Here is a 56,370-nt window from a genome sequence, read left to right on the forward strand (position 1 = left end):
TCCCACCAGCGCTCGGAGAAGAACGGCGGATCGTCGGCGTCGCAGCCGTGGTCCGTACCCGCGGGTGCGAGGTTGAGGACGACGAGCTGGTACACGCCACCCGCGGCGAACCGCTCGAGCTGCCAGCGCAGCCGCGCGGGATCGAGCGGCTCACCGCTCCACCACCAGATCGGGGCAGGTGAGAAGGACCTGGGCGGATCGGTCAGCACCGCCGCCAGGCGCTCGGGGAGAGCCACTGTTATCCCTTCAGGCCACTGGAGAAGCCACGGATGACGTACCGCTGCAGGAACAGGAACACCAGCAGGATCGGCAGTGCCGCGAGCACCAGACCGGCCGCGACGAGTCCGTAGTCGGAGGTGTACTCGTTGACAAAGGCAAACACCCGGACCGGCACGGTCTCCCGGCCGGAGCCGCCGAGGTAGAGCAGCGGGGTGAAGAAGTCGTTCCAGATGTGTACGGCGTTGAGGATCAGCACCGTGCCGGTGATCGGACGCAGCAGCGGGAAGATCACGTGCGCGAACGCCTGCAGGTGCGAGGCGCCGTCGATCAGCGCGGCGTTGGTGTAGTCGGCCGGCAGCGAGCGGATGAAGCCGGTGTAGAGGAAGACCGTGAACGGCAACTGGATGCCGGTGTAGAACAGGATCATCCCTTGATAGGTGCCGAGCAGGCCGAGGTTGTTGACCAGTTGGTAGAGCGGGATCATCCCGAGCTGGAAGGGCAGGATGATGCCGACCAGGAACAGGATGTAGAGCGAGTAGCTCAACCGCGTCGCCGTACGGGCCAGGAAGTACGCCGCCAACGAACCCAGCACGATCAGGACCAGCACGCTGCTCGCCGTGATCAGAGTGCTGTTCAGCAGAGCGGAGCCGAGTGACGCCGATCGCCAGGCTTCGCCGAAGCTTCCGACGGACGGCGGGTCCGGCAGCGACAACGGCTTGTTGGCGATCTGCGTCGGATCCTTGAACGCCAGCGTCACGAGCGCGTAGACGGGGAACAGGAACGCGATCGCGGCCGCCACCATGACGACCTCGAGCACGAACGTGCGGGGACGGTATCCGGTCCTCATGCGGCCGTCTCCCTCGAACGCAGGTACCCGATCTGGATGAAGGACACCGCCGCGACGAAGATCGCCAGTACCAGCGCGACCGCCGTGCTGTACCCGAACTTCCCGAACACGAAGGCCTGCTTGTAGAGCACCGTCGACAACGTGTCGGTCGCGTACCCGGGACCGCCGTTCGTCATCGCGATGATCTGGGTGAACAACGTCAGCCCGCCGACCGTCGACAGCATCACGTTGATCGTCACGGCCGGCGCCAGCAGCGGCCAGGTGATGTGCCGGAACCGGGCCATCGTCCCGGCGCCGTCGACCATCGCGGACTCGAGCAGCTCGGCCGGCACACCTTCGAGCCCGGCCAGGAAGATCACCATCGAGTACCCGGCGCACTGCCAGATCACCGTGAACGCGACCGACCAGATCGCCAGCGACGGGTTGCCGAGCCAGTCCTGCCGCAGGCCGCCGAGCCCGACCGCACCCAGCACGGCGTTCAGGCCCGCATCCGGCGAGGGGTTGTAGACGTACTTCCACAGGAACGACACCATCACCGGGCTGACCACGACCGGGGCGAAGAAGATCACCCGCAACGCCATCCGGGTCTTGATCCGGGTGTGTACGCCGAGCGCGAGCAGCAGCCCGAGTCCGTTCTGTACGACGACGATCGCGACCGTCAGCATCAACGTGTTGCGCAGCGCGCCCAGAGCCTGGTCGTCGTGGAACAGCTGCTTGAAGTTGTCCACCCCGACGAAGGACCGTTGTTCACCGACTCCGGACCAGTCGGTGAACGCGGATCCCGCGCCGGACAGCGCCGGATACAGCACCACGAACGCGTAGACCAGCAACGCCGGCACCGCGAACAACCACGGCGGCGCCACCATCGCTCCGCGCCGCCGCGGCGCCTTCACCGCATCCCGTCGTACCGCCTGTGCAGTGATCGTCATGCGCTCTTCCGGTAGGCCTCGTCCATCTTCTTCAGCGCGGCCGGAACCGTGCTCTTGCCGCCGAGGAGCTCCTGGACGACGGCGAAGTGGGTGGGCTGGACCTCGGCGTTCGGCCAGCGCTGGTCCATGAACGGGACGGCCTTGTTGTCCTTCAGGTACGGGAGGAACGGCTTCAGCACCGGGTCCACCTTGGCGTCGCCGTCGGAGTACAGCGGGACGCACGCGACCGCCTCGGCCCAGGCGTTGACGGTCTCCGGCTGTCCGCAGTACTCGATGAACTTCTTCGCCTGCTCGGCCTTCTTGCTCTTCGCGCTGATCGCGATGCCGACCACCACCCCGCCGGGGATCCAGTTGTCGGCGGCGACATCCGTGGCCGGGAACGGGAACATGCCGAGGTCGTCCGGCGTCGGCGACGCCTCGCGGAACGCCTGCAGGACCGCGGACACCTGGACCGCCATCGCCGCCTTGCCGGTGCCGACCATCGAGGTGGCCTGCTCGTACGTCGTACCGTTCGGGTTGTCGTTGAAGAAGCCCTTCTTCTGCAACTCCAGGTACTTGTCCATCGCGTCGGCCCAGCCGGAGTCGGCGAACGACGCGTTGCCGGCGGTCATCTTGTCGTCGAAGTCGGGCGTCTTGGCGTAGACCGTGCCGGGGACCAGCGCGTAGTCGATGAGCTGGGTGACCCACGGTGTCTGGGCGCCGAGGGCGATCGGGACGATGCCCTTCTTCTTCAGCTTGTCGCAGACCGCGAGCAGCTCCGACCAGGTGGTCGGCACCTCGACACCGGCGGTCGCGAACGCCTTCTTGTTGTAAATCGCGCCCAGCACGCTGGTGCCGGGCGAGAAGATGAACGTCTTGCCGTCCTGCTGGAACGCACCCTTGAAGCCGGTCGGGATCTTCTGCGTCCAGGACTGGTCGCTGAGGTCGGCGAGCAGGTTCGCCTTGCTCAGCTGGACCATCGACATCGCGCTGCCGTTGCCCGGGTAGACGGCGTGCAGGTCGGGTGCGTTGCCGGCCGCGAGCTGGGCCCGGAGCGCGGTCTGCAGCTGGTCGGCCGGTGAGAACGACAGGTTGAAGTCGAAGCCGCCGTTGGCCTTCTTGTAGTCGTCCAGCGCCTTGCGCAGACCGGCCTCCTGGCTGCCCGCGCCGATCACCTTGAGGGTGCCACCGGATGACGACGAGCCGCTGCCGCCGCCGCAGGCCGTCAGCGTGCCGGCCGCCGTGGCGGCGACCGTAGCCCCGCCGATCAGCTGCAGGAGCCGCCGCCGGCTGACGGACTGATCGAGTGCCATGGATCCTCCTGAGCGCCGAGATACCGGCGAAGCATGTGAAGTAACCGCAGGATCGTGTTACTTTCGTCACCGGGACCGTACGTACGGGCCGGGAGGGTGTCAAGCCCTCGTTGAAAGGATTCAGTCGGGAAGGCACTCCGTCCGGGGTTTGGGCTGCTGCCCACCTCTCCTGAGAAGATGGCGCTGTGCTCGTGACCGCCTCCCCACCTCCGGCCGGTACGCCGTACGCCGTACTGCTGCCGGGCGGCCGAGTCATGTCCGCGTATGGACCGGTGCACGAGTGAGACGAGTCCTCCTGGCCGGCCTTCTGCTGCTGGCCCTGGCGCTCGGCGTCGGCGGTGGCTACTACGCCGGCGACCGCTACGACACCCCCGAACCCAGCGCAATCGGCACCGCCGGCCCCCTCGGCGTGCTGTCGACCTCTCCGTCCCCGACCCCGACGGAGCCTTCACTACCGGTGAAGACGCCCGTCCCGAACAACCTCGACCCCCTCGAGACCGGCCTCCACTACACCCGCCACACCTTCACCGTCACCCCGAAGGATGAGCCCTCCGTCGACCTCTCGATCGAAACGCCACAGGGCTGGCGCCTGACCAGGGACGACAAGTACCCCGCCGAGGTGAAGTACCTGGACGACCAGAAGGTGCGGGGTGTCCGTGTGCAGGCCGTCGAGCCGGTCGTGCAGACCCCCGCCGACGCGATGGCGCTGCTCATCCTGAACCTCAAGTCGAGCCAGGCCCCGCAGAACGATCTCCAGATCCGCAGCAAGACGACCGGCAAGGTTGCCGGCGACGACGGCCAATCCCGGCCGGTCGCGACCCTGATCTACACCTACATCCCCGGCGACACTCTCCGCTACGTGATCGTCCGCTGGGTCGCGACACAAGGCCAACTCAACGATGTCACGATGAGCATCACCGGCCTTCCCCAGGACGCGAATGGGCTGAACGAGGTGCTCCAGAAGGCCACGACGACGGTGCACGAGGTCGGCTGACCTGGTTTCACGGAATCGTTACCTGGAGGGATGCAACCCGGGAGTGGACTCAGGTGTCTTCTGTCAGTAGGGAACTGGGGAAGGTGGGGGCGTGAAGAGGAACGTGTCGCGGCGGGCGCTGCTCGGCGCCGGCCTGCTCACGCTCGCCGGAGCCGGCGGCGCAGCCGGCTACGGAGTCGGCCTGTTCCTCACCGACGAGCCCAGCCTCGCGGGTACTGCGGCACCCCTTCCGATGGAGACCAGTCCGGATCCGTCCGCGACGCCGACCACACCGGACCCGTCGCCGAAGTACGTCGTACCGGACGACACCGAGGCGCTGCAGGCGGACGACATCGAGTACAAGATCCGCGAGTTCACCGCGACCGCCGTCGTACGCTCGTCGGTCCGGGTCCGGGTGCCGAGCACCTGGAGTTTCACCCAGCCGGATCCGCCGAAGACCGGTCGGTACACCGATCCCACCTCGAAGCGCTGGATCCGGCTGGAAGCCGGGTTCACCATCCAGCGGGCGCCGGCCGTCTCGATGGCCGAGCGACTCAAGCAGCTCGCATCGGTGCCCGCCAGCCAGATGCTCTCGATCAAGTCGCAAACGGTGGATCCGGACTCCAAGGAAGCGACGCTCGTCTACACCTACGTGCCGGAGAACTCGCTGCGCTACGTGATCGTCCGGTGGGTGGCCAACGGCGCCGGCCTGTGCACGTTCGAGATCGCGGTCACCGGACTCCCCCAGGACCAGGACGCCCTGGAGGCCATCCTGGACCACGCGGCGCAGTCAGCCCTCCGCACCGACTCGCAAATCGGCTCCTAGCAGTCCGGCGAGGGCTTCGTGGCCTGCAGGAGTTAGGTCGACAGCTCGTTGGTTGGGGCGGCGGTGGAGCCAGTTATTGACCAGCAGGCTGTCGACGACGGATGCGCCTAGTTGGCCCGACAGGTGGTGGCGTTGCTCGCTCCAGTCGACGCAAAACCTCAGGAGCTGGCGGCGGGACGGCTGGTCGGCCAGGTCGACGCCCAGCTCGGCGAAGACCTCAGATGCCTTGGAACCAAGGGCATACGGGCCATCCGGGAGCTGCTTGGCCAGTGGGTCGTCCGGACGGCGGTCCGCGCCGACACCGCCGTCGGTGCGCCTCAGGGCATCCCGGCGTACCAGACCGTCCAGCAGGGCCACGCCGAGGCGGCCGGCCAGGTGGTCGTAGCAGGTGCGAGCCTCGCGGAGTGCTGCGGCGCGGGTGCTTTGGCGGAGCGACTTGATCGGCTGCGGTTTCGCGATGCGGGCCAACGCCTCTACTGCGGCGGCCACGTCCGGACCGGACAGTTTGTAATACCTCTGACGACCGGAGCGCTCGACTGCAACCAGACCGCCGTCCAGCAGCTTGTGCAGGTGGCCACTGATCGTCTGTGGTGACACAGCGGCCTCCGAAGCCAGCAAGGAGGCGGGCAGCGCGCGGCCATCGGCCAGCGCCATCAGGACCTTCGCCCGCGCGGGCTCGGCCATCAGGCCGGCGGCGCGAGCCACATCGGCATCTCCACCCATGCCATCCATCTTCACACCGCCATACTTCGGCACAACCCGAAGCGTTTCGGTGGCAGCTTGGACAGCATGTTGCTCGCCTTGCTGTGCGTCGGAATCTTCCTGGTCCAGCTGGACGTCACCGTGGTCAACGTGGCGCTGCCGACGATCCGGACCGGTCTTGAGACCAGCGCATCCGGGCAGCAGTGGGTCGTGAGCGGGTACATGATCGCGCTGGCCGGGCTCCTGCTCGTCTGTGGGGTGCTGGGCGACCGGATCGGCCACCGACGGGTCGTGCTCACCGGGCTGACCGTTTTCGGCTGCGCGTCCCTGGTGTGCGGCATTGCGCCGAATATCGAGCTCCTGATCGCAGCGCGAGTACTCCAGGGCGTCGGCGCCGCACTGCTTTTGCCAGGCACCTTGGCTGTCATCACCGATCAGTACGTCGACAAGGCCGAAAGAGCCCGCGCTGTTGGGATCTGGGCCGGTGCGGGTGCACTGGCATTGGTTGCCGGGCCAATCCTCGGCGGCGTACTGGTCAGCGGATTCGGCTGGCGTGCGGTGTTCCTGATCAACCTGCCGATCATCGCGTTAGTCCTGCCGATGGCGTGGCGGATGGTGCCACAGCACCGGACCGCTCGCCGCGAGACCCACATCCGGCTGCGCATCGGCGCAGCGTTCGTCGGCGCCAACGTGGTCTCCGGCCTGATGAATCTGGTTGGTCTAGGCACGCTGCTCGCCCTGACCCTTTATTTACAAGAGCATCTGGACCAATCCGCGCTGCGCGCCGGCCTGGAGCTGCTGCCTGTTCTGCTGCCGCTAGCCGTGCTCGGCCCTGTCTCGGGCCGCATCACGGCTCGGTACGGCTCCCGGCTCCCCATGTCGTTCGGCCTTGCTCTCGGGGCTATCGGCTCGTTCTGCCTGCTAGCCGTCCGCCCCGACAGCCGGTACGCCGCGGTCATCCCGGTGGAGCTCTGCCTGGGTATCGGCATGGGGTTGCTGACCGCCGCCGTGGTCCACGCGGCGATCGCAGCCCTGCCACCGGACCGCGCCGGCCTGGCCAGTGGAGTCAACAACACCGCCCGGCAGGCTGTCGGCGCTGCGGGCGTAGCACTCTACAGTGCGGTTCTAAGCCACTCCGCGACCTTCACGACGGGCCTCCATACCCTCGCCTGGACAGGCGGTGCACTGTGGGTGCTAGGCCTCGGCATCACCTGGCTGACAGTGGATTAGTCAGTCAGTCGGCCAGATGGTGCGGAAGATCGTCGAGCGCCACCGGTAGAACCTGCGACGAGCGGACTGCATCAGCGCCGGCGACGGCCGGAGCCGTTCCGTCGGAAAACGCATGGGGGACTTCCTCAGCGCTAGTACTTCACCGAATCGGCGATCTCGGCAGCCCGGGCGGCATCTGGCGCGATCACCTGGACGAGCAGCGAGCCGCCGGTCCCCCGATCGACGACTCGTTCGTACAGGACCATATCGCCACCGGCGCACCCGCTCGAAAGCCGGTCCGTGGTCGGCCGGTCGTTGAACGTGCCCTGGCTGACCGTCTCTGGCTTGCACCCGAGCGCGGTGTTGTCGGGAAGGGCCAGCTTCGACCCGGCGAGGCCGAGGAACACGCCCGGCGCGGTCGCGGACAAGTCGGTATCCCGGCTGACCCGGAACGCGGGCGTTCGTGACGTGCTCCCTGGTGCCAGCCAGTCCGTCTGGGCCACCGACTTCGCCCACTCGCGCGGAACCGTCACCTTGAACTGCCCCTGCGAGACCTCTATCGCCTTGCCTCTGGACTGGTACCACTGCCCGGCGTACCCGGCGCCGCCGCCGACCAGCAGCGCCAACAGGGCGGCGACGACCCACCGCCCGCGCTTCCGCTTCCGCTTGGGTGTTGGGACAGGCTGTGGCTCGACCTTCTCGGTGGTCTCTTCTGGTACGGCGGGCGCGTCGACGGCGACGGTCTCCGCCGCCGCGTCCTCGGTCACCGACGGCTCGGCAAGCTTCACGATCGTCGGTTGGTTCTCGTCGCTGAGCGCGGTCTTGCCGTCGAGATCGCCGGCGACCTGAATCGTCTCCCGGATCGACAGCGGGAAGTCGTGTGTCGTCTCGTCGAGCCCACCCACGAGTGCCCGGGTGAACGACTGGACGTCCGGCCAGCGATTCTCCCGGTCCGGCTCCAGCGCCCGGACGATCGCGGCGTCGACCTGCTCCGGCAGCTCGAACCCGAGCGAGCTCGGCGGCGGCGCCACCTTGACTCGGCTGGCCGCGCCCAATCCGTCGACCTGATGCGGTGAGCGCCCGGTCAAAGCGGCGTACGCGACCGCGCCGAGTGAGTACTGGTCGGCACGCTGGTCCAGCCGCTCACCCAGCGCCTGCTCGGGAGCGACGTACGACGGGGTGCCGCCGGGCATCGTGATCCGGGACACCTCGTCGAGCGACTTGCCCAGACCGAGGTCGGACAGGACGGCCCGCTCACCGTCGTCCGTACTGCGGAACAGAACGTTGGCCGGTTTCACGTCCCGGTGCAGCAGGCCGCGCCGGTGCAGGGCCTGCAGGCCGCGACCGACCTGGACCACCACGTCGACGGCCTCGGCCAGGGCCAGTGGCTTCTGCTTCAGCCGGTCGGCCAGCGTGCCGCGGTCGGCGTAGGTGAGCACCAGGAACGGCCGGCCGTCCTCGAGTTCGCCGACGTCGTGCACCTGGACGACGTGCTCGGACTCGACGCGGCGCAGGAACCGGCCCTCCTCGAGAAACCGGTGCCGGACCGAGTCGTCGTGCCCCCAGTTGTCGGCGAGCACCTTGATCGCGACCTCGGCATCCAGTTGCTCATCGTGAGCAAGCCATACCGTAGCGAAACCGCCCGAGCCCAGGCGTCGGCGCACGACGTAACGTCCGAGTCTGGTTGGGACCCCCATACAAGGCATTATGGAGTACCGGAGTGTCCCGTGCCGGGGCCGATCGACAGCAAAGGCGCAGATGAGCGAGAGCACCAGCCCGACCGACGACCTCGGAGTCTTGGCCGAGCGCGCCCAGGCGGGCGACAAACACGCGATGGACGACCTGCTGCGGCAGGTTTATCCGCGTGTCCTGCGGATCTGCCGCAGCGTGCTCCCGTACTCCGCAGACGCCGAGGACGCGGCCCAGGAAGCACTACTGAACGTCGCCACCAAGATCGGCTCGTACTCCGGCCGCAGCAGCTTCTCCACCTGGGTCCACTCGGTCGCGGCCAACTCGGCCAGGTCGACGTACCGCAAGCTGAAGCGCACCGCCCAGGCCGCGCACAACCCGGAGACGATGGAGAAGCCGGACCCCCGGACCACCAGCGTGATCGCCGGCACCCGCCTGGACCTGCTCGAAGCCCTGGAGACCCTGGAGCGCGACCGTCCCCAGATGGTCACCCCGCTGGTACTGCGCGATGTCTACGGCCTCTCGTACGAGGAGATCGCCGCCGTCGTCGGCGCTCCCCTCGGCACGGTGAAATCCCGCATCCACGACGCCCGCGAGGTAGTCCGCCCCCTCCTCCGCCCCAAAGACTGACGACTGATCACTGACCTCGCACGGGCATACCCTCCGGGTTATGTCCGCCCGGGGGTTATTGCACAACGGTGACTATCTCAAGCTGCTGACCGGCCAAACGATCAGCAGCATCGGCTCGGCCATGAGCTCGTTCGTCTTCGTGCTGCTCGGCCTGGCCATCACCGGCTCCCCGGTGCAGGCCGGCCTGATCGGTACGGCGGGAGCTCTCGGGCAGACCCTGATGTCGCTGCCCGGCGGCGCGCTGGCCGATCGGTGGAACCGGCGCCGGATCATGATCGGCTACAGCCTGTTCGGGACCCTGCTGTACGGCTCGGTCGCGGTGGCCGGCTGGCTCGACGTACTGACGCTGCCGCATCTGATCGCCGTCAGTCTGCTGAGCGGCGCGGGCTACGTCCTGTTCGTCCCGGCCGAGGCCGGTGCGCTGCGGCAGATCGTCGACCCCGACGACATCTCGACCGCCCTCGCCGCCAGCCACGGCCGGCAGAACCTGGCCGCTCTGATCGGGGCTCCACTCGGCGGTCTGCTCTACTCGATCGGCCGCGTCATCCCGGTCGCCATCGACACGATCTCGTACCTGGTGATGACGATCATGCTGACGACGATCCGGCACCCGCTGCCTGCCGCCAAGCCCGACGGCGACAAGCACGAGCCGATGCTGAAGGCGATCCGCTCCGGGCTGACCTGGATGTTCCGGCAGCCCGCGCTGCGGACGATCGCCGTCGTCGCGACCATCCTCAACTTCGCCGCGAACGGCACATTCATCGTCCTGATCCTGAGCATGCAGCAGCGCGGCGTACCGACGCCCGTGATCGGGTTGCTGGAGACAGGGCTGGGTGTGGGTGGCCTGCTGGGCGCGATCGCCGCACCAAAGCTGCTGTCGAAGTTCAGCACCGGCAAGATCACGATCGCCTCCGGCTGGATCACCACTATCACCTTCGGCGCGACCGCGTTCACCACCCACGCGGCCGTGCTGATCGTGCTGCCGGCGCTCGCGATCTTCCTGCTGCCCGCGCTGAACTCCGGCCTGTTCGGCTATCAGATGCTGATCACCCCGGACAACCTGCAAGGACGTGCGCAGAGCGCGGTCATGTTCCTGGCCAGCAGCACCAATCCGCTCGCACCGTTCCTCGGCGGCCTGCTGCTCGAAGGGTTCGGCTCGCGGTCGGCGCTGATGGTCTTCGGCGGGTTGCTCGTCATCGCCGCCGTACTGCTCACCCTCAGTCGTCCCATCCGCTCGATCCCGTTGCTGTCGGAGGTGTCAGCTACAACGGCCACCTGAGAGGGCTCCCGTTCTGGGCGGGCGTGTGCTCAGATGGGTCCATGAAGAAGCTCATCAACGAACCTGGTGATGTTGTGAGTGAGGCGCTGCAGGGGGTGGCGGCAGCGCACCCGGATCGGTTGCGGGTCGATCTGGAGAACCGGATCGTCTACCGCAAGGACGCGCCGAGACAGGGGAAGGTGGGGCTGATCTCCGGCGGAGGGTCGGGGCACGAGCCGATGCACGGTGGGTTCGTCGGGCTCGGGATGCTGGACGCCGCGTGTGCGGGTGAGGTGTTTACGTCTCCGGTGCCGGACCAGATGATGGCCGCGACCAAGGCGGTCGACGCGGGTGCCGGCGTACTCCACATCGTGAAGAACTACACCGGCGACGTGATGAACTTCGAGATGGCCGCCGAGCTGGCCGCCGCCGACGCAGGCACCGAGGTGCTGTCGGTGGTGACGAACGACGACGTCGCCGTACAGGACAGCCTCTACACGGCCGGCCGCCGCGGGGTCGGCGTGACCGTACTGCTGGAGAAGATCGTCGGCGCGGCCGCCGAGGAGGGCCGCCCACTGCAAGAGGTCGCGGACCTCGCGAAGCGGGTGAACGACAACGGTCGCAGCATGGGAATGGCACTCACGTCGTGCACAGTCCCGGCCGCGGGCAAGCCGACGTTCGAACTCGCCGAGAACGAGATGGAGGTCGGTATCGGCATCCACGGCGAGCCCGGCCGGCAACGGTTGCCGCTGGCACCGGCCCGCGAGATCGCCTCGATGCTCCTTGACCCGGTCGTCTCCGATCTCCCTTACCAGCAAGGCGATTCGGTGATTGCCTTCGTCAACGGCATGGGCGGTACGCCGCTGATCGAGCTCTACATCATGTACAACGAGGTGGCCAAGCTGCTCGACCGGGCCGGTATCACCGTGGCCCGCTCACTGGTCGGCAACTACATCACCTCGCTCGAGATGGCCGGCTGCTCGATCACCCTCCTGAAAGTGGACGACGAACTGGTACGCCTCTGGGACGCACCGGTGAACACCCCCGGCCTACGCTGGGGCGCGTGAGCATGGGAGTCGATTCCTTCGTCAACTGGCTGCGCGACGTTGCGGGTACGTTGCATGAGAATGCGGCGTACCTGACCGAGCTGGACTCGGCGATCGGGGACGCCGACCACGGCGCGAACATGGATCGCGGGTTCCAGGCGGTCGTCGCGGTGCTGGACGAGACGTCGTTCGACAGTGTCGACGAGCTGTTGAAGAAGGCCGGGATGACGCTGGTCAGCAAGGTCGGCGGGGCGAGCGGGCCGCTGTACGGGACGTTCTTCCTGCGATTCGGGACTGCGATGTCCGGCGTCGAGCTGACGCCGGAGACGATCGGGCGCGGGCTACACGCCGGGGTCGAGGGAGTGCTTGCCCGCGGCAAGGCGGAACTCGGCGACAAGACGATGTACGACGCCTGGGCGCCTGCACTCGAGGCGTACGACGCTGCTGTCGCGGGCGGATCCGATCTCGGCGCGGCGCTGACCGCGGCTGCGGAGGCGGCCGCGAAGGGCCGGGACGCGACGGTGCCGCTGGTAGCGCGCAAGGGCCGGGCGAGCTATCTCGGCGAGCGCAGTGCCGGTCATCAGGATCCTGGGGCGACGAGTACGACGCTGATCTTGGAGTCCGCGGCCCGCACTCTCTCATGATCGGGATCGTGGTGGTGTCGCACAGCCGGCCGCTGGCTGAGGCGGCGGTCGGGCTCGCCGCGGAGATGGTTGCCGAGGACAAGCGACCGGTGATCGCAGTGGCGGCCGGGCTGGACGCGACGACGTTCGGCACAGACGCGATGGCGGTCTCGGAGGCGATCACCTCGGCAGACAGCGCGGACGGCGTACTGGTGCTGCTCGATCTTGGCTCGGCGATCCTTAGTGCCGAAATGGCGCTGGAGTTCCTGGAGCCTGACGTCGCCGGGCATGTCCGGCTCACCAGTGCTCCGCTCGTTGAGGGATTGGTTGCCGCGGTGGTGACTGCCTCCACCGGCGCCTCCCTCGACGCTGTGGTTGCCGAGGCCGAGCGCGGGCTGGTCGGCAAGCAGGACCATCTCGGCGACAGTCCGGCGGCTGCTGTGGCTCCGGTCGTGGAGGCGGACCGGAGCGTGGAGGTTGTGGTCGGCAACGAACATGGGCTGCACGCTCGACCGGCTGCTCGGTTGGTCGGGGTGGTGAACGGGTTCGACGCGACGGTCACGCTCACTGACTTGGACACCGGGAAGGGTCCGGTGGATGCGGGCAGTTTGAGCATGGTCGCGACGTTGAACGCCCAGCAGGGGCACCGGGTGCGAGTTGGTGCGAGCGGTCCGCAAGCCGACGAAGCGCTGGCGGCGATCGAGAAGCTGGCGGCGGAGAACTTCGGCGACGAGCCCGCCCAGAAGGCTGCACCTGCGGCGAGTGGGTCTGGGCTGGATGTCGCGATCGGGCCGGCGGTGCTGGTGGGTGCGGGTGTCGATCTGAGCGGTTATGTTGCCGGGGACAACGAACTTGGCCGGCTGGACGATGCGCTCGGGGCGGTGGCTGACGAACTTCGTGAGCTGCGGGACGGCACCGCTGAGCACGGGGAGATCTTCGAGGCGCACCTTGCGTTGCTGAACGACCGCAAGGTGCTGGACGACGTGCGTACGGCGATCTCCGGCGGGGCATCGGCGCCCGCGGCGTGGAGCGAGGCGTATGACGGTCTGGCGGAGACGTTCGAAGGGCTCGAAGACGGCTACCAGCGCGAGCGAGCTCAGGACGTCCGAGCGGTGCGGGATCGAGTACTGCGAGCACTGGTCGGGGCAACCTCCGCCGCGCCGGTCGAGTCGGGGATTCTCGTCGTACCTGAGTTGGATGCGGCTACTGCGGCCACGCTTGACGCGACCCGGATCGCCGGGATCGCGGTGCGGGCGGCAGGGACGACCGGGCATGGGGTGATCGTGGCTCGCTCGCGCGGGATTCCGTTGATTACCGGGATCGGTGACGTCGAGGTACCGGCCGGCGCGACGGTCGCCTTCGACGTACGCACGGGATCGTTCGAGGTCGAGCCCGACGAGGACCGGGTACGGGCGACGATCACGGAGCGCCGGGACGAGCGGGAGCAGGCCGTCGTACGAGCGGACGAGCCGGCCACCACGCGCGACGGGCGGACGATCGACGTAGTGGTGAATGTCGGAGTCGTTCAGGACGCGGTCGACGTGCGCGGGGCGGACGGGTCCGGTCTGGTGCGGACCGAGGTGCTCTTCGGTGACCGCCGTACGCCTCCCACCGTCGATGAGCAGGTCGAGACGTTCCGCGCGATCGCGCGAGCGCTGCAGGGCAAGCCGATCACGATCCGGACCTGGGACATCGGCGGCGACAAGCCGTTGCCGTTCCTGCCCCAGGCCAAGGAGGCGAACCCGTTCCTCGGCGAGCGCGGCCTGCGGGTCTTCCGCCGTCGGCCGGAACTGCTCCGCGATCAGCTCGAGGCCATCCGGCGTACGGCGGCCGAGACCCCGGTGCACGTGATGTTCCCGATGGTGACGACCGCCGACGAGGTCGCCTGGGCGTTGGGCGAACTCGGTCCGAGGGACGGTCTCGAGGTCGGCATCATGGTCGAGATACCGGCGGCCGCGTTGCGCGTCCGGACTCTCGCCAAGGATCTCGACTTCGTCAGCATCGGCACCAACGACCTCACGCAATACACAACGGCTGCCGACCGCACCAACACTGCTGTCGCCTCACTCGCCGACGGTCTGGACCCAGCGGTCCTCCAGCTCATCGACCACGTCGTCCGCAACGCCGGCGTACGCGTCGCGGTCTGCGGTGACCTCGCCAGCGACCCACAGGCCGCAGTACTACTGGCGGCTCTCGGCGTCACTGAGCTCAGCGCGGTCGGACCGCAGGTGCCGCTCGTCAAAGCACGACTGCGACAGGCCGACCTCAGTCAGGTCGACACTGTCGCAGTACTAGCTGCTCGGGACGCGGATCAGGTACGCGGCCTGCTGTAGTAGCGCAGCTCGACCAGGTTGAAGCCGGACGTGCGGTCTGGCTTGGCGGGGAGGGCGTAGGACTCGCCGGGCTCCAGGTAGGTCACGTCCGGGTGCTCGAGGTCCAGGTCGACCACCAGGGCCGGGTTGGCGCCGGTGTGCCAGGTGTACGACTCACCGGCCTCCGGGGTCAGGTGCTGCACGCGTACGTCGTCCTCGTCGACGACGACCTTGGCCGGGATCTCACCGGCCTGCTCGAAACCGGCCTCGGCGGGCACACCCGCGACCGCGAAGTACGGGTCACCGGAGGCCTCCTCGCCGAGGTCGAGGAGCTCGATCAGCCGGTTGAGGTACGGCGCGTCGCCGTCGTTGGTGAGCATGTGCACCGGGGACACCGGGCGGTGCACCGAGCCGCCGACGGTCTCGCTCAGGTGCCTGGCCGGGCTGCCGTCCAGCCAGTCCATGTGGCACGGCGACGTCGACAGGCACAACACGACGTACGGGTTGTGGTGCAGGTGCCAGGCCTGCGCCTCACTAGGTGCCAGCGACACCTCCCAGACCCGGACGCGCGAGTTCTTCAGCAGCACACTGGTCCCGATCTCCCCCAGCACAACCTCGGTGCCATCGGGAGCGGTCACGGTGGTACCTGCGGTCATGCGGTCTCCTCAATTGGTAGCTCCATCGCAACACCTGCCAACACAATGCCGTCCGGCATCGGTAGCTGAGCAGACTCCACCTCTGTGAAGCCAAAAGCCTTGTAGAGCGGTACTCCGGGCAGCGTGGACATCAACGCCAGTTTGGTGAACCCCTCTGCCCGGGCCGCCTCGGTACACGCAGTCAGGATCGCCCGGCCGAGTCCGCGCCGCGTCCAGTCCGCCCGGACGAACATCGCCCGAATCCGGGCCGGCTCGGTCGCCGGATCCAGGAGCCGCTCGTCAGCTCCCGCAGTACTCGCGTTGAACAGCTTGTTCCGCCGACTCCACCCACCGGCCGCAACGATCTCCCCAGCGGCCTCGTGCACGTAGTATGTGCCGTCGTCGATCAGCGCGGTGTCCAGCGTGGTGATGTGCTCCGCCGCACTGGCCGTCTCCACCGAGTCGTAGTACGCCGGGAACACGTCGAGCACCGAGGCTTGGGCCAGCTCAGCAATGGCTGCCCCGTCCGCCGGCACAGCTAGTCGCAGTACAGGGTCCACGCGGACAGGCTAGTTCACCCCGAACGCCGCTTCTTGGCCCAGGTTCGGTACGTCCGGAACATGTTCCCTCCCGTCACCACGAGGATGGCCAGCAAGATCACCAGGCTGGGGCCTGTCGCGATGACGATGCCCGTGAACAGCAGCCCGACGGCGAGGCTCTTCGCCAGGTTCACGATCAACTGTCGGTCCAACGGTTCCGGCTCGGCCGCGAACTTCGCCGTCCTGGCCGGGGCGGCCGAGCTGGCCTGGCTGGTCAGGATCGGTGTCGGCGGCGCAGGCGCGGAGCGAACCGGCTTGGGCAGATCAGGCATGGGCTGACCCACGAAGATCGCATCCAGGTCGTCCCGAGTGCGGGCGACGTAGAGAAGGTGCGTGCGACGAGCCAGATCTGCTTTGTCGATTCGCCCGAGAGCGTAGTACTGCGTCAGCGCTTCCGAACACAGTTCCCACTCGTGCTCGGTCAGCACCGCCGCCGTCGGGCGGCGCAGCGGCGGGCGCCTCTTGACGACGGGCGGACGTTTGGCGGTGGCCGGTCGCTTGGTGGCCGGGGCGGGTGAGGCGGTGAGCCGCCCGACCTGAGCCAGGCGCTCCACCCCGGCCGGTGTCAGCTCGTAGTCCGCCGGACCGATGTCCTGTGGGCGGCGGACGACGTGTGCAGTGCCGATCAGCTCGTCCAGCACAGCCTGGACCTGGAGGTCTGTGGTGCCGGTAAACCTGACCAGCTCGGCCCGGCTCAGCGCGCGTCCCTCCAGGTACCTGAGCACCAGCCGCTCTACCCGAGGGTCCTTCACTTCCACCACGCCTGTGCCGGCTTGTCCCCCACGCGTTCATTTTCGCAGGTCCAGGCGGTCAGTCGAATGTCAAAAGCAGCAATCCGCCTGAGTACGTCGGGCGCAGGGTGACCTCTACTCGGACGTACTGCGCCTGCACCGGGGTGAACGTGGTGGTGTTGAGTTGGTCGACTGTCACGTCGTACGGCGTGGTGTTGTCGACTGGGCGCCAGGTGTCCCCGTCCAGCCACAGCACGCGCCAGGACTGCGGTACGCGGCACTGGCCGGAGCCGGTGTCGTCGTACCAGTACGCCGAGACCTGCGAGAGCTCCACGGGTTGACGGAGGTCGTACTCGATCCACTCCGTCGTCCCGCGACGATCCCACCAGGTAAACCGCGGAATCGACGCGTCCGCAGAGGACTCCGGGGTACGACCGGAGTCCGGCGCTTCTAGTGAGTCACCGTCGTTGACATGCGACGCCGTGATCCGGGTCCGGTAGCTCCACTCCTTGCCCTGCGGGGAGACTTGCGGGAACGACGTGACCCGCAGCCGGGCCGCACCCATCGGAATGAGCGTCACCGTCTCCACAGGTTCCTCTGACCGCGCCGGCCCAGGCTGCAGCAGACCGACCACGTCCTCCGTGTCCGTCTCCCACTGCGGAAGCCGCCGAGCCTGCGCGGTCAGTGCGACTGGCACACCCTCAGCAGTAAAGGGGTCCGCGCCGGCGTCCCGTCGTACGACGTCAAAGCGCGCGCCGGCGACCAGTCCGTAGTTCCAGGGGGACTCCGGATAGACGGAGAGCTCGGGCCACTCGTCTGTCCCACCGATGCGCTCGTACCGCTCGTCGATCTGCAGCGAGTAGGTCAGCGGACCACGGTCCACAGAGACGGAGTCCTGATTGTCGTCCCAGACGCGGGTGGTGGTCCGCATCGGCAGCACTAGCTCGACGCGGTCGCCAGGACGCCAGGTGCGGTCCAGCTTGAGCCAGTCACCACTGACCCGGACCGGCTGCCCGTTGACCTTCACCGACACGTCATGCGCCCAGCCTGGACGCCTTAAATACAAGGGGAATCGCGCCGATCCCTGCACGGTAAACGTGATCGTGTCGGAGAACGGGTACTCCGTGTCCTGCACGATGCTCACCGTCTCACCAGCAGCTCCCACGCGAGCGGTCACCTTGCTGGCGGAGTACATCGACGCAGCGAGACCGTTGTCGGTGGTAGCCAGCCAGAGCTCCTGGGCGTAGTACGGCCAGCCCATGCCGTAGTTGTGCGGACAGCACCGGTACTGATGTACGCCGTACTTGTAGGCCTGCATCGGGAACGGGTTCTGGAACTGCCCGTGCTTCGGCTGGTCGTCGAGCTGCACGCTGTTGGCACAGGTGATGTAGTGCATGACCTGCTGCTGCGGGTCGTACGACGCCGGCAGCGAGTTGAACGCCAGCTCCTCACACCTGTCCGTCCAGGCCGTGTCACCGGTGAAGCGAGTGAGCAGCTCACAGCTGTGCATCAGCTCGACGATCCCGCACGTCTCGAACCCCTGCCGCGGGTCACCGAACCCAGGCCGCGAGTTCTCGTCACCAGCGAACCCACCACCAGGAAACTGCCCATACCGGCCCATGACGGTCGCGTAGTTCCGGTACGTCGCTGCGCGGTGCTGCTCGTCGCCGGACAGCAGCCAGTACTGCAGCGGCTCCCGGAACCCCTGCGCCAGGTTGACGTTGTGCCACGTCGGAATGCCGTTGACGTAGTCCGCCGACCCGCTATGCATCTTGCTGACCAGGTCGAGCAGCCACTGGTCTCCGGTGCGGTTGTAGAGCCAATAGGCACTGTCGATGTTGTCGCCCCAGCGGAACGCACCCCACGACCGGTTGAACACCTCCGGCGGCTGCGTGTTCTGGAACCCCAGGTACTTGGTCATGAACGAAATGACCCGCTCGTCACCGGAGTACTCGTACCAGGACCGGAAAGCCGCCAGCAAAGGCATCCCCGGCCAGAAGTCCGGTCCGCCCTCCAGTGAGGTCCGCAGCCGCTCCGGACCGAACCACCCGTCCGCGGCCTGGGTCTTGATGATCCCGTTCATCCACTGCTCGGTCCTGGTCAGTACGCCGGTGTTGCCCGTGACGTACCCGAGGTCGCCGAATCCGCGGAGCCAGTACGGCAGCTCCTCCCAAGCTCCTTGCGCCGGGTCGACCCATCCGTTCGTGTCGTAGACCAGGAAGTCCGAGATCTCGTCGTACCGGCCGCAGAGTCCGTTGACCTGCAGCTCGAGCTGCTGCGCGAGCCAGCCGCGCGGCTGGATCGCACCGGGCGGAAGCTTCTGGAACGGGACAGGGCGAAGTGGCGCGCGCTGCGGGACGTAGTGACCACCACGACCGGCGGGCTGCACAGCCTCGGCTTCAGAAGGGTCGATGGCGGTCACAACGGCCGCCGCGGCAAGGGAGACAGCGAGGAAGTCACGACGGGGCATTCCTTCGGGGCTGGGTTCGGGCATGGCGAGGCGCCTTTCGGGTGACGGGGGCGGACATCACACCAACGGAAAGACCGCACACGTTTTCCGTGACTGACAACGTAGGACTGCGAACCGCCTCGGTCAAGACCAAAGCGCAGGTCAGCGAGGTTGCAGCAGCCCTGTTGATAGGGTCTCAAGGAAGAGCGAGAGGAAACGCCATGAAGAGGCCAGGAGTGCGGATCACGGACGTCGCCGCGCTCGCCGGAGTGTCCGCCGGGACCGCGTCGAAGGCGCTGAACAACACCGGCCAACTGAGCCAAGAGACGCGAGCTCGGGTACGCCGGGCCGCCGCGCAACTCGGGTTCACCCCGGATGCCCGCGGTCGCGCGCTCTCGTCCGGCCGCACGTACACCGTCGCCCTGCTGACCACCGACAGCTCGGGCCGCTTCAGCATCCCGATCATGCGCGGCGTCGAGGACGTTCTCAGCGCAGGCGAGCTGGCGACCATCCTCTGCGACACCCGCGACGACCCGCTGCGCGAGCAGAGCTACCTACGTTCGTTGGTGGCCCGCGGAGTCGACGGCATCGTCGTCACCGGCCGACGGACCGAGCCGCGACCGCCGATCGACGTACCGCTGCCCGTCGTCTACGCACTCGCTGCCTCCACCAACCCGGCGGACGCCTCGGTCATCGTCGACGACGCGGCCGGCGCCGCCGCCACGATCACCCACCTACAAGGCCTCGGCCGGACCCGGATCGCCCACATCACCGGCCCGGCCAACCACCGCTCCGCCGCGGAACGCGCCGAAGCCGTCGCCGCCGCCCTCTGCACCGAGCCGCTCTTCGGCGAGTGGACCGAACGCTGGGGCCGCCAAGCCACCGATCTAGTACTGCGTCAGCACCCGGACGCAATCACCTGCGGCAGCGACCAGATCGCCCGCGGCGTCTGCGACCGCCTCCGCGAACTCGGCCGCTCAGTACCCGACGACATCGCCGTCACCGGCTACGACAACTGGCCGGTGATGGCCCTCGCCAGCCGTCCGCCGCTCACCACCGTGGACCTCCGCCTCGAAGACCTCGGCCGCCGCGCAGCCACCCTGCTCCTGGAATCCATCGCCGGCACCCCGCACCACGGCGTACTCGAACTCCCAGCCCAGCTGGTCACGCGCGAGTCGACTCTAGGAGCCTGACTGCCGGCGCTCGTCGCGGCGCGGCTGGGACGCCCAGCGGTAGGTGAAGAACACCCAGGCGAGCGCCGGCAGCCCGAAGATCGCCGCCGCAATCTCGCGCCCGAAGACCAGGAACACCAGGCCGGTCAGCACGAACGGCACAGCCATCCACGCGGCCGCAGCGAAGGCGGCCCACCGCCACCTGCCCGGCTTCCGCGCCGCTGGCTTGTACAGCGAGGGCACCGGCAGCCCGGCGAAGATCGGCTGCAGATCCCCGTGCGTCACCGCGTCGTTCAGCAGGTCGACCCGCCGGTGCAACTCCAGCTCGTCCAGCCGGCCGATCGCGAACTGCTCCGCCAACTCATCGGTGGCGACCCGCCGCTCCTCGTCGGTCAGCCGGATCTGGGCCACCCGCCGCCGAGCGGCAGCAACCCGAGCCTCCTGACCGGCGGCAGCCGCCAGCCCCATCAGCTCCCCCGCCTTACCAGGACGCCGTTCCGCCATCCGTCACCTCACTCGTCCCCATCGAGTGTGCCAGACAGGTGTCTAGTTCAGGACGGACGGCAGTGTCGCGGTCCACGCCGTACGGAGCTCGGCCAGCGGGATCTCGAACTGGTCCTGGACGTCGAGGGTGTCACCGGTGATGACGCCGATCTTCGCGTGCGGGAAGCGGCGGGCGGTGCACATGTCGGTGAACCGCACCTCCTCGGTCCGCGGTACGGCGACGATCGCGCGTCCGGCCGACTCGGCGAACAGGAACAGGAACGGGTCGAGCCCGTCCGGCGCCCACACTCGCGCTCCCACGCCACCGCGCAGCGCGGACTCGACCAGCGCCTGCGCGGCACCGCCGTCGCTGACATCGTGCGCCGCGTCGATCAGCCCGTCCCGCGAAGCGTTGATCAGGATGTCGGCCAGCTGCTGCTCGGCCGCCAGGTCCACCGCCGGCGGCCGCCCGCCGAGGTGACCGTGGACGACGTTCGCCCACTCCGACCCGGACAGCTCCTCCTCGGTCTCACCGAGCAGGTACAGCTGGTGACCCTCCATCTCGGGCGTGAACCCGATCGGCGTACGGCGGGTGACATCGTCGATCACCCCGAGCACACCGACCACCGGGGTCGGCAGGATCGGGGTCTCGCCGGTCTGGTTGTAGAACGACACGTTCCCGCCGGTGACCGGGATGCCCAGCTCGATGCACCCGTCGACCAGACCCCGGATCGCCTCGGTGAACTGCCACATCACGCCCGAGTCCTCCGGCGAACCGAAGTTCAGGCAGTCCGTCACCGCTGCCGGGCGGGCACCCGTGGTGGCCACGTTCCGGTAGGACTCGGCGAGGGCCAGCTTCGCACCGATGTACGGGTCGAGCTTGGCGAACCGGCCATTGCAGTCGGTCGAAACCGCGACACCGAGGCCGCTGGTCTCGTCGACCCGGATCATGCCGCTGTCCTCGGGCTGGGAGAGCACCGAGTTGCCCAGCACGTACCGGTCGTACTGGTCGGTCACCCAGGACTTGTCGCACAGGTTCGGCGACGCGACCAGCTGCAGCAGCGTGTCCCGCAGCTCCGCGCCAGTGGTTGCCCGTGGCAACTTCTCGGCGCCGTCGGCCTGCAGCTCGTCCTGCCAGTTCGGCCGCGCGTACGGGCGGTTGTAGACCGGCCCGTCGTGCGCGACGGTCTTCGGCAGAACATCGACGACCCGCTCGCCGTGCCAGTCGATCTCCAGCCGCCCGGTGTCGGTCACCTCACCGATCACGTCGGCCTGGACATCCCACTTCGCGCAGATCTTCAGGAACGCCTCGACGTTGTCCGGGGTGACGCAGGCCATCATCCGCTCCTGCGACTCGCTCATCAGGATCTCTTCGGGCGACAGCGAGGCATCCCGCAGCGGCACCTTGTCCAGCGACACCCGCATGCCGCCGTCGCCGGCACTGGCGAGCTCCGAGGTCGCACAGGACAGTCCGCCGCCGCCGAGGTCCTGGATGCCCTCGACGACGTTCGCGGCGAAGAGCTCGAGGGTGCACTCGATCAGCAGCTTCTCCATGAACGGGTCGCCGACCTGGACCGCCGGCCGCTTGGTCGGACCACCCTCCGCGAAGGTCTCCGACGCCAGCACCGACACTCCGCCGATCCCGTCGCCGCCCGTCTTGGCGCCGTACAGGATCATCTGGTTGCCGACGCCGGTCGCGTTCGCGAGGTGCAGGTCCTCGTGCCGCATCACACCGATGCAGAGGGCGTTGACCAGCGGGTTGCCCAGGTACGTCGGGTCGAAGACGACCTCACCGCCGATGTTCGGCAACCCGAGGCTGTTCCCATAACCACCAACGCCCGACACGATGCCCGGCAGCACGCGCTTGGTGTCCGGAGCGTCCAGCGGACCGAAGCGGAGCGGATCCATCACCGCAACCGGGCGGGCGCCCATCGCGATGATGTCGCGGACGATTCCGCCGACCCCGGTCGCGGCGCCCTGGTACGGCTCGACGTACGACGGGTGGTTGTGCGACTCCACCTTGAACGTGACGGCGTACCCCTCGCCGATGTCGATCACGCCCGCGTTCTCGCCGATACCGGCCAGCATCTTCCCGGCCGGCGTCTCCTGCGGGATCTCACCGAACCGCTTCAGGTGCACCTTCGACGACTTGTACGAGCAGTGCTCGCTCCACATCACCGAGTACATCGCCAGCTCACAGCTGGTCGGCCGCCGGTCCAGGATGTCGCGGATCCGCTGGTACTCGTCCGGCTTCAGCCCGAGCTCGGCCCACGGCTGCTCGACATCGGGGGTGCTGGTGGCGTTGCTAACGGTGTCGGTCGACACTTCAGGACTCCTGCACTAGGTGGGACTCAGGTAAAACGGTAGCGGGCTGGCGCACATCCATCAGATGCGCGATCAGCATCGGTACGGCGAAACCGGCCATGATTCCGGCCACGATCACGCCGACGTCGTTCAACAGGCTGCCGGCCAGACCGCAGACGGTCATCGCGATCAGGGTCGGCCGGACCATCGGTTCGCTGTGGTAGAAGCGCCGGTACGACGCACTCGGCACGCGATCCGGCAGCACGGTGGCAAGCATCAACAGGATCACCGCGACGAGCAGCACCCACCCGGCCGGACTGTGGAAGACCGCCAGCGCCGCCTGCAGTTTGCGGACCAGAACGTCGGTCACGTCGCCCTCGAACACCCGGGCCACGAACGCCCCGAAGTGACTCCGCTTCTCCGGTGGGCGCAGGTAGTCGAGGTACGCGACCCCGGACACAGCCACCACGGCGCCAACGGCCACGCCAAGCAGTGCGCGCCAGGAGCTACTGCCACGCCAGGTAAGCCAGGCCATCAGCAGTACTGCGGGAGTGAGTCCGAGGATGCCACCGAAGTCCGTGCCCCAGCCCGGCGTACCGTCCACGACGATCGCCACGCCGCCGACAACGAGGACTGCGAGCGCGGCCTGGACCCGGCTCCGGTCGATCAGCTTCTGCGCGACCCATCCGGCCACAATCAGCGCACCAACCGCCAGCGTGGCGAAGGTGGAGTTCCCGAAGCCGTAGAACCGCCCACCGAAGACAGGACCGTCGACGAACATGCTGCCCAGCTGCATCGGCGTACCGAGCAGACCGTCGATCAGCAGCAGCAGATACGCCGCCGCAGCCAGTCCGATGTACGCGTAGCGCTTCAAGAACAGCATGGAGAGCGCGGCCGCGGCCACGCTGATGGCAATGGTCACGGCGTACAGGGCAATGCCCGGTGACGGCCACCGCCACCAGACAGTCGCAGTGGCAAGGAAGACGGCGATGAAGAAGCCACCCTGGGTCAGCAGCACAAAGATCGCCGTACGCCGGGCCCACACGCTGCTGCGCCTGATCAGGAACCAGCCGAGTGCCAACGCCAGCGCGACAGCCAGAGTTGCCGCCACCCACTTGAGTACCAACCGCGGTTGCTCGAACCGCTGGTTCGCGCCCAGACGGTCCGCGATGACGGCCGCTGCATCAGTGTGTACGTCGCCAGTGGAGTCGATCTCGCTTCCGCCGAGCGGACCGGCCTTCGCTTCCCCTGCCGGATCGACGTCCGCCGCTTGGCCGCGCAGTACGGTCGCGGTGATGTCGGCCAGCTGGATGAGGCCTGGGCGATGCGTCGAGTCGCTGGTCAGCCAGCGGGCGCCGTTGTCCGGCGGAAGCTGCAGGGCGGCGAGAGTCTGCTTGTGGGAGTCCACAGTCTCCTGGCTGACGCCGGTCAGCAGCACCCAGCCGCCGGCGGCCCTGGCCTTGCTGACCAGGTCGGCGAGCTGGAGCAGCGCCTCGCTGCGACCTTCGCGCGGCGGCAGCACTCCGGCGTCGATGAAAGCATCCCGGCAATCCGCGAGCCGGGTGGCGTTGAATTCGGGTGACCAGTTGGCCACTGAGCCGTCCGGCTTCGCGACCGCGATGGCAGCGCCCGGCCCGAAGCCGCAGACCCCGTCGCGGCTGGCGCCAAGCCGGCCTAGCGGTGCGCCGGTGTGGTGCTCCGCCTGGCGGTCGACGTACGTCTGCCAGCCCTGGATCTTGCCCTCGGCAACAGCCGGGAGGTCGCCGCAGGGCTGGTCCGGAACGTTGCCCCAGGCCCGGGAACCGGCACTGATCGTCAGCCAGCCGTCGATCGGGCAGGTATTCGGGCCGGCCGTCTTCACCGACATCGAGGCGACGTTCGACTGGTTCACCAGAGCGGTCAGCTCCGGCGAGCCCTTCACGTCAGCCCAGGTCAGGCCGGCCACGCCGATCACCACGGCCTTGGCGTCCGGGCCGACCGGCTGGGCTGCCGCCGTACCTGTGACCGTGAGCACAGTGGTCACACCCGCGATGAGGGCACGGGCGACCCAACGGCGAAGCCCGGACAGGTTCATCAGGAGGCGACGACGGCCTTCAGGACCGAGGTGAAGAAGCCCAGGCCGTCGGTGCTCGGGCCGGTGAGGGTCTCGACGCAGTGCTCCGGGTGCGGCATCAGGCCGACCACGTTGCCGCGTTCGTTGGTGATCCCGGCGATGTCGCGGTACGAGCCGTTCGGGTTCTCGTCCAGGTAGCGGGCGACCACCCGGCCCTCGCCCTCCAGCCGGTCCAGCGTCGCCTCGTCGGCGACGAACGAACCGTCCTGGTTCTTCAGCACGATGGTGATCTCGTGGTTGGCGTCGTAGTCGCTGGTCCAGGCGGTGCGGTTGTTCTCGATCCGCAGCGGCTGGTCCTTGCAGATGAACTTGCGGCGATCGTTCTTGATCAGCGCGCCGGGCAGCAGGTGCGACTCACACAGCACCTGGAAGCCGTTGCAGATACCGAGCACCGGCATCCCCTGACCCGCCTTCGCGATGATGGTCTCCATCACCGGGGCGAACCGGGAGATCGCGCCGGCCCGCAGGTAGTCGCCGTACGAGAACCCGCCGGGCAGGACGACCGCGTCCACACCGTGCAGATCCGCGTCGCCGTGCCAGAGCGCGACCGCCTCGGCACCGGCCACCGCGGCCGCGCGGCGGGCGTCGGCATCGTCCAGCGAACCCGGGAAGGTGACGACCCCGATCTTCACTGGTCGCCCTCGACGTGCAGCGTGTAGTCCTCGATCACCGGGTTGGCCAGCAGCGTGTCGGCGGCCTTCCGGATCTCCGCGACCCGTTCCTCGGTCGCGTCACCATCCAGGGTGATCTCGAAGCGCTTTCCCTGCCGTACGTCGGCCACGCCGTCGAAGCCGAGCCGGCCGAACGCGCCGTGCACCGCCTTGCCCTGCGGGTCGAGAATCTCGGGCTTGAGCATGACGTCGACGACAACGCGAGCCACTGACTACTCCAGGTTCGATCGGGCTGACGGCTGAATCCTACCGACCGGCGGCCAAGATCCCCGCATCAAGCACTATTCATTCAGTACATACACGCCGTGTATAGTTCCGGTCGTGGCCACTGCGGAACTCGTCCTCGGACTGCTTTCCGGCGGCCCGGCGCACGGGTACGACGTGAAGCGCGGACACGACGCCTGGTTCCCGGACAGCCGGCCGCTCGCCTTCGGACAGGTGTACACGACGCTGGGGCGACTGGAGCGCGACGGACTGGTCGAGGTGGTCGACAAGACGTCCGGCGGCGGCCCGGACCGGACCGTCTACGCGCTCACGAGCAAAGGCCGCGACCACCTCACCGACTGGCTCAACGACCCGGTCCCCCCGGCCTGGGGCAGTGCCGACGAGGTACTGCGGAAGCTGGTGGCAGCCGTCCGCACCGGTGGGGATGCGGCCGGGTTCCTCGCCCGTCAGCGCGCAAACCACCTGCGCCGGATCCGGGAACTGCGCGAGACTCCGGCTGACGACGATCCGACGTCACCGCTGGTCCGCGAGTACATCGTGGCCCACCTCGATGCTGACCTGCGCTGGCTCGACACTGCTCTCGACCGCATTTCCGAGCAGAGGGGGACTCGCTCATGAGTGGATCGCAGGCGGTGCTCGAGCTGGACCGGGTCGAGTACTCGTACCGGCGGAACACTGCGCTGCGCGGAGTGAGTCTGCAGCTCAAGCCTGGCGAGGTAGTCGCTGTGACCGGTGCGAGCGGCTGCGGCAAGTCGACGCTGCTGCACTGCGCGGCCGGCATCCTCACGCCGGACGCCGGCACGATCCAGGTGGACGGTCAGGACGTGGCCGCGCTGCGGGAAGAGGAGCGCGCGAGACTCCGGCGTACGAAGGTCGGCATCGTGCTGCAGTTCGGTCAGCTGGTGCCGGACCTGCCGTTGATCGACAACGTGGCGCTGCCGCTGCTGCTGGACGGCCATGAGCGTGGTGAGGCACACCTGAGCGCTATGAACTGGCTGGAGCAGGTCGGGATCGCCGACGACGCGGATGCGGTTCCGACCGAGCTGTCCGGCGGCCAGACCCAGCGTGCTGCGGTAGCGCGTGCTTTGGTCACCGGACCGTCTGTAGTACTCGCGGACGAGCCGACCGGCAGCCTAGACAGCCAAGGCGGCCAGGAGCTGCTCGACGTCCTCCTGCAGGCTGCTCGTTACCGCGGCGCCGCTCTGCTGATGGTGACGCACGACAACCTCGTCGCGTCCTCGGCAGACCGCGAGATCAGGCTGCGCGACGGCCTCATCCAGCACGAGGTGTCCCTCTGATGACACTCGAGACACTGGTGCAGCTGGCTCGCTCACGGACACCGGCGGACCGCAGCCGGGTTCAGCTGGCCACTACCGCGCTCGCCATCAGCGGAGCGCTCCTGCTCGGTGCGCTACGCATTGCACGGCTGGGAAAGGCCGAGCTGGACGAGGGCATCTACAGCAACTACGTCGCCGAGAGCGGTCTCCGGTCCGGCCTGATCGCGATCCTGATCATCCTTGCCCTGCTCACCGCGGGCCTTGCGGTTCAGGCGTTGCGACTGGGTACGGCGGCCCGCGAACGGCGAATGGTCGCGCTACGAATGGCAGGTGCGTCCAGCAAGCAGCTGCGACAGCTGACCGTCACTGATGCAGCTATAGCCGGCTTCGCCGGCGGACTGTTCGCCGGACCTGCCTACCTGCTGCTCAGCCTGCTTTTCGGAGCACTCCCCCGAATGGCCCGGATCCTGCCCGGTGCGGAAGTGCTGGACGTGATCCTGTGGATCCCTGTGGTGATAGCGATGACGGCAGCCGGAGCGATGATCGGCAGCCTGCTGCACCGTGACGGACCGGTTCCTGCGGGACCGCAGTCCGCGACACCGCGTCGTACCGGCGTCATCGTGGGGCCGGTGCTGATGGTGCTGGGGGTACTGACCTCTGGCCACCTCGGATACGTGGCGGTGACGGTCGCGATCGCCGGGTTTGCCCTGTTCTTCGTCAGCATCTCCGCGGTGTGGATCCGGGTGATCGGGCGACGACTGCTGCGGTCCGGCGACCCGGCCAACCTGCTGACCGGCGTCCGGCTGGTGACCGATTCGCGGCCCGCATCCCGGATTGCCATGCTGCTGGGTTGCTGCGGCTTCCTGGTCGGCACCCTGGCCGACGGGATTGCCGCTGTCCGAGCCGACGACACACTGGGTGGCTCCACCGCGTTCTACACGACTGGATTCGGGCTGACGATCGCCGGGCTGGCAGTAGTTGCTCTGACCGCACTCGGCGCACTGATCGTCGGTGTGGCAGACCAGTTGGTCGATCAGCGTCGCCAGTTCGCCAGTCTGACCGCACTGGGAGTTGACCTGCCGTTCCTCCGCCGGGTCATCCGCCGCCAGTTGACCGCGGTCGCCGCCCCGGCGCTCGCAGTGGGCCTCCTGCTCGGCACACTGATCGGCGTTGGTCAGATCGCTGGTGGTGCAGTCAATCCGTTCGACCTGGGCAACCTGCCGATCGCAGCTGCTCTGACGGCCGGGGGCTGGCTGCTCGGTCATCTCGGCGGCGCGGCCGCCGGTTTCCTGCTTCGCAACCAACTCCGGGACGCACTCGATCCCGAGAATCTGAGGGCCGCATGACGTCGACACCCCTGGCGGTCCGGCCGGCGCTGTTGCTGGGCGTGCCGAACCGCATCACCCTGGTCCGGACCGTGCTCGCGATGACGGTCGCCACGATCGCGTTCCGCACCGGCGACATGGCGTGGCTGGTGCTCGGGTACTTCTCGTACTGGTTCGGCGACAGTCTCGACGGCTGGGTCGCTCGCCGCCGCAACGAGGAGTCGCTGTCCGGCGCGGTGTTCGACATCGTCTGCGACCGAGCCTGCTCGTTCCTGCTGGCGGCGGCCTTCATGGCCACGTTCCCCTGGACGATCGGCCCACTGGCGATCTACCTGGTGCAGTTCGGCGTACTGGACACCATGCTGACGTTCTCGTTCCTGCTCTGGCCGTGGCTGCTCAGCCCGAACTACTTCTACAAGGTCGACCGGCCGATCTACATGTGGAACTGGTCCAAGCCCGCGAAGGCGCTGAACACCGCGGCGGTGGTGATCTCGCTGGTCGTGGCCGGTCAGACCGGCGCCGAGTGGCTGCCGTACACCGTCGCGATCGCGGCCCTCGTCGTCAAGGTCGTCTCGTCGTACCGGCTGATCACGATCCTCTGCGGCACCCGGCAGGCTGCTCCCGGAGAAGCGCGATGATTGTCAAGGACCCCTGCACCCGAGTCGGGTGTAACCCTGATCCCGCCCGGAAGTGGTGCTGAGTTCCGTGGCAATGGCCGTAATGACATCTAGCCTCGGAGTCATGTGGGTATGGCAACTGGTACTCGCGGTTGGCTTCGGGATCGGGTCCGCCGTCGTACCGGTGATGAACGCCGAGGCGTACGTCCTCGCCGTTGGCGCGACCCACACTCTGAACCCGGTGGTCGCCGCGATCGGAGTGACCGTCGGGCAGACCATCGGCAAGGTCGCGATGTTCCTCGCCGTCCGGTACCGCCCCAACTACGCGGCCAGGAAGACCAAGGAACCCAAGCCGGTCAACCTGGACACCCGCTGGGGCCGCTTCGTCCAGTGGAACCGCGACCTCAGCAAACGCCTGCTGGACGCGATGAGCGACAGCCGCTGGGGCATCCCGGTCACGCTGCTGAGCGCCTTCGTCGGCATCCCACCGCTGTACGGCGTGGCCATCATCGGCGGCGCATCCCGGATGAAGACGGTCGTCTTCACCCTGTCGGTCCTCCTCGGCCGCGGCGCCCGCTTCATCCTGCTCGTGGTCGGCGTGAGCCTGTTCTAGCTGAACTTGCGACCGGTCAGCTGCTCGTAGGCGCCGATGTACGCGGACCTGGTGCGCTCGATCACCTCGTCGGACAACGGCGGCGGCGCCTCACCTGACGAGCGATCCCAGCCCGAGTCGAACTGCAGCCAGTCGCGGACGATCTGCTTGTCGTACGACGGTTGCTGCTTACCCGGAGCCCATTGGTCGGCCGGCCAGAACCGGCTCGAGTCGGGGGTCAGCACCTCGTCGGCGAGCACCAGCGTCCCGTCCGCGCGGGCGCCGAACTCGAACTTCGTGTCCGCCAGGATGATCCCGCGGTCCTCGGCGATCGCCCGCGCCCACGTGTAGATCTTCAGGGTGGTGTCCCGCAACGTCGACGCCGTGTCCGCGCCGACGGTCGCGACGACAGCGTCGTACGACACGTTCTCGTCGTGTTCGCCCAGGTCGGCCTTCGTGGCCGGGGTGAAGATCGGCGTTTCCAGCCGCGACCCCTCGACCAGGCCGTCCGGCAACGGGATGCCGCAGACGGCGCCGGTCGCGTTGTAGTCGAGCAGGCCGGTGCCGCTCAGGTACCCGCGGGCCACGCATTCGACCGGGTAGATCGCCAGCTTCTCGCACACCACCGCACGGCCCGCGACCTCGGCCGGCACCTCGGTGGAGATGATGTGGTTCGGCATGTCCAACTGCTCGAACCACCACAGGCTCATCGCGGTGAGCACCTTCCCCTTGTCGGGGATCGTCGACTCCAGGATCCAGTCGAACGCGCTCATCCGGTCGCTCGCGACCATCAGCAGGTCGCCGGACTCCAGCTCGTACAAGTCCCGGACCTTGCCCGAGTGGATGTGCTTCGCGCCGGGGATCTCAGGCGCCTGCGGCGGTGTGGTCACAACCGCGATTGTTCCATCCGCCTACTTGCGCCCGCGCAGGGCCACCAGCTTGCCGCCGATCGAGAACAGGCCGTCGCGGAGCGTGGTGATCACCGGATTCTCGACCTGTGCGACCCGGCCGAGGCTCCGGGACCGCTTGACCAGCTTGGTCGTCGCGGGCCGCCGTTCAGCGTCGTACGCCGTCAGCGCGGCCGGGAGATCGCTGGTCGCACCGAGGTGGCGGGCCAGCGCGCCGGCGTCCTCGATCGCCGAGCACGCCCCGCGACCGAGGTTCGGCGTCATCGCGTGGGCCGCGTCGCCGACCAGGACGACCCGCCCCTGCGTGAACGGGACGAGCGGCAGCGTCAGGTCGTAGATGTCGTTCTGCAGGATCTTCTCGCTGCCGGCGATCAGCCTCGGGATCGGGTCGTGCCAACTCTCGAAGACGGTCGGCTCACTCGTCGTACCGGCGGCCTGGTTCGCCGTCCCGTACCAGTAGAACCGCCCGTCGATCAGCCGCGCGAACCCGAACAGTTGCCCCCGGCCCCAAGTCTCCCCACCGCCGTCGTCGAGCTCGACCTCCGCAATCCCCCGGTACGCCGTGAATCCGGAGTACCGCGGTCCGTCGTACTGCGGATACAACCCTCCCCGGACCGCACTCCGAATCCCGTCGGCGGCCACGAGCAACTCGGCCTGGAGCTCACCGTTGACCGTCACACCGTCCGCGTCTTGGGAGACCGTCCGCACCTCGTACCCGGTCCGCACGATCACGGCCGGCCCGAATTCGGCCGTGATCAGCTCGTGCAGCTGGGTCCGGTGGATCATCACCGGTAACTCCAGGCCGAGGTCGGCTGCCCCGACCACCCACCGGCCGTCCGGCTTCCGCATCCCGGCCGGCTTGGACGGTACGGACGCCTTCTCGACGCCCTTGACCCCGAGCTCCTCGAGCACGGCGACCGCCGACGGCCAGACCGAGATGCCGGCCCCCACCTCGCCCAGCTCCGGAGCACGCTCCAGCACTGTGACCTGCCAGCCGCACCGTTGCAGCGCGACAGCAGCGGTGACCCCTCCGATACCCGCTCCAACCACTATCGCCGTACTCATGCCATCGACTCTACATCTGTAGAGTCTCAGTGGGAAGTGCGAGACTGACCGGCGTGACGAAGCAGGTGCCGCTGGGCGCGGATCGCCGGGACGCCATCGCCGACGCCGCGATCCACCTGGTCGCGACCCGCGGCCTGCGCGGGCTGACCCACCGCGCGGTCGACACCGAGGCGGGCCTGCCGCCGGGCTCCACGTCGTACTACCTACGCACCCGGAACGCGTTGCTCACCGCGTGCGTGAGCCGGATGCTCACCCGGGACGTGGGCGGGATGCCGCCGGCCGGTGGCGATCCGGTCGAACTGATGATCGGGATGACCGTCGGGCTCGCGCACGACCGGCCGGACGATCTGGTCGCGCGGTACGAGTTGTCGCTGGAGGCGAGCCGTCAGCCAGACCTACGGACCGCGATCGACGAAGGCGGACGGCAACTGCGGGCGATGCTCGCACAGTTGCTGGGCGGACTTGGCGTACCCGATCCGGAAGCGGCCGCGTGGCCGGTGGCGGCGATGCTGGACGGGCTGATGTACGACCGGGTCGCGGGGACGGGGGCAACGCTCTCACCAGAAGCGTTCGAGGCCGCCGTACGACGCTCTGTCACGGGACTGATCGCCGGCCTCAAAGGCGCTCCGTGACCGTGACGAAGGTGAAGTAGCAGACGCCGATCAGCATGCCGACGTGACCGAGGACCGACAAGCCGGCGCCGGATCCCCAGGAGTCACCCTGCGTGTCCTCGGAATGCTTGCCGCCACTCGGCAACCAACGGGCCAGAAGCAACAATCCGATCACTGTCAGCAGCCACCACCCGGCCAGCATCACCAGCGCGATCTCGCGTCGACCGGCGATCAGGGCGATGACCCAGCCGATCAACGTGATCACGCCGACAACGGTGTGCAACCGCAGCAGGGCAGCGGAGAACCCGTGCCGGCCGGCGCCGTGACCGGTGCCGTCGACAACAGTGTTGCCGAGCCGGACGCGCGTGATCAGCACGACGACCGCACCGAGCGCGGTCAGGAACCAGGTGACGTTCGACCATTCCACGACCCCATCCCTACCCCACCCCGTGGGCCCGTGAACCATTCCGCGTGTCGTCGTACTGCTTGACGATCGTCCAGAAATGGCGCCCGGCGGGCCGAGTGTCCGCTCGTGACCCGCCGGGCTGTCTACTTCAGGTGAGGTTCAGCCGTTCTGCGTCTGCCCCTGCTGGTTGGGGATCGTCTGACCTTGCCCCTGGCCCTGACTTTGGCCCTGCCCTTGTCCCTGGCCCTGGTTGGGGACCGTGCCTTGCCCCTGCCCGTTTCCTTGCGGGAAGCCGCCGCGGAGCCCGCCGCCACCAGGTCCGCCGAACTGGTTCTGCTGGGTGCTGGACCCGTCCCAGGAGTGTCCGACCGCCATCCCGCCAAGGAATGCGAGTACTGCGAGCAGCGAGCCTGCTCCGGCGAGCACCAGGGTGCTCGGTCGCCCACTCCCCTTGGCCTGCTCGGTCTGAGCCGGCGGCCCTGCCTGCTGCGCGGCCGGCTGCGAGCCGGCTTGCGCAGCCTGCGCGGCCTGCGCGGCCTGCGCGGCTTGCCACTGGGCTTCGGTGGACTGCGTCATCTTCATGCTCCTGTTCCGGTGGAGAGGTCGTAGATGGTGGTGCTGCCAACGGTCTGGGCCGTGAAGTTCTCCGACACCCAGGTGGAGATCTCGCTGGTGGTTCCGTCGCGACCGCCGCCGAAGCCGCCGCCACCGCCACCGCTCCCGACGAAGTAGTGAACCTTGCCCTGAGCAACCAGTTCTTTGAACTCGGCCAGCGACGGCGCCGGGTCGGTCCCGTTGAACCCGCCGAGCGCCATGATCGGTTCGCCGGACGCGATCTGCAGCGGCGCGGCTCCGTTGGCGGTCACCGCGGCTGCCGCCCAGGTGTAGCCCTTCGAGCCCTGCTGCAGCAGCGTCACGAGCTCACTGGAGACCCCACTGATCCCGCCGCCACCGAGGAACCCGCCCATACCGCCGCCACCCATACCGCCGGCCCCAGGCTGGCCCGTCGTACCAGTGCCAGTGCCAGTACCAGTTCCAGTACCCGCGCCCGTCCCCGGCTGCCCGGTAGTGCCAGTGCCTGTTCCAGTGCCCGTCTGACCAGGCGGAGTACCCGTCCGGCCGCCGAAGCCACCGCCACGTCCACCGCCCATGCCGCCCATCCCGCCAGGACCGGCGGTCGGGATCGCCCCGGCGTGCGCCGTGCTGATCGTGTCGATCGAGTACGCAGTAGGCCCGGCCAGCGCGCTGAAGACAAGCACCGCGGCAGCACCAACCCCGGCCCGCCGAGCCGCCGTCCGGTGCAGCTTGAGCTCAGGCAGCAGCATGATCAGTCCGGCCGCGGCCACACCGGTGATCAGCACGACCCACCGCAGCCACGGCTGCCAGGACGGAGTGGAGTTCAGCAACGCGAAGCTCCAACCGGCCGTCAGCAGGGCACCGCCAGCAAGCGTTGCCCGCGGCAACCACTCGTTCCGGCGCCGCCACAGGATCGACATCGCGCCACCGATCACCGCACCGAACGCGGGCGCCAGCGCGATCATGTAGTACGGGTGGATGATGCCCTGCATGTAGCTGAACACCAGCCCGGTGACGACCAGCCATCCACCCCACAGCAGGGCGAACGCGCGGGTCTTGTCCGTCCGCGGAGCCTTGCCTGCAGCAACCACCAGTACGGCCGTCGAGAGCAACGCGGCTGGCAGCAGCCAGGAGATCTGTGTTCCGAACTCACCACCGAACAGCCGCTGCAGACCCGTCGCACCACCCCAGCCGGGGTTGCCGACGCCGCCTCCGACCGACCCGGTCTCGTTGCCGCTCAACCGGCCGAGTCCGTTGTACCCGAGCGTCAGCTCGAGAATGCTGTTGTTCGACGACCCACCGACGTACGGTCGCGCGGACGCCGGCAGCAGCTCCACGATCGCAACCCACCAACCGGCGCTCACGATCATCGAGACCAGCGCCAGTCCGAGGTGCAGGAGACGCTTCCCGATCGCCGGCTTCCCGGCCACCAGGTACGCCAGCCCGAACGCCGGCAGGATCAGGAACGCCTGCAGCATCTTCGTCAGGAACCCGAACCCGACCAGCGCACCGGCCAGGATCATCCACCGGGCCGAGTGCTTCACCGAGTCGATCGCCCGGGTCACGGCCCACGCACCGGCGCACAGCAGCAGGATCAGCAGCGCGTCCGGGTTGTTGAACCGGAACATCAGCACCGCGACCGGCGTCAGCGCGAGGATCGCACCGGCCAGCAGACCGGCGTTCGCCGAGAACCACCGCCGTACCGACACGTACACGAAGCCGACGCTGGCCACGCCCATCAGGGCCTGGGGCACCAGCATGCTCCAGGTGTTGAACCCGAAGATCCTTGCCGACAGCCCCATGATCCACAGCGAGCCCGGGGTCTTGTCGACGGTGATGAAGCTCGAGGAGTCGAACGACCCGAAGAACCAGGCCTTCCAGCTCGTCGACCCGGCCTGGACCGCGGCCGCGTAGTACTCGTTGGCGTAGGCGTTCTTGGACAAGCCCCACAGGTACGCGATCGCGGTCAGCACCAGCAGACCGCCGTACAGGACCTTGTCCCGGCCGAAGGTGTACTGCGTGCTGATCGAACGCGGCCCGGCCCGGCGTGGGGTCGCCTCGACGGGATCCGTAACTGTCGTCATTTCAATTGCTCCGGGTGTTCTCGAGAACGGTGGGGGGTTCGAAGGCCGGGATGGTGGGTGCGTCGTCGTCGAAGACCCAGGCCTGGAAGAGGCTGAACCGGACCACGGTCGCGGCCAGGTTGGCGACGGTCAGCACGGTGATCTCCACCGCTTGGTGTGGCGCGGCGACCGCGGTGTGCAGCAGCCAGAGCGAGGCCGCGGTCAGACTCCAGCCGATGCCGAAGGTGACCAGCCCGCGCAGCTGATGCCGCCACCGGCCCTCCACGCCACGCACGCCGAACGTGATCCGCCGGTTGAGCGTGGTGTTGCCGACCGCGGTGATCAGCAGGGCCAGCAGGTTCGCCACCTGGGCCGGCATGCCTTGGCGCAGGACCAGATACAGCAGCGCGTACGCCGCCGTGCTGAGCACACCGATCGCGCCGAACCGCAGTACCCGCGCAGCCATCGCGGTCCGCGGATCGAGGATGCGCGGACGCCCGTACACCTGCCGGATCGGCTCGAGGTCGATCCGCCCGCGACCGAGATCGCGGGTCAGCCGGACGATCCCACGCAGGTCCTCGCCGACCGTCTTGGCGATCGCGACCCGGGAGTCGAGGTCGTCGACCCAGTCCACGGGTACTTCGTGGATCCGCAGGCCGGCCTTCTCCGCCAGCACCAGCAGCTCGGTATCGAAGAACCAGCTGGTGTCCTGCACCAGCGGCAGCAGCTCCCGCGCCACGTCGGCGCGGATCGCCTTGAACCCGCACTGCGCGTCCGAGAAGTGCGCGCTCAACGTTGCCCGCAGCAACAGATTGTACGAGCGCGAGATGAACTCCCGCTTCGGCCGCCGGACCACCCGGGAGCCCTTCGCCAACCGGGTGCCGATGGCAACATCACTGTGCCCGGCCAGCAGCGGCGCGACCAGCGGGAGCAGGGCGTTCAGATTGGTGGACAGGTCGACGTCCATGTACGCGAGCACCTCCGCGGTGCTCGCGGACCAGACCTGCTTCAGCGCACGGCCGCGGCCGGACTGCTCGAGCCGGACGATCCGGACCCCGGGCAGCTCGCTCGCGAGCAGCATGCCGATCTCATAGGTCGCGTCCGTACTTCCGTTGTCCGCGATGCAGACCTCGGCCGGAAACGGGAAGGCGGTGTCGAGGAACTCCCGCAGCCGTCTGATATTCGGTCCGAGGTCGTTTTCCTCGTTCTTGACGGGTACGACGATCTCGACCCGAGGATGACCTGGAATCTGCATGACACCGATGCTGTCCGGTGAACCTTAGGCAGTCCCTGTGCGTCGCTGGCAGTTAGCTGGCAGTTAGCGCGTGCGGCGCAACCAGAGCAGTCCGAGCACCGGCAGCACCACCGGGACGAACCCGTAGCCCTGCCCGAAGTGCGACCACACAGTCGCGTCCGGGAAGTCGTCCGGTACGGCGTAACTGAAGGCGCCGATCGCGAGTACGCCGACCAGCTCGATCGCGATCGCGGTCGTGGCCACCTTGCGCGACACGTTGGTTGCCTTGGCCAACGCGAAGGTCGCCGCGCAATAGATGACCGCGGCAACGGCCGACAACAAGTAGGCGATTGGCGCATCGCTGAACTTGGTCGCGATCTGCACACCGGCCCGGGCGGTCGCGGCCAGCGCGAACACGCCGTACACCGCGATCAGGATCCGCCCCGGCCCGTGCTTGGTGGCTGCCGGATCTGTCATCTCAGACCGCCCACAGGTCGTGCAGCCGGAGCTCGAGGATCGGGATCACCAGGCAGGCGACAGCCAGCACGCCCGCACCCCAGCGGCTGCTCTCCGCCAGCGCCCAGAACGCACCGATCGGCAAGATGATCAGGGACCCGATCAGATAGCCGATGAAGAACGGCCCGGACACGTCCCGGTCGGTGCCGGCGAACTGCACGATGCCGACGACCAGCTGGGCGACGAGGGCGACCTCGATGACACCGAGCGCGCCCAGCACGGTCCAGTCGATCCGCTTGTTCCGCGCGGCCAGCACGACGGCGTACACCATCGCAGCCAGCGACAACGCGACAAGGAACCAGGTGAGCGGTGCGAACACGGGTTAGAGGATGTCACCCGGCGTGTAGGCGGCGGCCTCCGGGTAGCGCTTGGCGAGGTCGTCGATCTTCGCGACGACCGCGCCGACCTGGGCGACGGCCGCGCCGGTGAAGGAGAGAGGCTCGCCGACGATGCCGACGATCTGCTCCTCGGTCAGGCCGAGCCGGCCGTCTTCGCCGAGGCGGTGGAACAGGTCGTTGCCGGCCAGACCCTTGCGCAGGTCGAGCGCGGTCGCGACCGCGTGCTCCTTGATGACCTCGTGCGCGGTCTCCCGGCCGACGCCGTTCTTCACCGCGGCCATCAGCACCTTGGTCGTGGTCAGGAACGGCAGGTACCGCTCGAGCTCTCGCGACACCACAGCCGGATACACCCCGAACTCGTCCAGCACGGTCAGGAACGTCTCGAACAGCCCGTCCAGCGCGAAGAACGCGTCCGGCAAGGCAACCCGCCGTACGACGGAACAGAAGACGTCGCCTTCGTTCCACTGGTTGCCGGCCAGCTCGCCCGCCATCGAGGCGTACCCGCGCAGGATGACCGCGAGCCCGTTGACCCGCTCGCAGGACCGGGTGTTCATCTTGTGCGGCATCGCCGAGGACCCGACCTGGCCCTCCTTGAACCCTTCGGTGACCAGCTCGTGCCCGGCCATCAGCCGGATCGTGGTCGCCAGACTGGACGGGCCGGCGGCCAGCTGCACCAGCGCGGAGACGACTTCGTAGTCAAGCGAGCGCGGGTAGACCTGGCCGACGCTCGTCAGCGTGTGGCTGAAGCCCAGGTGCTGGGCGATGTCTTCCTCAAGCTTCTCGAGCTTCGCCGGGTCACCGCCGAACAGGTCGAGCATGTCCTGCGACGTACCCACCGGGCCCTTGATGCCGCGCAGCGGGTACCGCTCGAGCAGCTCCTCGATCCGCGCGATCGCGACCAGCAGCTCGTCCGCCGCCGACGCGAACCGCTTGCCCAGCGTGGTCGCCTGCGCGGCGACGTTGTGGGAGCGCCCGGTCATCACCAGCGCCGCGTGGTCGGCGGCCTTCTGGCCGAGCTGTACGGCGGTCGCCACCGCACGGTCCCGGACCAGCTCGAGCCCGGCGCGGATCTGGAGTTGCTCGACGTTCTCGGTCAGGTCACGACTCGTCATCCCCTTGTGGATGTGTTCGTGCCCGGCGAGCGCGCTGAACTCCTCGATCCGCGCCTTCACGTCGTGCCGCGTGACCCGCTCCCGGGCCGCGATCGACGCCAGGTCGACCTGGTCGATCACTCGCTCGTAGTCCTCGACGACCCCGTCCGGAACCGCGACGCCGAGCTCCTTCTGGGCCGCCAGCACGGCGACCCAGAGCTTCCGCTCGAGCACGATCTTGTGCTCCGGTGACCACAGCTCCGCCATCGACTGACTGGCGTAGCGCGCGGCGAGAACGTTGGGGATCCGGGGCTTGGTCACGAGCCCCATTCTCCCAGACGGCTACTAGCCGACGGTCACCAGACCACAGAGCAGGGCGCCCGACAGGGTGCACACCTTGTACGACCCGGCGGCGAGACCCTTCGGCAGGGCCAGCGTGTACGGACCGGCGCTGGTGTACTGCGGGATCGCGATCCCGGACTCACCCGGGTTCACCTTCATCGAGTACGGCGTGGTGGCGTCGCCCGGCACCTTGGCCACCAGGGTGTAGAGCGGCACGTCCGGCTTGGCCGCCGACGAGAGCGTGAAGGTCACGTTGCGGACCTTTTTGTCCGGGAACGACGCGACGACCTGGCCGCCGGCCTTCAGGGCCTTCGCCGACGTCAGGGTCAGCGGGCCTGCCTTCTGGACCGGCGCCGGATTCGGCTGCTGCTCCAGCTCCGGCGGGGCGACCGCGTTCGTCGGGACCGGGCTGCCGGCGACGGGCGCGTTGTGCGCCGGCCGAAGCGTGGGGACAACCGCGACGGCGGCGACCACGACGGCCGCACCGAGCACGGTCAGACCGGCGGTCAGGCGGCGCTTGCGGGTGCGGGCCGTGGTCAGGACGGTGTCGAAGTCACCAGCGGACTCGGCGGCCTTGCGGTCCGCCAGGGCCTGCAGATCTTCCTGCAGATCAGGCATGGTCGTCACTCCTCAACAGCAATGAATCGGACAGGGTGTCCCGGGCCCGGGAGAGGCGCGACTTGACCGTGCCTTCCGCGATTCCGAGCGTGTCCGCCACCTGAGCCACGCTCAGGTCACAGACGTAATGGAGGACGACGACCTGCCGGGTCGGCATCGGCAGGCCGGCGAGAGCCTGCTCGAGGTCACCGGCGTACCCATCGGCGGGGTCCGCGACGTGGTCGGCCGGCAGCCGGTGGAACAAATGCGTCAGCCGGTTGCCGTCGCGGTGCCGGTTGGCAGCCAGTCGCACCGCGACCAGCCGCACCCAGGCCTCCGGAGAGTCGTACCGCGAAACCTTCTGCCAGCGGGGCACCAGCCGGACGAACGCCTCTTGAACGAGGTCTTCCGCCTCGGCACGTGACCCGGTCAGCAGCGAGATCACACCCACCAGCCGTGGCTGATGCGCGCGGTAGAACTCCCGCAGCCCCTCCGTCTCCATACCCACCTACACCCCCGACCCATCAATCCGGTTCCATCGAGCCTAGAACAATTTCGGGCCGGGCAGTTTTGAGCCGGTTCAGACGGTGATCTCGCCGCGCTCGGCCTTGAGGGCGATGTCGGTGCGGTGCTGCGAGCCCTTGATCCGGATCTGACCGACCGCGGCGTACGCGCGCTGCCGGGCCTCGGCGAGGTCCTTGCCGACGGCGCTGACCGCGAGGACCCGGCCGCCCGATGTCACGAGCTCCTCGCCGTCGAGCGCCGTACCGGCGTGGAAGACGCGGACGTCGGCGCTCTCGGCCTGGTCGACGCCTGCGATCGGGTCGCCCTTGCGCGGGCTGGACGGGTACTTCTTCGCGGCGACCACCACCGCGACCGAGGTGGCGCTCCGCCAGCTCAGGTCGCCCTGGTCGGCGAGCTTCCCGGTGGCGGCGGCGAGCAGCAGTCCGCCGAGCGGCGTCTTCAGCATCGGCAGCAGGGCCTGCGTCTCCGGGTCGCCGAAGCGGCAGTTGAACTCGATCACCCGGACACCGCGTGACGTCAGCGCCAGACCGGCGTACAGCAGGCCGCTGAACGGCGTACCGCGGTGGCGGAGCTCGTCGATGGTCGGCTGGAGGACCTTTTCGGTGATCTCGGCAACCAAGTCGTCCGGTGCCCACGGCAACGGTGTGTAGGCGCCCATGCCACCGGTGTTCGGGCCTTCGTCGTTGTCGGCGAGGCGCTTGAAGTCCTGGGCCGGCTGCATCGGCAGGACCGTGGTGCCGTCGGTGATCGCGAACAGCGAGACCTCGGGACCGTCGAGGAATTCCTCGATCAGCACCTGGTCGCACTCGGCCGCGTGGGCGAGCGCCTCTTCGCGGTCCGACGTGACGACAACGCCCTTGCCTGCAGCGAGTCCGTCGTCCTTCACGACGTACGGCGGGCCGAAAGCGTCGATCGCGGTCGCGGCCTGCTCGGGCGTCGTACACACGTACGCCCGGCCGGTCGGCACGCCGGCGGCGGCCATCACGTCCTTGGCGAACGCCTTCGAGCCCTCGATCTGCGCGGCTTCTCGGGACGGACCGAAGACCGGGATCCCGGCGTCCCGCAGCGGATCGGCCAGCCCGGCGACCAGCGGCGCCTCGGGGCCGACGACGACCAGGTCGGCCTCGACCTCCTGCGCCAGCGCGACGACCGCGTCGTGGTCCGAGATGTCCACCGAACGGCAAACGATCGTTTGCCCGTCGTACGCCGGACGCAACGTGGCGATGCCAGGGTTGCCCGGGGCCGCCACCACCTCTTCAACCTCCGGGTCCTGGGACAGCGCCCAGGCCAGAGCATGCTCGCGGCCACCCGAGCCAACCACCAAAACCTTCACGGGCGCTCAGCCTAGCGTGCCCTGGCCCGGGGACCCCGGGCGGTGTAAGACTGCGCCCTTACTGGAGGTAAGCGATTGACTACATCAACCGTATCGGCGCGCGCCGGCCGCCGCCCGTCCCCGGTGTCCCTGCTGTCCTGGCTGATGCTTGTGCCCTGCGTGGTGGTGTTCGCACTCTTCATCATCTGGCCGCTGGGCAAGTCCGTCTCGCTGTCGCTGCACGGCTCCGACCTGTTCGGCCGGCCGGACGCGTACGTCGGTCTGCAGCATTACCGGGACATGCTCGGCTCGCCCGATTTCCGGCACATCCTGGGCGTGACGTTCGGATTCGTGCTGCTCACCGTGATCCCCGGCGTACTGGGTGCGCTGGTGATCGTGCTGCTGCTCGAGCAGCACATCAAGGGGATCCGGATCTTCCGGACCGCGTTCGCGCTGCCGTTCGCGTTCTCGGTGGCCAGCGCTTCGGTCATCTTCGCGACCATCTACAACCCGGCGATCGGCCTCGCCAATGGTCTGCTCGGTCACTTCGGGGTGGATCGGATCGGCTGGCTGACCGACCCGTCCTGGGCCCTGATCAGCGTCGCGATCACCACGGTGTGGATGAGCATCGGGTACAACGTGCTGGTCCTGTCGGCGGGCATCGGCGCGATCCCGACCGAGCTCAACGAGGCGGCCACGCTGGACGGCGCCGGCGGTTTCCGGGCGTCGCGGTACATCACGATCCCGCTGCTCGGACCACAGTTGTTCTTCCTGATCGTGATCTCCACGATCCAGTCCCTGCAGGGCTTCGGGCAGATCAAGATCCTCACACCGGAGGGCGGACCGGAGCAGTCGACCAAGACGCTCGTCTACTCGATCTACCACACCGCCTTCGCGAACAACGCCAGCGATTTCGGCGCCGCGTCGGCCCAGGCGATCGTGCTGCTGGTGATCCTGCTGATCTGCACGGCGATCCAGTTCGGCGTCCTGGAGAGGCGGGTGCACTACAAGTGAGACCGGGCCGCATCATCACGTACGTCGTCCTGATCCTGGCCGCGGTCGCGGTGATCTTCCCGGTGTACTACGTCGTCGCCGGATCGATCATGTCGCCCGGGCAGATCTCGTCGTACCCGCCGGATCTCTTCCCGCACGGGATCTTCACCGGCAACTACAAAGGCACCGCGTCGTCGGGTACGCCGATCGGGCAGCAGTACGTGAACTCGATCCTGCAGACCTCGATCATCACGTTGTCGCAATTGATCACCAGCGTGCTGGCGGCGTACGCGTTCGTCTTCATGAAGATGTGGGGCCGGACCGTCCTGTTCGGTCTGTTCCTGGCCACGCTGATGGTGCCGTGGGAATCGATCGTGCTGCCGAACTACCTGACCATCACCGGTTGGTCGATCGGCGGTGAGCGGCTGACCGCGTCGTACGCCGGGACGATGATCGCGCTGGTGCTTCCGTTCCTGGCGAACGCGTTCGGGGTGTTCCTGCTCCGGCAGTCGTTCCTGCAGTTCCCGGTGGAACTGCGGGACGCGGCGACGATCGACGGCGCCGGGCACTGGCGGTTCCTCAGCCGGATCCTGATCCCGTTGAACAAGCCGGCGTTGATGGCGGTCGGGTTGTACGTCTTCCTGTCCGCCTGGAACCAGTTCTTCTGGCCGTTGCTGATCGGCGACTCCGCATCCCGCCGTACCTTGCAGATCGGCATCAGCCAGCTCAACGACGCGGAAGCCGCCGATCCGGGACTCATCCTGGCCGGCGTCACGCTGTCCATCCTGCCCACGCTGGCCATCGTGATCTTCGGCCAGCGCTTCATCGTCCGCGGGCTGACCGCGGGTGCAATTCGCTAGGAAAGGTTGGTCCTGATGAGATCCGTCCTCCCACGACGTACCGCGGCTGCCGCTTCGCTGCTGGCGGTGCTGGCTCTGGTCGCCGCCGGTTGCAGTGGCAACTCCTCCTCCGACAAGGGCTCCGGCAGCGGCGCTCAGGACGCGCCCGACGCGACCGCTCTCGACAAGGCGAGCGGGGTCACCAAGATCACCTTCTGGCACGGCATGAAGGGCGCGAACGGCGCGGCCGTCGACAAGCTGGTGAAGGCGTTCAACGCGGCGAACGCCGGCAAGATCGAGGTCACCGCGGTCTTCCAGGGTGACTACGACGACACGATCACGAAGTACAAGACGTCCGTACAGCAGGGCAACACGCCTTCGGTCGTACAGATCTACGACATCGGGTCGCGGTTCATGATCGACTCCAAGCAGACCGTGCCGGTGCAGAAGTTCGCCGACAAGGACGGCTACTCGCTCGATTCGATCGAGCCGAACATCGCGAACTACTACTCGATCGACGGCGCGCTGAACTCGATGCCGTTCAACACGTCGATGCCGTTGCTGTACATCAACAAAGAGGCCTTCGTGAAGGCCGGTCTCGATCCCGCGAAGCCGCCGACGACGCTGGACGAGATCATGGCGGACGCGAAGAAGCTGACCGTCAAGCAGGGCGGGAAGACGGTCCAGTACGGCTTCAACGCGGCCATCTACGGCTGGTTCATCGAGCAGCTGATCGCCCAGTCCGGTACGACGTACTGCGACAACGACAACGGTCGCAAGGACCTCGCCACCAAGGTGAACTTCGCCGACGAGCAGGGCGTCAAGGTCGCCACCTGGTACCAGCAGATGTTCAAGCAGGGTCTGATGCCGAACACCGGCAAGAAGACCGACGACGCGCAAGCCGTCTTCAAGTCCGGTACGTCGGCGATGCACCTGGAGTCGACCGGTGCGTTGAAGGGCTACCTGGACGCGGCGAAGGGCAAGTTCACCGTCGTCACGGCGCCGTTCCCGCACCTGACCTCGGCCGACTCCGGTGGCCCGATCATCGGTGGGGCGTCGCTGTGGATCGACGGACCGGGTCACTCGGACGCGGAGAAGCGCGCGTCCTGGGAGTTCGTGAAGTTCGCCTCGTCACCTGAGCAGCAGGCCGCCTGGCACACCGGCACCGGCTACTTCCCGATCAACTCCAAGGCCCTCGACGTACCAGCGGACAAGGCCTGGGTCGCGCAGTACCCGCAGTTCACCACCGCGATCACCCAGTTGCACGCCACCAAGCCCACCAACGCCTCCTCGGGCTGCATCCTCGGCGTCATGCCCCAAGCCCGCAAGGCCTCCGAAGACGGCCTGGAAAAGGCAGTCCTGGGCACCGACCCGGCCACGGCCATGAAGGCCGCCGCCGACTCCATCAAGCCCCAGATCGACCAGTACAACAAAACAGTCAAGAAGTAGCGGGCTAAGCGCTGGGCTTGCGGGCATCCGCCGCCGCAAGCCCAGCGCGCATCGCCTCGCGTACTTCGGGCGTCCAGGGCCCAGTGGCGGTCAACGGAATCTCGGTCATGAACCGCCGCTCGTCCTCGGGGATCCACGCGACGATGAGATCCGGGTCGGCCGCATAAAGCTTCGGACCGTCCGGGCCGAGCAGGTCGGCGGCGACGAGTCGCCCGTCCGCGGCACGCATGACGTTCTCCGGATTGTCATCGAACTTGAGTCCGAGCCAGGGCAGCTCGCTCTGGGCCCGTTCGTGCACGCGGCGTACGGCATCAACGAGCTCGGCCACCTCCGGGTCGCGTCTGGCGATCGCCGCGAGGAACGCGACGGCCTCGCGCTCGGGCACGGGTTGGAGCCATTCCATGATCTGGAGGTCGCCGCCACCGGTGAGGCGACGGTGCGCGAACAGTTCCGGCACCTGCCGGGTGTGCGCGGCCTCTCGGTACAGCGCGGCTGTATACGGTCCGGCCGGATCGAACGGGCTGATCCGCGCCACCGCCGTACCGTCGGGCGATCGGAGCGCGATTGCCCAGTCGCCCGCCCCGCAGGCAGTCCATCCGGCCTTTCGGAGGGCTTGTTCCGCGTCGCGGTGATCGGCGTCCCGCTGCATAGGCACGCTCAGTAGTGCCAGTAGTAGCGGGCGTCGGCGTTCCAGGTGACTGGGACTGTGGTGCGGTTGGTGAAGGCCATGCCTAAGCCCTTGGCGATTTCCACTGTGCGGGTTAGTTGGAGGGAGTACGGGTGCTGGTTGTCGTCCCACCATTGTTCGTACTGCGTGATGCAGGTCTGGCCTGAGTAGTACGGGTTGGAGCAGGCGTGCGGCGGGAGCCACTTCTGGAGGTGGCGGAAGTTGACCGTCGTGGATCCGTTGGGCGGCTTGATGGTGCCGCTGGCGTCGAGGCAGTAGCCGGTGGTGGGGATGTTCCACTTCACGTAGTGCTGGCGGTCGTTGGACGACGGGATGGGCTGCAGGTTGTTGCAGTTGACGTCGCCGATCTTCTCCGACGTGACGCGCTGGATCTGCGTGAGCGGGCGGCCGGCGCCGTCGTTGTAGCCGTCGAGAAGGACCCAGTCGCCGTCGTGGATGAAGTGCTCGGCGGACTTCGGCGGCCAGGACTTCGGATCGCCCCAGGAGATGTCGGACTCAGTCGCGCTCAGCGGAGTCCAGGCCCACTGGCCGGCCGCCGTACCGCCGGCGAAGTACTGCCCGGCCGACTTCTCGAACATCAGCGAGTACTGCGCATAGGTCTCGGTCGATGCTTCCGACGTGCGCGGAACCACCACGGCAACAGCCGACGTCAGGACCGCGGCCAGGCCGGTCAACACAGCGAGCCTAGGGATCACAGAGTGCGACAATAGTGCACCTTGAGTTCCTGTTCCGTGCAGGCGGAGCGGTCTAGGCTCACGTTCACGAGTCCGACCCAGAGGAGCTTTCATGCCGGAGCCTGTGACCCAGACGCTCGACGTGCCCGGAGCCACGCTGACGTACGACGTTCGCGGCGACGTGGCCGACCGTCCGTTGCTGCTACTCATCGGCTCACCGATGGGCGCGAGCGGATTCCCGACCCTGGCCTCACACTTCGAAGACCGCACCGTGGTGACGTACGACCCGCGCGGTGTCGAGCGGAGCGTCCGTAGCGGCGACATCACCGAGCTGTCCCCGGACGACCACGCAGCCGACCTCGCCGCGCTGATCGAGCACCTCGACGCCGGCCCGGTCGACATCTTCGCGAGTAGTGGTGGCGCGGTGAACGCGCTGGCCCTGACAGCCAAGCGCCCCGACCTCATCAACACCCTCGTCGCCCACGAGCCGCCTCTCGCCGCGATCATCCCTGACAGCGAGGCCGCCCTGGCCGTGGTCGAGGACATGTACGCGACGTACCAGCGCGACGGCATGGGCGCCGGCATGGCGAAGTTCATCGCGCTGGTCAGTTACGACGGCGAGGTTCCCGCCGACTACACCCAGCAACCCGCGCCGGACCCGGCCATGTTCGGCCTCCCGACCGAGGACGACGGTTCCCGCGACGACGCCCTCCTCGGCCAGAACCTCCGCGGCTGTACGTCGTACCAGCCCGACTTCGACGCCCTCGCCAAGGCGACGGACCGCATCGTCATCGGAGTCGGCGAAGAGTCGTCGAACGCGCTCGCCGGTCGTGGTGGTCAGGCCGCTGCGGCTCGGCTCGGTCTGACGCCGGTCACGTTCCCCAGTAACCACGGTGGCTTCCTCGGCAACGAGTACGGCCAACCCGGCAAACCGGAGGAGTTCGCCGGCACCTTGCGCGAGGTCCTCACGGGTCGCGGCTGACCACACACCGGTTGTGTCCGACGTTCCGCTAACAGCGGAACAGAGCCGACTTCGAGGGTCCAGGACTCGACGCCACCGACGGGTCTGGTTAGCTGGAGCTATGACTGAGAAGCCAGAGATCGACTTTCCGGACGGTCCGCCGCCTGCGGATCTCGAGATCACCGACATCAGCGTGGGCGACGGTGACGAGGCCAAGGCCGGTTCGCGCGTCAACGTGCACTACGTGGGCGTGGCCCACTCGACCGGCGAGGAATTCGACGCGTCGTACAACCGCGGCGCCCCGCTGGCCTTCCAGCTCGGCGTCGGCCAGGTGATCCAGGGCTGGGACACCGGCGTCCAGGGGATGAAGGTCGGCGGCCGGCGCAAGCTGGTCATCCCGCCGCACCTGGGGTACGGCGACCGCGGTGCAGGCAACGCCATCAAGCCGGGCGAAACCCTCATCTTCGTGGTCGACCTCGTCAGCGTCAGCTGATCCGACCGCCGTCCGGGACCCCCGCATCTCCGTCACACTGACGAAGATCGCGGGGGTTCTTCACGTAGTTGTACTCATCCGTCCCGCCCGGCGATTCGATTGACTGGCAGGCATGACGACGATGGTTGCGACCGCAGTCCCCAGCACCCGGCCGAACTGGCTGCGGTACGCCGCTCTGGCCGCGAAGGTCCTGCTCTTCGGATTGTTGCTCTCGGCCCTGATCTGGCCGGACCTGAGCGGGATCAAGGGCAAGGCGTCGACCGCGCGCCTGATCGTGTACCCGATCGGCGCGATGGTCCTTCCGCTGTGGTGGGTGGCCTACGGCCGCACGCGCAGCAAGCTCCACCGCACGTTCCCGTGGCACGCGGATCTGCTGATGACGCTGCCGTGGCTGATCGACCTGGTCGGCAACCGCTTCAACCTGTTCGACACCGTCACGTGGTGGGACGACGCCATGCACTTCGTCCTCTGGGCCTTCCTCACCGCCGGCGTCCTGCTCGCGTTCGCACCGCGCGATCTCTCCCGAGCCCTCACCGTCTTCACGGCCCTCGGCTTCGGCGCCACCGCCGCGGTCGTCTGGGAGCTCGGTGAGTATGTCGCCTTCGTCCGCACCTCCCCCGAACTCCAAACGGCCTACACCGACACCCTCGGCGACCTGGCCCTCGGCACCCTCGGCGCTCTCCTAGCCGGCCTGATCACCTATCAAGCCCGCAAACCCCGCAGCCTGGCCTGACGCCTCAGCGGCTCGTTGGCCGGCAGATGCCGTTGGCGGCAGCGCTGGCTGCCAGGGCGGCGGCTGCGGGACTGGAGCCCGAGTCGACTGGAGTGCGCGTTGTATGGCGGCCGATCGGCACGACCATCGGCGTACCGGCAACCGGATCCGGGACGACCTTGACAGCCAGGCCGAACACGTCCTGCACGACCTCCTCGGTGATCACCTGATCAGGGTTGCCCTCGGCAACGATCGCGCCGTCCTTCATCGCGATCAGGTGATCGCCGAACCGGCAGGCCTGGTTCAGGTCGTGCAGCACCAGCACGATCGTGCGTTCTTCGGCCTTGTTCAGATCCACCAGCAGATCGAGTACGTCGAACTGGTGGGTCAGGTCGAGGAACGTGGTCGGCTCGTCCAGCAGCAGGATGTCGGTCTCCTGGGCGAGCGCCATCGCGATCCACACCCGCTGCCGCTGACCACCGGACAGCTCATCGATCGGCCGGTCGGCGATCGAGAGTACGTCGGTCGACGTCATCGCAGCCGCGACCGCCTCGTCGTCCGCCTTCGACCACTGCCGGATCCACCGCGTCCGCGGATACCGTCCACGGCCGACCAGGTCGGCGACAGTGATCCCCTCCGGGGCGGTCGGCGACTGCGGCAGCAGACCGAGCTTGGTCGCCACCTCCCGAGTCGGAATCTGCTGAATACTCTTCCCGTCCAGCAGCACCGTTCCACGCGACGGCTTCAGCAACCGCGCGAGAGTCTTCAACAGCGTCGATTTGCCGCACGCGTTGGCGCCGACGATGACCGTGATCTTGCCGGTCGGGATCCGCACCGACAGGTCGTGGATGATCTCCCGCTGGTCGTACCCGACCGCGAGACCATCAGCTGCGAGGCTGTGTTCCACAGAGTTCTCCATCTCTCAGCCACCACTCCCGACTCGGTTGGCCCGTGCCAGCAGGAACATCAGGTACGGCGCACCGACCACGCCGGTGACCACTCCAACGGGCAGCTGTGTTTCCCCGAACGCATGCTGCGCGACCAGATCCGACAGGCCCACCACCAGCGCCCCGATCAGCCCGGAGGTGATCATCGCCGGCCCCGGCGACCTGGTCAGCCGCCGCGCGATCGGCGGGGCAACGAATGCCACAAAGCCGATCGGTCCCGCCGCAGCCGTCGCCACCGCAGCCAGCAGTACGGCGATCACGATCAACCCGAGCCGCGACACCTCCACCCGCAACCCCAACCCGTACGCCGTCTCGTCACCGAGCTGCAGGATCCGCAACTGGTGCACGAGGAACACCAGGAACGGCAGCAGTACGACGAACGTGATCGCCAACGACCGTACGTTCGACCAGTCCCGCCCGTTCAGACTCCCGGTCAGCCAGATCAACGCCTGCTGGGCGATCTCCACCCGCGCCTTCGTCAACAGGTACGACGTGATGCTGGTCGCGATCGCACCGATCCCGATGCCGATCAGGATCAGCCGGTAACTCGAAACCCCATGCCGCCAGGCGAGCACGTACATCAGGAACGCCGTCAGCACCGCACCCGCGATCGCGAACGCCGACACCGCGACCCCGGTAAACCCCAGCGTGACAATCGCGAACACCGCGAACGCACTCGCGCCGTAGGTCACCCCAATGATGTCCGGACTCGCCAGCGGATTGCGGGCGATGCTCTGGAAGATCGCACCCGACAGACCAAGCGCCGTACCGACGAGCAGACCGGTCAATGCCCTCGGCAACCGCAGCTGGTTCACGATGAACTCGGTCGCGCGGTCGCCGCCGCCGAACAGCGTCTTCACCACGTCGATCACCGGGATCTTGAAGTCACCCAGCGACAACGAGACACAGAAGGTCGCGAACACCACGATCGCGAGTACGACGATCACCACGAGCGTGCGGGTCTGCCGCGCCGCCCGAGCGCGCGAGATGACCTGGACTGCCTCCGCTGTCGCCATCAGAGATCGGCCAACTTCCGTCGGCGTACCAGGAAGATGAAGAAGGGCGCACCGAGAACCGCGGTCACGACGCCGACCTGCAACTCACCGGGCAGCGCGACGACGCGGCCGATCACGTCGGAGCCGAGCAGCAAGATAGGTGCCAGCAGCATCGAGTACGGCAGGATCCAGCGGTAGTCCGGGCCGGTCACCAGTCGCGCCACGTGCGGGATCGTCAGCCCGATGAAGCCGATCGGTCCCGCCGCCGCGGTCGCCGCTCCACACAGCAGTACGACGACGACCGCGACGAACAACCGGGCCAGTCCGACCCGTTGACCGAGCGACTTCGCCACGTCATCCCCCAGCGACAACGCGTTCAGCACCCGCCCGCAGAACAACGACAGCACGATCCCGACCAGGATGAACGGCGCGACCTGCGCCGCAACGTCCGAACCCCGGCCGGCGAACGACCCGACCGACCAGAACCGGAACTGGTCGAAGGTGTCGACATCACCGATCAGCAAGGCCGTCGTCAACGATCCGAGCATCGCGGTCAGCGCCGCACCGGCCAGCGCGAGCTTCACCGGCGTCGCGCCCTCCCGCCCGAGCGACCCGAGCAGATAGACCGCGACCGACGCCGCGGCCGCACCGGCGAACGCCAGCCAGACGTACGCCGTCAACGTCGACAACCCGAACCAATAGATGCCCCCGACAACGAACAACGCCGCGCCGCCGTTGACCCCGAGGATGCCCGGATCGGCCAGCGGGTTGCGCGTGACGCCCTGCATCAACGCACCCGCCAGACCGAGGGCCGCCCCAACCATCAGGCCGATCAGCGTCCGCGGTACGCGCAGTGACCGGACGATCACCTGGTCGGTGTCCGCCTCGTTGTAGTGGCGCAGGGCATCGAGCACCGTGGACAACGGGATCTGCTTGGACCCGATCGCGATGCTGAGCAACGACACCAGGACCAGCAGGGCCAGACAGCCGATCAGCCCGAGGACAAGAGTGGTCCGCCGGGCCCGGCGCCGCGGCCGCACGGGGGCGGACGTCAGCTCAGGGTCGGCGGAAGCGACAGCACTGGGCGGGGGCATTGGACTTTAGGGATCCTCTTAGGTAAGGCTAACCTCTAGCTGCCTCAGCTTAACCCGGCCGCCCACGGGTTCGCACCTGCGCCTCCCCTGCCAAGTTTATGGAGAAACCACAGCATGACGACTGTGCTCGAGCGACCGATCGTGTTCGACTCGCTCCTTGCCACCGTGGCGGCCGTTGACGACCTCAGCCCGCACCTGCGCCGAGTGACGTTCGTCGCCCCGCGGATCGCGGACGCGGTCACGGCCGGGCCGGACCAGCGGATCAAGGTCCTCCTCACCCCACCCAACGGCAGCGCGATCAGCCTTCCCACCGGCCCCGAGTGGTACGCCGATTGGTGCGCGCAGCCCGTCGACGAGCGTTTCATCATGCGGACGTACACCGTGCGCGCACTCCGCCCGGACGTCGCCGAGCTGGACGTCGAGTTCGTCCTGCACGGAGTCAACGGACCGGCGTCGGCCTGGGTCAGCGAGGCTCAGTTGGGCGACGAGGTCGGGCTGCTGCTTCCGTTCGCGGTCGACACGTCCAGCGCCAAGGGCCTGCTGCACTCCGGCGTCGACTACGTGCCGCCGGCGACCAGCGTGCGCCGGATCCTGGTCGCGGACGAGACCGCGCTCCCGGCGCTGGCGGGCATCCTCGAGGAGCTCCCGGCCGACGTACATGCCACTGTGTTCGTCGCCGTACCGGATGCTGCTGACGTGCGACCGCTGGCCGGGAACGCGGACATCACCTGGGTCACGGACGGTTCGTTGCTAGAGGCACTCAAATCCGCGACCCTGCCGTTCGATCCGGACTATGCCTGGGTCGCCGGCGAGTCGTCGATGATCAAGGCAGTACGCCGCCATCTGGTCAACGCAGTCGGGATGCCGAAGTCCACGATCTCCTTCCAGGGCTACTGGAAACGCGGCGAAGCGCACTGCTGATCGCTCAGTCCACCAGCTGATCGCGGAGCACGTACTTCTGGATCTTGCCCGACGCGGTCGTCGGGAAGCTGTCGACGAACCGCCAGATCCGCGGCACCTTGTGCGGCGCCAAGCGCCCCTGCAGATGCGCTCGCAGTACGTCGAGATCCGTCGACTCGGCCGCGGGTCTGACGAAAGCGGCGACCTGTTCGCCCCAGAAGTCGTCGGGTACGCCGACCACGGCGACGTCGGCCACCGCGGGATGAGTGATCAGCAGCTGCTCGATCTCGCGGGGGTAGATGTTCTCGCCACCGCGGATGATCAGCTCCTTGAGCCGGCCCTCGATCCGGCAGTAGCCGCGTTCGTCCATGCTCGCGAGATCGCCGGTGTGCAGCCAGCCGTCCGGGTCGATGGCGGCCGCGGTCTGCACCGGATCATCGAAGTACCCAGCCATCACGTGGTACCCGCGGGTGCACAGCTCGCCCACCGTTCCGTGGGCGACCGGCTCCGTCGTCCCAGGACGAACGATCCGCACCTCCGCGCCGGGGAGCGGGCGGCCGATCGTCTCGGCCCGGTTCTCCGGCGTGTCGTCCAACCGGGTCATGGTGATGGCCGGAGAAGCTTCCGTCTGCGCGTACACGATCGACATCGGAACCCCGAGACCTGTTTCGATCTGCCGGACCAGCTCGGGCGCGACGGTGGCACCACCGGAGATCGCATAACGCACCGACGACAGATCAGTTCCGGCGAAGGACGGATGCGCGAGGATCGCGAGCAACATCGTCGGCACGCCGCACAACTGCGCAGAGCGCTCGGACTCGGTCAACCGCAGTTGGAGGGCCGGGTCGAAGCGGGGCACAAGCACGTGAGTACCCAGGCTCGCCAGTGGTGCAAGCGTTCCCTGGACGCAGCCCGCGGTGTGGAACAACGGCATCGGGTTCACGAACACCTCACCGGGCTCCATCGCGAAGGTCTCGACGTACGACAACCGGGCGTTGTTGGTGATGCCGCGATGCCGCAGTACGGCGCCTTTCGGCTTACCGGTGGTTCCCGAGGTGTACTGGATCTGCGCGGGATCGCCGGGCTGAACGACCGGCAGGATCTCGGTCGGGGATCCGGATTCCTTGAATTCCTTCCAGTCGTCGAACAGCACGATCTCCCGCAGTTCAGGCAGTTCGGACCGGACCGCCAGCACCGTGTCCAGCAGCGGATTGTCTCGGTACTGCCGGACCAGGAAGACCCCCGCGGAACGGGACTGCGCGAGCACGTGGACCAACTCCCGGTCCCGCAGCGCCGGGTTGACCGTGACCAGGGTGAGGCCTGCCAGCGCCGCCGCGAACTCGAGCACCACCCACTCCGGGATGTTGTCGGCCCAGACCGCGATCCGTTCGCCGGGCTCGAACCGGCCGAGCAGGGCCCGGGCGACGGCTTCGGATTCGGCCAGCAACTCGTCGTACCGCCATCGCCGGCGGTCGGCCGGATCGGGCAGACCTTCGACCAGCGCGACCGTCGAAGGCGCGCGCTCGGCGGCCGACCGGAGCATCGATCCCACTGTCTCTTCCCGGATCATGACGTCCGCCCGTCGATCCAGAGCGGCTCCGCCGGAGCATCGCCCGTCAGCCAGTAGTCGTCGAGATCCTCCGCCGACCAGCCGCGCTCGGTCAGGATCTCTTCGTCGGTGACCATCCGCCCGGTACACGTCCGGGGTTCGCTGGTCAGGATCTCCAGCGCGGCGTCGACGTAGATCTCCGGGCGCCGCCACTGCGTCGGCTCGCCCATCTTGGCGCTCCCCCAGTTCCGGGTGGCCGCGGTGTCGATCGGCGCGGCCGGCCAGAGTGCGTTGGCGGCCACGTTGTCGTCCAGATGCTCGGCCGCGATCCCGAGCGCGAGCCGGCTCATGCCCATCTTGGTCGTCATGTACGCCGCCTTTCCGGGCGAGGCCGCGGTCGTGATCGCGGGGCTGTTCGTGAGCAGGTGGCCCCAGCCCTGCCGGACCATGTGCGGAAGCGCGTAGTACGCCGCGAGGTAGGCGGCGCGGACGTTCACCTGCCAGATCAGGTCGTACCGCTTCGGTGGGGTGTCGATCACGCGTTCCCACCACAGCGCGCCCGCGTTGCTGACCACGATGTCGACGCGGCCGAACTCGTCCACGGTGCGCTGGATCAACGCCTCGACCTGACTCTCACTGCGTACGTCGGTCCGGACCGCGATCGCCCGCGCACCGAGCGACTGCACCTCCTCGGCGACCGAGTGGATCGTGCCGGGCAGCCGTGGATCCTCGGTCTCACTCTTGCCACTCACCACCACGTCCGCGCCGGCCGCTGCCAGCGCGAGCACCAGCGCACGCCCGATCCCACGGCTGCTGCCGGTCACAACCGCAACCCGCCCAGCCAGCTCACCGCTGTGGTCCCGCTTCAAAACCGCTCCTCCAACCAGGCGAGCGAACGCTGGAAACCCAACTGGTTGTTCAACTCGAGCGCGACGTCGTGCCCGGCTCCCGGTTGCACGTAGACCTCGGCCCCGGCCGGGAAGAGCGCCGGCGCGGCCCGCTCCAGACCGGCCTGGGTACAGGCCAACGGATTGCAGATCACGCGATCGTTCGCACCGACGATCCGCAGCGTCGGTACGCCGATCCGGGTACTGAGGCCGGTGTTGACCTCCACCAGGTACGTCGTCTCGGACAGCGAGGCCGTGTCCTTGAGCGCATCGTCCGCCGCGATCACAGCCGGGTCCGCATTGCTGCTCTGGTAGAAGAATCCGCGCGTTCCCGGCCGGGTGGTGACATAGGTCGGGTCGACGATTCGGCCGAGGAATCGTGGATCGACCGCGGCCGGCCACAAGGTCGACACCAGCCCAGCGACCCCGAGCGCGCTGGGTTGCTGGAACCAGCCGGTGCCGATCACGCCGTCGACATCGTGGTACGTCGCCGAGGTGAGATCGGAGACGAACGTCCCGTAGGAGTGACCGGTCAGCACGATCCGGTTGTAGTCACGGCCGAGACTCCCACCGCGGACGGCGCCGACGACCTGGTGCAACGCGTCGGCGTTGGAGTACGCGTTCACCGCGACCCCCAGCGCCGGCCGAGTGGATCGGCCGATGCCGAGCCGATCGATCGCCAGGGTGTCGTAGCCACGGTCGTTCATGAACTTCACGTACGAATAGCGCCCGTCGAAGCCCGGCAGGTCGAAGTACGCGTGGGTGTAGGTGACGCCAGGCACAAGGATCTGCAGCGGTTTGCCGGTCCCCGCCGCGGTCCGGCAGTAGCGCCCGTAAATGACACCGTCCGGCACACCGGCGACGGAGATCGGCGTACTGACGTCCGAGCACGTCAACTGAGGCGCACCGGCTGCCGCACCCGGCGGCAGTACGGCGAGCATGATCGCCGCCAACGATCTGAGCAGCATCGGCACACCTCCCGAAGAGTCCTGGTGGCAGCGTCGAACTGGTCCGGCGTACAAACAATGTGGCGACTCAGCGGAATCAACGACCCGGAATTGTTTCCGGCACCAACTCCTCGTGTCTGACCTGGGAAGATAGGCTCCGGAGCATGCAAGCCCGCGATGAGCTGTCGGCGCTCGGGTACCAGGTCCTCGAGCGGTTGGACGCCGTCGTCGACGCGATGTCCCGCCGGGTCTACTCCGAGCTCGCGTTCTACTCCGAGGGCGACGTCAGCGCGGTCGACCTACGCCGCTCGATCCACGACAACCTCGTGCCCGTACTGCGCAGCCTCAGCGCCTCCGTTCCACTGGACCTCGGGCCGGCACGAGCCACCGGAAGAGAACGAGCCGAGCAAGACGCACCGCTCCCGGAAGTACTCCGCGCCTTCCGGATCGGCTTCGAACTGCTGTGGCAGGACCTGGTCGAAACTGCCCGAAGCACCGGCATCGCGAGCGATCAGAGCCTGGTCGACGCGGCGACGACGGTGTGGCGCCTGGCCGGTGAGTGCACCGATGCGCTGGCGATCGCCTACCGGGCGTCCTCGACGGAGCTCGCCGTACAACTCGAGCACCGCAGGCTTGCCCTCCTCGACGCTCTGTTCCACGGAGCCGTGACCGACACGACCAGCCTGTGGGAGATCGGCGAAGCAATCGGGGTGCCGCTCAGTGGGCGGTTCCTGGTGGTACTGACGCCTTCCGCGCAGGACCTGGAGACTCGCTTGCGTACGCACGGTGTCCACTCCGCCTGGAGATGGCAACCGGATGCGCTGACCGGCCTCCTGTCACTCACGCCCGGCCTCACAGAGTCCGCAGTACTGGCCGATCTTGAGCGTGGCGCCACCACCGACATCGGCGT

Annotated in this window: 58 protein-coding genes and 1 pseudogene (2 of these 59 only partly in view); 24 read left to right on the forward strand and 35 right to left on the reverse strand. The window is 67.9% G+C overall.

Features of this window, described 5'->3' with window-relative positions; all coding sequences use genetic code 11:
- The 4 genes in view from EV650_RS20850 to EV650_RS20865 are tightly spaced (at most 2 nt apart) and all read right to left on the reverse strand, a layout consistent with a single transcriptional unit that may run on beyond the window.
- Nucleotides 1-236 carry the 5' end (the start) of a hypothetical protein gene (locus EV650_RS20850; RefSeq protein ID WP_134120717.1) on the reverse strand. The gene continues 3,526 nt to the left of window position 1, outside the view, so 236 of the gene's 3,762 nt are visible here — the first part of the coding sequence; the start codon lies at nucleotides 234-236; its stop codon lies off the left edge, out of view.
- Nucleotides 237-238: 2 nt separating this feature from the next.
- The gene (locus tag EV650_RS20855; RefSeq protein ID WP_134120718.1) at nucleotides 239-1,066 is read right to left on the reverse strand and encodes a carbohydrate ABC transporter permease; all 828 of its coding nucleotides are present in this window, start codon (nucleotides 1,064-1,066) and stop codon (nucleotides 239-241) included.
- Nucleotides 1,063-1,995, reverse strand: coding sequence for a carbohydrate ABC transporter permease (locus EV650_RS20860; protein ID WP_134120719.1), 933 nt, complete (start codon nucleotides 1,993-1,995; stop codon nucleotides 1,063-1,065). Before EV650_RS20860 ends, EV650_RS20855 begins: the two co-directional genes overlap by 4 nt.
- Complete coding sequence (locus EV650_RS20865; protein WP_134120720.1) at nucleotides 1,992-3,287, reverse strand: extracellular solute-binding protein; 1,296 nt, start codon at nucleotides 3,285-3,287, stop codon at nucleotides 1,992-1,994. Before EV650_RS20865 ends, EV650_RS20860 begins: the two co-directional genes overlap by 4 nt.
- Before the next feature lie 280 nt (nucleotides 3,288-3,567).
- Between EV650_RS20865 and EV650_RS20870 the strand changes: the two genes are divergently transcribed.
- Together EV650_RS20870 and EV650_RS20875 are read left to right on the forward strand one after the other, a co-directional pair.
- On the forward strand, nucleotides 3,568-4,281 hold the full coding sequence (locus tag EV650_RS20870) for a hypothetical protein (protein ID WP_134120721.1): 714 nt from the start codon (nucleotides 3,568-3,570) through the stop codon (nucleotides 4,279-4,281).
- Nucleotides 4,282-4,372: 91 nt separating this feature from the next.
- Entirely contained in the window at nucleotides 4,373-5,086 is a 714-nt protein-coding gene (locus EV650_RS20875; RefSeq protein WP_134120722.1) for a hypothetical protein, read from the forward strand.
- On the opposite strand, the gene EV650_RS20880 is transcribed toward EV650_RS20875, so the two are convergent.
- Complete coding sequence (locus EV650_RS20880; RefSeq protein ID WP_238174351.1) at nucleotides 5,051-5,842, reverse strand: ArsR/SmtB family transcription factor; 792 nt, start codon at nucleotides 5,840-5,842, stop codon at nucleotides 5,051-5,053. The two genes, EV650_RS20875 and EV650_RS20880, sit on opposite strands and share 36 nt — an antisense overlap.
- A gap of 33 nt (nucleotides 5,843-5,875) precedes the next feature.
- On the opposite strand from EV650_RS20880, the gene EV650_RS20885 reads away from it, so the two are divergent.
- Nucleotides 5,876-7,018 carry an MFS transporter gene (locus tag EV650_RS20885; RefSeq protein ID WP_134120724.1) on the forward strand — a complete coding sequence of 381 codons (1,143 nt, stop codon included), beginning with the start codon at nucleotides 5,876-5,878 and terminating at the stop codon, nucleotides 7,016-7,018.
- A gap of 131 nt (nucleotides 7,019-7,149) precedes the next feature.
- On the opposite strand, the gene EV650_RS20890 is transcribed toward EV650_RS20885, so the two are convergent.
- A complete protein-coding gene (locus tag EV650_RS20890; RefSeq protein ID WP_238174352.1) occupies nucleotides 7,150-8,661 on the reverse strand; it encodes a serine/threonine-protein kinase in 1,512 nt (503 codons plus the stop codon).
- A gap of 94 nt (nucleotides 8,662-8,755) precedes the next feature.
- Here EV650_RS20890 and EV650_RS20895 point away from each other — a divergent pair, with 94 nt between their 5' ends.
- From EV650_RS20895 to ptsP, 6 genes and pseudogenes are all read left to right on the forward strand, one after another.
- Nucleotides 8,756-9,316: an RNA polymerase sigma factor gene (locus EV650_RS20895; RefSeq protein ID WP_134120726.1), complete on the forward strand. Its 561-nt coding sequence runs from the start codon at nucleotides 8,756-8,758 to the stop codon at nucleotides 9,314-9,316.
- Between the two features lie 40 nt (nucleotides 9,317-9,356).
- The gene (locus EV650_RS20900) at nucleotides 9,357-10,595 is read left to right on the forward strand and encodes an MFS transporter (RefSeq protein ID WP_134120727.1); all 1,239 of its coding nucleotides are present in this window, start codon (nucleotides 9,357-9,359) and stop codon (nucleotides 10,593-10,595) included.
- A gap of 41 nt (nucleotides 10,596-10,636) precedes the next feature.
- Nucleotides 10,637-11,641, forward strand: a complete 1,005-nt coding sequence (dhaK, locus tag EV650_RS20905; RefSeq protein ID WP_134120728.1) for a dihydroxyacetone kinase subunit DhaK — start codon at nucleotides 10,637-10,639, stop codon at nucleotides 11,639-11,641.
- A gap of 2 nt (nucleotides 11,642-11,643) precedes the next feature.
- Nucleotides 11,644-12,264, forward strand: coding sequence for a dihydroxyacetone kinase subunit DhaL (gene dhaL, locus EV650_RS20910; protein WP_134122586.1), 621 nt, complete (start codon nucleotides 11,644-11,646; stop codon nucleotides 12,262-12,264).
- A pseudogene (gene dhaM / locus EV650_RS41105) lies at nucleotides 12,261-12,671 on the forward strand (dihydroxyacetone kinase phosphoryl donor subunit DhaM); the annotation flags it as partial. The gene dhaL and the pseudogene dhaM, both read left to right, overlap by 4 nt.
- A gap of 51 nt (nucleotides 12,672-12,722) precedes the next feature.
- Nucleotides 12,723-14,576 carry a phosphoenolpyruvate--protein phosphotransferase gene (ptsP, locus tag EV650_RS20915; RefSeq protein WP_238174570.1) on the forward strand — a complete coding sequence of 618 codons (1,854 nt, stop codon included), beginning with the start codon at nucleotides 12,723-12,725 and terminating at the stop codon, nucleotides 14,574-14,576.
- Here ptsP and EV650_RS20920 read toward each other — a convergent pair.
- From EV650_RS20920 to EV650_RS20935, 4 genes are all read right to left on the reverse strand, one after another.
- Nucleotides 14,555-15,211: a cupin domain-containing protein gene (locus tag EV650_RS20920; protein WP_134120730.1), complete on the reverse strand. Its 657-nt coding sequence runs from the start codon at nucleotides 15,209-15,211 to the stop codon at nucleotides 14,555-14,557. The genes ptsP and EV650_RS20920 overlap by 22 nt on opposite strands.
- The gene (locus EV650_RS20925) at nucleotides 15,208-15,750 is read right to left on the reverse strand and encodes a GNAT family N-acetyltransferase (RefSeq protein ID WP_134120731.1); all 543 of its coding nucleotides are present in this window, start codon (nucleotides 15,748-15,750) and stop codon (nucleotides 15,208-15,210) included. Before EV650_RS20925 ends, EV650_RS20920 begins: the two co-directional genes overlap by 4 nt.
- Before the next feature lie 14 nt (nucleotides 15,751-15,764).
- Nucleotides 15,765-16,514 (reverse strand): DUF1707 SHOCT-like domain-containing protein, encoded by a 750-nt coding sequence (locus EV650_RS20930; protein ID WP_166678228.1) that lies wholly within the window; start codon nucleotides 16,512-16,514, stop codon nucleotides 15,765-15,767.
- A gap of 85 nt (nucleotides 16,515-16,599) precedes the next feature.
- Nucleotides 16,600-19,014 carry a beta-L-arabinofuranosidase domain-containing protein gene (locus EV650_RS20935; protein WP_238174353.1) on the reverse strand — a complete coding sequence of 805 codons (2,415 nt, stop codon included), beginning with the start codon at nucleotides 19,012-19,014 and terminating at the stop codon, nucleotides 16,600-16,602.
- A 176-nt stretch (nucleotides 19,015-19,190) separates the two neighbouring features.
- Between EV650_RS20935 and EV650_RS20940 the strand changes: the two genes are divergently transcribed.
- Complete coding sequence (locus EV650_RS20940) at nucleotides 19,191-20,162, forward strand: LacI family DNA-binding transcriptional regulator (RefSeq protein ID WP_134120733.1); 972 nt, start codon at nucleotides 19,191-19,193, stop codon at nucleotides 20,160-20,162.
- On the opposite strand, the gene EV650_RS20945 is transcribed toward EV650_RS20940, so the two are convergent.
- The 5 genes from EV650_RS20945 to purS are packed head-to-tail and all read right to left on the reverse strand — an operon-like array spanning nucleotide 20,151 to nucleotide 25,921.
- On the reverse strand, nucleotides 20,151-20,645 hold the full coding sequence (locus EV650_RS20945) for a DUF1707 SHOCT-like domain-containing protein (protein ID WP_134120734.1): 495 nt from the start codon (nucleotides 20,643-20,645) through the stop codon (nucleotides 20,151-20,153). The two genes, EV650_RS20940 and EV650_RS20945, sit on opposite strands and share 12 nt — an antisense overlap.
- 42 nt (nucleotides 20,646-20,687) lie before the next feature.
- Nucleotides 20,688-22,949, reverse strand: coding sequence for a phosphoribosylformylglycinamidine synthase subunit PurL (gene purL, locus EV650_RS20950; RefSeq protein ID WP_134120735.1), 2,262 nt, complete (start codon nucleotides 22,947-22,949; stop codon nucleotides 20,688-20,690).
- Between the two features lies 1 nt (nucleotide 22,950).
- Nucleotides 22,951-24,951 carry a hypothetical protein gene (locus EV650_RS20955; protein ID WP_134120736.1) on the reverse strand — a complete coding sequence of 667 codons (2,001 nt, stop codon included), beginning with the start codon at nucleotides 24,949-24,951 and terminating at the stop codon, nucleotides 22,951-22,953.
- Nucleotides 24,952-25,001: 50 nt separating this feature from the next.
- Nucleotides 25,002-25,673 (reverse strand): phosphoribosylformylglycinamidine synthase subunit PurQ, encoded by a 672-nt coding sequence (purQ, locus tag EV650_RS20960; protein ID WP_134120737.1) that lies wholly within the window; start codon nucleotides 25,671-25,673, stop codon nucleotides 25,002-25,004.
- Nucleotides 25,670-25,921: a phosphoribosylformylglycinamidine synthase subunit PurS gene (gene purS, locus EV650_RS20965; protein ID WP_134120738.1), complete on the reverse strand. Its 252-nt coding sequence runs from the start codon at nucleotides 25,919-25,921 to the stop codon at nucleotides 25,670-25,672. Before purS ends, purQ begins: the two co-directional genes overlap by 4 nt.
- Before the next feature lie 112 nt (nucleotides 25,922-26,033).
- Between purS and EV650_RS20970 the strand changes: the two genes are divergently transcribed.
- The 5 genes from EV650_RS20970 (at nucleotide 26,034) to EV650_RS20990 (ending at nucleotide 29,769) form a co-directional block, all read left to right on the forward strand.
- Nucleotides 26,034-26,555 (forward strand): PadR family transcriptional regulator, encoded by a 522-nt coding sequence (locus EV650_RS20970; protein ID WP_134120739.1) that lies wholly within the window; start codon nucleotides 26,034-26,036, stop codon nucleotides 26,553-26,555.
- Nucleotides 26,552-27,235 carry an ABC transporter ATP-binding protein gene (locus EV650_RS20975; protein WP_134120740.1) on the forward strand — a complete coding sequence of 228 codons (684 nt, stop codon included), beginning with the start codon at nucleotides 26,552-26,554 and terminating at the stop codon, nucleotides 27,233-27,235. The genes EV650_RS20970 and EV650_RS20975 overlap by 4 nt, the downstream gene beginning before the upstream one ends.
- Nucleotides 27,235-28,560, forward strand: coding sequence for an FtsX-like permease family protein (locus EV650_RS20980; protein WP_134120741.1), 1,326 nt, complete (start codon nucleotides 27,235-27,237; stop codon nucleotides 28,558-28,560). Before EV650_RS20975 ends, EV650_RS20980 begins: the two co-directional genes overlap by 1 nt.
- Nucleotides 28,557-29,177, forward strand: coding sequence for a CDP-alcohol phosphatidyltransferase family protein (locus EV650_RS20985; RefSeq protein WP_134120742.1), 621 nt, complete (start codon nucleotides 28,557-28,559; stop codon nucleotides 29,175-29,177). Before EV650_RS20980 ends, EV650_RS20985 begins: the two co-directional genes overlap by 4 nt.
- 103 nt (nucleotides 29,178-29,280) lie before the next feature.
- Nucleotides 29,281-29,769: a hypothetical protein gene (locus EV650_RS20990; RefSeq protein ID WP_134120743.1), complete on the forward strand. Its 489-nt coding sequence runs from the start codon at nucleotides 29,281-29,283 to the stop codon at nucleotides 29,767-29,769.
- Here EV650_RS20990 and EV650_RS20995 read toward each other — a convergent pair.
- Together EV650_RS20995 and EV650_RS21000 are read right to left on the reverse strand one after the other, a co-directional pair.
- Complete coding sequence (locus EV650_RS20995) at nucleotides 29,766-30,638, reverse strand: phosphoribosylaminoimidazolesuccinocarboxamide synthase (RefSeq protein ID WP_134120744.1); 873 nt, start codon at nucleotides 30,636-30,638, stop codon at nucleotides 29,766-29,768. The genes EV650_RS20990 and EV650_RS20995 overlap by 4 nt on opposite strands.
- A gap of 21 nt (nucleotides 30,639-30,659) precedes the next feature.
- Entirely contained in the window at nucleotides 30,660-31,721 is a 1,062-nt protein-coding gene (locus tag EV650_RS21000) for an FAD-dependent monooxygenase (protein WP_134120745.1), read from the reverse strand.
- 53 nt (nucleotides 31,722-31,774) lie between these two features.
- Between EV650_RS21000 and EV650_RS21005 the strand changes: the two genes are divergently transcribed.
- On the forward strand, nucleotides 31,775-32,353 hold the full coding sequence (locus EV650_RS21005) for a TetR/AcrR family transcriptional regulator (protein ID WP_134120746.1): 579 nt from the start codon (nucleotides 31,775-31,777) through the stop codon (nucleotides 32,351-32,353).
- Here the strand turns inward: EV650_RS21005 and EV650_RS21010 are convergent.
- The 10 genes from EV650_RS21010 to purD form a co-directional block, all read right to left on the reverse strand.
- Nucleotides 32,337-32,759, reverse strand: coding sequence for a hypothetical protein (locus tag EV650_RS21010; protein ID WP_134120747.1), 423 nt, complete (start codon nucleotides 32,757-32,759; stop codon nucleotides 32,337-32,339). The two genes, EV650_RS21005 and EV650_RS21010, sit on opposite strands and share 17 nt — an antisense overlap.
- Before the next feature lie 138 nt (nucleotides 32,760-32,897).
- Complete coding sequence (locus tag EV650_RS21015) at nucleotides 32,898-33,314, reverse strand: hypothetical protein (RefSeq protein WP_134120748.1); 417 nt, start codon at nucleotides 33,312-33,314, stop codon at nucleotides 32,898-32,900.
- 2 nt (nucleotides 33,315-33,316) lie between these two features.
- Nucleotides 33,317-35,398, reverse strand: a complete 2,082-nt coding sequence (locus EV650_RS21020) for a glycosyltransferase family 39 protein (protein ID WP_134120749.1) — start codon at nucleotides 35,396-35,398, stop codon at nucleotides 33,317-33,319.
- 1 nt (nucleotide 35,399) lies between these two features.
- Nucleotides 35,400-36,632: a bifunctional glycosyltransferase family 2/GtrA family protein gene (locus EV650_RS21025; RefSeq protein WP_134120750.1), complete on the reverse strand. Its 1,233-nt coding sequence runs from the start codon at nucleotides 36,630-36,632 to the stop codon at nucleotides 35,400-35,402.
- 63 nt (nucleotides 36,633-36,695) lie between these two features.
- On the reverse strand, nucleotides 36,696-37,088 hold the full coding sequence (locus EV650_RS21030; protein ID WP_134120751.1) for a hypothetical protein: 393 nt from the start codon (nucleotides 37,086-37,088) through the stop codon (nucleotides 36,696-36,698).
- 1 nt (nucleotide 37,089) lies between these two features.
- Nucleotides 37,090-37,446, reverse strand: a complete 357-nt coding sequence (locus EV650_RS21035) for a hypothetical protein (RefSeq protein ID WP_134120752.1) — start codon at nucleotides 37,444-37,446, stop codon at nucleotides 37,090-37,092.
- A gap of 3 nt (nucleotides 37,447-37,449) precedes the next feature.
- Nucleotides 37,450-38,877: an adenylosuccinate lyase gene (gene purB / locus EV650_RS21040; protein ID WP_439648790.1), complete on the reverse strand. Its 1,428-nt coding sequence runs from the start codon at nucleotides 38,875-38,877 to the stop codon at nucleotides 37,450-37,452.
- A 24-nt stretch (nucleotides 38,878-38,901) separates the two neighbouring features.
- Nucleotides 38,902-39,516, reverse strand: coding sequence for a hypothetical protein (locus EV650_RS21045; RefSeq protein ID WP_134120754.1), 615 nt, complete (start codon nucleotides 39,514-39,516; stop codon nucleotides 38,902-38,904).
- On the reverse strand, nucleotides 39,509-39,997 hold the full coding sequence (locus tag EV650_RS21050; protein WP_134120755.1) for a SigE family RNA polymerase sigma factor: 489 nt from the start codon (nucleotides 39,995-39,997) through the stop codon (nucleotides 39,509-39,511). Before EV650_RS21050 ends, EV650_RS21045 begins: the two co-directional genes overlap by 8 nt.
- A 78-nt stretch (nucleotides 39,998-40,075) precedes the next feature.
- Entirely contained in the window at nucleotides 40,076-41,353 is a 1,278-nt protein-coding gene (purD, locus tag EV650_RS21055) for a phosphoribosylamine--glycine ligase (protein WP_134120756.1), read from the reverse strand.
- A 75-nt stretch (nucleotides 41,354-41,428) separates the two neighbouring features.
- Between purD and EV650_RS21060 the strand changes: the two genes are divergently transcribed.
- Genes EV650_RS21060 through EV650_RS21070 form a run of 3 tightly spaced genes read left to right on the forward strand, consistent with a single transcriptional unit; the run spans nucleotide 41,429 to nucleotide 44,613 of the window.
- Nucleotides 41,429-42,346 (forward strand): carbohydrate ABC transporter permease, encoded by a 918-nt coding sequence (locus EV650_RS21060; protein WP_238174354.1) that lies wholly within the window; start codon nucleotides 41,429-41,431, stop codon nucleotides 42,344-42,346.
- Nucleotides 42,343-43,185, forward strand: a complete 843-nt coding sequence (locus tag EV650_RS21065; RefSeq protein WP_134120757.1) for a carbohydrate ABC transporter permease — start codon at nucleotides 42,343-42,345, stop codon at nucleotides 43,183-43,185. The genes EV650_RS21060 and EV650_RS21065 overlap by 4 nt, the downstream gene beginning before the upstream one ends.
- 15 nt (nucleotides 43,186-43,200) lie before the next feature.
- A complete protein-coding gene (locus tag EV650_RS21070; protein ID WP_134120758.1) occupies nucleotides 43,201-44,613 on the forward strand; it encodes an ABC transporter substrate-binding protein in 1,413 nt (470 codons plus the stop codon).
- A 4-nt stretch (nucleotides 44,614-44,617) separates the two neighbouring features.
- Here EV650_RS21070 and EV650_RS21075 read toward each other — a convergent pair whose 3' ends face one another.
- Nucleotides 44,618-45,268, reverse strand: a complete 651-nt coding sequence (locus EV650_RS21075) for a hypothetical protein (RefSeq protein ID WP_134120759.1) — start codon at nucleotides 45,266-45,268, stop codon at nucleotides 44,618-44,620.
- Between the two features lie 2 nt (nucleotides 45,269-45,270).
- Entirely contained in the window at nucleotides 45,271-45,996 is a 726-nt protein-coding gene (locus EV650_RS21080; protein ID WP_238174355.1) for a hypothetical protein, read from the reverse strand.
- Between the two features lie 91 nt (nucleotides 45,997-46,087).
- Between EV650_RS21080 and EV650_RS21085 the strand changes: the two genes are divergently transcribed.
- From EV650_RS21085 to EV650_RS21095, 3 genes are all read left to right on the forward strand, one after another.
- A complete protein-coding gene (locus EV650_RS21085; protein WP_134120760.1) occupies nucleotides 46,088-46,957 on the forward strand; it encodes an alpha/beta fold hydrolase in 870 nt (289 codons plus the stop codon).
- A 100-nt stretch (nucleotides 46,958-47,057) separates the two neighbouring features.
- Entirely contained in the window at nucleotides 47,058-47,429 is a 372-nt protein-coding gene (locus EV650_RS21090) for an FKBP-type peptidyl-prolyl cis-trans isomerase (RefSeq protein WP_134120761.1), read from the forward strand.
- Between the two features lie 112 nt (nucleotides 47,430-47,541).
- Nucleotides 47,542-48,162 (forward strand): DUF2238 domain-containing protein, encoded by a 621-nt coding sequence (locus EV650_RS21095; RefSeq protein WP_134120762.1) that lies wholly within the window; start codon nucleotides 47,542-47,544, stop codon nucleotides 48,160-48,162.
- A gap of 4 nt (nucleotides 48,163-48,166) precedes the next feature.
- Here EV650_RS21095 and EV650_RS21100 read toward each other — a convergent pair whose 3' ends face one another.
- Genes EV650_RS21100 through EV650_RS21110 form a run of 3 tightly spaced genes read right to left on the reverse strand, consistent with a single transcriptional unit; the run spans nucleotide 48,167 to nucleotide 51,177 of the window.
- On the reverse strand, nucleotides 48,167-49,060 hold the full coding sequence (locus tag EV650_RS21100; protein ID WP_134120763.1) for an ABC transporter ATP-binding protein: 894 nt from the start codon (nucleotides 49,058-49,060) through the stop codon (nucleotides 48,167-48,169).
- A gap of 3 nt (nucleotides 49,061-49,063) precedes the next feature.
- A complete protein-coding gene (locus tag EV650_RS21105; protein WP_134120764.1) occupies nucleotides 49,064-50,104 on the reverse strand; it encodes a FecCD family ABC transporter permease in 1,041 nt (346 codons plus the stop codon).
- Nucleotides 50,104-51,177, reverse strand: a complete 1,074-nt coding sequence (locus tag EV650_RS21110; RefSeq protein ID WP_134120765.1) for a FecCD family ABC transporter permease — start codon at nucleotides 51,175-51,177, stop codon at nucleotides 50,104-50,106. The genes EV650_RS21105 and EV650_RS21110 overlap by 1 nt, the downstream gene beginning before the upstream one ends.
- Nucleotides 51,178-51,291: 114 nt before the next feature.
- Here EV650_RS21110 and EV650_RS21115 point away from each other — a divergent pair, with 114 nt between their 5' ends.
- Nucleotides 51,292-52,098 carry a siderophore-interacting protein gene (locus EV650_RS21115; protein ID WP_134120766.1) on the forward strand — a complete coding sequence of 269 codons (807 nt, stop codon included), beginning with the start codon at nucleotides 51,292-51,294 and terminating at the stop codon, nucleotides 52,096-52,098.
- Between the two features lie 4 nt (nucleotides 52,099-52,102).
- Here EV650_RS21115 and EV650_RS21120 read toward each other — a convergent pair whose 3' ends face one another.
- From EV650_RS21120 to EV650_RS21130, 3 genes are read right to left on the reverse strand one after another with little or no spacing between them, the layout of a single operon-like run.
- Entirely contained in the window at nucleotides 52,103-53,620 is a 1,518-nt protein-coding gene (locus tag EV650_RS21120) for an AMP-binding protein (protein ID WP_202874791.1), read from the reverse strand.
- Between the two features lie 23 nt (nucleotides 53,621-53,643).
- A complete protein-coding gene (locus EV650_RS21125) occupies nucleotides 53,644-54,495 on the reverse strand; it encodes an SDR family oxidoreductase (protein WP_166678229.1) in 852 nt (283 codons plus the stop codon).
- Complete coding sequence (locus EV650_RS21130) at nucleotides 54,492-55,481, reverse strand: alpha/beta hydrolase (RefSeq protein ID WP_134120769.1); 990 nt, start codon at nucleotides 55,479-55,481, stop codon at nucleotides 54,492-54,494. Before EV650_RS21130 ends, EV650_RS21125 begins: the two co-directional genes overlap by 4 nt.
- Before the next feature lie 143 nt (nucleotides 55,482-55,624).
- On the opposite strand from EV650_RS21130, the gene EV650_RS21135 reads away from it, so the two are divergent.
- Nucleotides 55,625-56,370, forward strand: the 5' portion of a protein-coding gene (locus EV650_RS21135) for a PucR family transcriptional regulator (protein WP_134120770.1). Its footprint extends 424 nt past the window's final position; 746 of the gene's 1,170 nt are visible here — the first part of the coding sequence; it begins with the start codon at nucleotides 55,625-55,627; its stop codon lies off the right edge, out of view.

The organism is Kribbella kalugense (assembly GCF_004365875.1).
Classification (GTDB): Bacteria; Actinomycetota; Actinomycetes; order Propionibacteriales; family Kribbellaceae; genus Kribbella; species Kribbella kalugense.

Coding starts and splice junctions, on each gene's coding strand:
- EV650_RS20935 (WP_238174353.1), bottom strand. CDS start 19,014: ATGCCCGAACCCAGCCCCGAAGGAATGCCCCGTCGTGACTTCCTCGCT.
- EV650_RS21070 (WP_134120758.1), top strand. CDS start 43,201: ATGAGATCCGTCCTCCCACGACGTACCGCGGCTGCCGCTTCGCTGCTG.
- dhaK (WP_134120728.1), top strand. CDS start 10,637: ATGAAGAAGCTCATCAACGAACCTGGTGATGTTGTGAGTGAGGCGCTG.
- EV650_RS21015 (WP_134120748.1), bottom strand. CDS start 33,314: ATGACGCAGTCCACCGAAGCCCAGTGGCAAGCCGCGCAGGCCGCGCAG.
- EV650_RS20920 (WP_134120730.1), bottom strand. CDS start 15,211: ATGACCGCAGGTACCACCGTGACCGCTCCCGATGGCACCGAGGTTGTG.
- EV650_RS21100 (WP_134120763.1), bottom strand. CDS start 49,060: ATGGAGAACTCTGTGGAACACAGCCTCGCAGCTGATGGTCTCGCGGTC.
- EV650_RS21095 (WP_134120762.1), top strand. CDS start 47,542: ATGACGACGATGGTTGCGACCGCAGTCCCCAGCACCCGGCCGAACTGG.
- dhaL (WP_134122586.1), top strand. CDS start 11,644: ATGGGAGTCGATTCCTTCGTCAACTGGCTGCGCGACGTTGCGGGTACG.
- EV650_RS20860 (WP_134120719.1), bottom strand. CDS start 1,995: ATGACGATCACTGCACAGGCGGTACGACGGGATGCGGTGAAGGCGCCG.
- EV650_RS21050 (WP_134120755.1), bottom strand. CDS start 39,997: ATGGAGACGGAGGGGCTGCGGGAGTTCTACCGCGCGCATCAGCCACGG.
- EV650_RS21085 (WP_134120760.1), top strand. CDS start 46,088: ATGCCGGAGCCTGTGACCCAGACGCTCGACGTGCCCGGAGCCACGCTG.
- EV650_RS20990 (WP_134120743.1), top strand. CDS start 29,281: ATGTGGGTATGGCAACTGGTACTCGCGGTTGGCTTCGGGATCGGGTCC.
- EV650_RS20980 (WP_134120741.1), top strand. CDS start 27,235: ATGACACTCGAGACACTGGTGCAGCTGGCTCGCTCACGGACACCGGCG.
- EV650_RS20900 (WP_134120727.1), top strand. CDS start 9,357: ATGTCCGCCCGGGGGTTATTGCACAACGGTGACTATCTCAAGCTGCTG.
- EV650_RS20885 (WP_134120724.1), top strand. CDS start 5,876: ATGTTGCTCGCCTTGCTGTGCGTCGGAATCTTCCTGGTCCAGCTGGAC.
- EV650_RS21030 (WP_134120751.1), bottom strand. CDS start 37,088: ATGACAGATCCGGCAGCCACCAAGCACGGGCCGGGGCGGATCCTGATC.
- EV650_RS21020 (WP_134120749.1), bottom strand. CDS start 35,398: ATGACGACAGTTACGGATCCCGTCGAGGCGACCCCACGCCGGGCCGGG.
- EV650_RS21090 (WP_134120761.1), top strand. CDS start 47,058: ATGACTGAGAAGCCAGAGATCGACTTTCCGGACGGTCCGCCGCCTGCG.
- EV650_RS20895 (WP_134120726.1), top strand. CDS start 8,756: ATGAGCGAGAGCACCAGCCCGACCGACGACCTCGGAGTCTTGGCCGAG.
- EV650_RS21110 (WP_134120765.1), bottom strand. CDS start 51,177: ATGCCCCCGCCCAGTGCTGTCGCTTCCGCCGACCCTGAGCTGACGTCC.
- EV650_RS21000 (WP_134120745.1), bottom strand. CDS start 31,721: ATGAGTACGGCGATAGTGGTTGGAGCGGGTATCGGAGGGGTCACCGCT.
- EV650_RS20865 (WP_134120720.1), bottom strand. CDS start 3,287: ATGGCACTCGATCAGTCCGTCAGCCGGCGGCGGCTCCTGCAGCTGATC.
- EV650_RS20855 (WP_134120718.1), bottom strand. CDS start 1,066: ATGAGGACCGGATACCGTCCCCGCACGTTCGTGCTCGAGGTCGTCATG.
- EV650_RS21045 (WP_134120754.1), bottom strand. CDS start 39,516: ATGCCTGATCTGCAGGAAGATCTGCAGGCCCTGGCGGACCGCAAGGCC.
- EV650_RS20985 (WP_134120742.1), top strand. CDS start 28,557: ATGACGTCGACACCCCTGGCGGTCCGGCCGGCGCTGTTGCTGGGCGTG.
- EV650_RS20975 (WP_134120740.1), top strand. CDS start 26,552: ATGAGTGGATCGCAGGCGGTGCTCGAGCTGGACCGGGTCGAGTACTCG.
- EV650_RS21115 (WP_134120766.1), top strand. CDS start 51,292: ATGACGACTGTGCTCGAGCGACCGATCGTGTTCGACTCGCTCCTTGCC.
- EV650_RS21120 (WP_202874791.1), bottom strand. CDS start 53,620: ATGCTCCGGTCGGCCGCCGAGCGCGCGCCTTCGACGGTCGCGCTGGTC.
- EV650_RS20940 (WP_134120733.1), top strand. CDS start 19,191: ATGAAGAGGCCAGGAGTGCGGATCACGGACGTCGCCGCGCTCGCCGGA.
- EV650_RS21025 (WP_134120750.1), bottom strand. CDS start 36,632: ATGCAGATTCCAGGTCATCCTCGGGTCGAGATCGTCGTACCCGTCAAG.
- EV650_RS21130 (WP_134120769.1), bottom strand. CDS start 55,481: ATGCTGCTCAGATCGTTGGCGGCGATCATGCTCGCCGTACTGCCGCCG.
- EV650_RS20945 (WP_134120734.1), bottom strand. CDS start 20,645: ATGGCGGAACGGCGTCCTGGTAAGGCGGGGGAGCTGATGGGGCTGGCG.
- EV650_RS21105 (WP_134120764.1), bottom strand. CDS start 50,104: ATGGCGACAGCGGAGGCAGTCCAGGTCATCTCGCGCGCTCGGGCGGCG.